The sequence below is a fragment of the Daejeonella sp. genome (assembly GCF_044232565.1).
GTDB lineage: Bacteria > Bacteroidota > Bacteroidia > Sphingobacteriales > Sphingobacteriaceae > Daejeonella.
This window is the reverse complement of record NZ_JBIILQ010000001.1, coordinates 1-48,162: the sequence shown is the minus strand read 5'-3', so window position 1 is coordinate 48,162 and position 48,162 is coordinate 1. Positions and strand designations below refer to the sequence as shown.

48 protein-coding genes are annotated in these 48,162 nt (G+C 34.6%); 25 read left to right on the top strand and 23 right to left on the bottom strand.

The genetic code is table 11. The features are described 5' to 3' along the window. The coding region (locus ACILQF_RS00240) for an ankyrin repeat domain-containing protein (protein ID WP_395625401.1) at positions 1-708 on the top strand (708 nt) is incomplete at its 5' end. Between the two features lie 56 nt (positions 709-764). On the opposite strand, the gene ACILQF_RS00235 is transcribed toward ACILQF_RS00240, so the two are convergent. From ACILQF_RS00235 to pyrF, 3 genes are all read right to left on the bottom strand, one after another. Next, complete coding sequence (locus ACILQF_RS00235; RefSeq protein WP_395625400.1) at positions 765-986, bottom strand: PspC domain-containing protein; 222 nt, start codon at positions 984-986, stop codon at positions 765-767. Continuing rightward, positions 958-2,268, bottom strand: coding sequence for a DUF2851 family protein (locus ACILQF_RS00230; RefSeq protein WP_395625399.1), 1,311 nt, complete (start codon positions 2,266-2,268; stop codon positions 958-960). Before ACILQF_RS00230 ends, ACILQF_RS00235 begins: the two co-directional genes overlap by 29 nt. Before the next feature lie 80 nt (positions 2,269-2,348). Next, complete coding sequence (gene pyrF, locus ACILQF_RS00225; RefSeq protein ID WP_395625398.1) at positions 2,349-3,182, bottom strand: orotidine-5'-phosphate decarboxylase; 834 nt, start codon at positions 3,180-3,182, stop codon at positions 2,349-2,351. A 234-nt stretch (positions 3,183-3,416) separates the two neighbouring features. Here pyrF and rho point away from each other — a divergent pair, with 234 nt between their 5' ends. Further along, positions 3,417-5,030, top strand: a complete 1,614-nt coding sequence (gene rho, locus ACILQF_RS00220; protein ID WP_395625397.1) for a transcription termination factor Rho — start codon at positions 3,417-3,419, stop codon at positions 5,028-5,030. Between the two features lie 46 nt (positions 5,031-5,076). Further along, positions 5,077-5,778, top strand: coding sequence for a CDP-diacylglycerol--serine O-phosphatidyltransferase (pssA, locus tag ACILQF_RS00215; RefSeq protein WP_395625396.1), 702 nt, complete (start codon positions 5,077-5,079; stop codon positions 5,776-5,778). Between the two features lie 247 nt (positions 5,779-6,025). Here pssA and folK read toward each other — a convergent pair whose 3' ends face one another. Next, positions 6,026-6,511 carry a 2-amino-4-hydroxy-6-hydroxymethyldihydropteridine diphosphokinase gene (gene folK, locus ACILQF_RS00210; RefSeq protein WP_395625395.1) on the bottom strand — a complete coding sequence of 162 codons (486 nt, stop codon included), beginning with the start codon at positions 6,509-6,511 and terminating at the stop codon, positions 6,026-6,028. Positions 6,512-6,597: 86 nt separating this feature from the next. Here folK and sppA point away from each other — a divergent pair, with 86 nt between their 5' ends. The 4 genes from sppA (at position 6,598) to ACILQF_RS00190 (ending at position 11,595) form a co-directional block, all read left to right on the top strand. Then, the gene (sppA, locus tag ACILQF_RS00205; RefSeq protein WP_395625394.1) at positions 6,598-8,367 is read left to right on the top strand and encodes a signal peptide peptidase SppA; all 1,770 of its coding nucleotides are present in this window, start codon (positions 6,598-6,600) and stop codon (positions 8,365-8,367) included. A gap of 73 nt (positions 8,368-8,440) precedes the next feature. Next, the gene (locus tag ACILQF_RS00200) at positions 8,441-10,129 is read left to right on the top strand and encodes a helix-hairpin-helix domain-containing protein (protein WP_395625393.1); all 1,689 of its coding nucleotides are present in this window, start codon (positions 8,441-8,443) and stop codon (positions 10,127-10,129) included. Continuing rightward, a complete protein-coding gene (locus tag ACILQF_RS00195; protein WP_395625392.1) occupies positions 10,119-11,096 on the top strand; it encodes a glycosyltransferase family 9 protein in 978 nt (325 codons plus the stop codon). Before ACILQF_RS00200 ends, ACILQF_RS00195 begins: the two co-directional genes overlap by 11 nt. Then, positions 11,089-11,595: a SixA phosphatase family protein gene (locus tag ACILQF_RS00190; RefSeq protein WP_395625391.1), complete on the top strand. Its 507-nt coding sequence runs from the start codon at positions 11,089-11,091 to the stop codon at positions 11,593-11,595. Before ACILQF_RS00195 ends, ACILQF_RS00190 begins: the two co-directional genes overlap by 8 nt. 4 nt (positions 11,596-11,599) lie before the next feature. Here ACILQF_RS00190 and dprA read toward each other — a convergent pair whose 3' ends face one another. The 4 genes from dprA to ACILQF_RS00170 form a co-directional block, all read right to left on the bottom strand. Continuing rightward, positions 11,600-12,694: a DNA-processing protein DprA gene (gene dprA, locus ACILQF_RS00185; protein ID WP_395625390.1), complete on the bottom strand. Its 1,095-nt coding sequence runs from the start codon at positions 12,692-12,694 to the stop codon at positions 11,600-11,602. A gap of 78 nt (positions 12,695-12,772) precedes the next feature. Beyond that, positions 12,773-13,399, bottom strand: a complete 627-nt coding sequence (gene rsmG / locus ACILQF_RS00180) for a 16S rRNA (guanine(527)-N(7))-methyltransferase RsmG (protein WP_395625389.1) — start codon at positions 13,397-13,399, stop codon at positions 12,773-12,775. Beyond that, a complete protein-coding gene (locus ACILQF_RS00175) occupies positions 13,389-14,003 on the bottom strand; it encodes an RNA polymerase sigma factor (protein ID WP_395625388.1) in 615 nt (204 codons plus the stop codon). The genes rsmG and ACILQF_RS00175 overlap by 11 nt, the downstream gene beginning before the upstream one ends. Beyond that, positions 13,994-15,022, bottom strand: a complete 1,029-nt coding sequence (locus ACILQF_RS00170; protein ID WP_395625387.1) for a glycosyltransferase — start codon at positions 15,020-15,022, stop codon at positions 13,994-13,996. The genes ACILQF_RS00175 and ACILQF_RS00170 overlap by 10 nt, the downstream gene beginning before the upstream one ends. Positions 15,023-15,263: 241 nt before the next feature. Between ACILQF_RS00170 and tgt the strand changes: the two genes are divergently transcribed. The 5 genes from tgt (at position 15,264) to ACILQF_RS00145 (ending at position 22,276) form a co-directional block, all read left to right on the top strand. Beyond that, positions 15,264-16,394 carry a tRNA guanosine(34) transglycosylase Tgt gene (gene tgt, locus ACILQF_RS00165; RefSeq protein WP_395625386.1) on the top strand — a complete coding sequence of 377 codons (1,131 nt, stop codon included), beginning with the start codon at positions 15,264-15,266 and terminating at the stop codon, positions 16,392-16,394. A 3-nt stretch (positions 16,395-16,397) separates the two neighbouring features. Beyond that, on the top strand, positions 16,398-17,477 hold the full coding sequence (locus ACILQF_RS00160; RefSeq protein ID WP_395625385.1) for an LptF/LptG family permease: 1,080 nt from the start codon (positions 16,398-16,400) through the stop codon (positions 17,475-17,477). 6 nt (positions 17,478-17,483) lie between these two features. After that, positions 17,484-18,392 (top strand): DMT family transporter, encoded by a 909-nt coding sequence (locus tag ACILQF_RS00155; RefSeq protein WP_395625384.1) that lies wholly within the window; start codon positions 17,484-17,486, stop codon positions 18,390-18,392. Between the two features lie 652 nt (positions 18,393-19,044). Further along, complete coding sequence (locus ACILQF_RS00150) at positions 19,045-21,888, top strand: hypothetical protein (protein WP_395625383.1); 2,844 nt, start codon at positions 19,045-19,047, stop codon at positions 21,886-21,888. Between the two features lie 97 nt (positions 21,889-21,985). After that, positions 21,986-22,276: a hypothetical protein gene (locus ACILQF_RS00145; protein WP_395625382.1), complete on the top strand. Its 291-nt coding sequence runs from the start codon at positions 21,986-21,988 to the stop codon at positions 22,274-22,276. Positions 22,277-22,294: 18 nt separating this feature from the next. On the opposite strand, the gene ispE is transcribed toward ACILQF_RS00145, so the two are convergent. Further along, positions 22,295-23,098: a 4-(cytidine 5'-diphospho)-2-C-methyl-D-erythritol kinase gene (gene ispE, locus ACILQF_RS00140; protein ID WP_395625381.1), complete on the bottom strand. Its 804-nt coding sequence runs from the start codon at positions 23,096-23,098 to the stop codon at positions 22,295-22,297. A 129-nt stretch (positions 23,099-23,227) separates the two neighbouring features. On the opposite strand from ispE, the gene ACILQF_RS00135 reads away from it, so the two are divergent. The 7 genes from ACILQF_RS00135 to ACILQF_RS00105 all read left to right on the top strand — a co-directional run bounded on the left by ACILQF_RS00135 (position 23,228) and on the right by ACILQF_RS00105 (position 30,369). Next, the gene (locus tag ACILQF_RS00135; protein ID WP_395625380.1) at positions 23,228-24,022 is read left to right on the top strand and encodes a thymidylate synthase; all 795 of its coding nucleotides are present in this window, start codon (positions 23,228-23,230) and stop codon (positions 24,020-24,022) included. Positions 24,023-24,026: 4 nt separating this feature from the next. Next, positions 24,027-24,512, top strand: a complete 486-nt coding sequence (locus ACILQF_RS00130) for a dihydrofolate reductase (protein WP_395625379.1) — start codon at positions 24,027-24,029, stop codon at positions 24,510-24,512. A 113-nt stretch (positions 24,513-24,625) separates the two neighbouring features. Further along, entirely contained in the window at positions 24,626-27,574 is a 2,949-nt protein-coding gene (gene secDF / locus ACILQF_RS00125; RefSeq protein WP_395625378.1) for a protein translocase subunit SecDF, read from the top strand. Positions 27,575-27,678: 104 nt separating this feature from the next. Beyond that, a complete protein-coding gene (locus ACILQF_RS00120; RefSeq protein ID WP_395625377.1) occupies positions 27,679-28,122 on the top strand; it encodes a MarR family winged helix-turn-helix transcriptional regulator in 444 nt (147 codons plus the stop codon). A 33-nt stretch (positions 28,123-28,155) separates the two neighbouring features. After that, the gene (locus ACILQF_RS00115; protein ID WP_395625376.1) at positions 28,156-29,160 is read left to right on the top strand and encodes an NAD(P)/FAD-dependent oxidoreductase; all 1,005 of its coding nucleotides are present in this window, start codon (positions 28,156-28,158) and stop codon (positions 29,158-29,160) included. Between the two features lies 1 nt (position 29,161). Next, a complete protein-coding gene (locus ACILQF_RS00110) occupies positions 29,162-29,482 on the top strand; it encodes a 2Fe-2S iron-sulfur cluster-binding protein (RefSeq protein ID WP_395625375.1) in 321 nt (106 codons plus the stop codon). Positions 29,483-29,487: 5 nt separating this feature from the next. Further along, the gene (locus tag ACILQF_RS00105) at positions 29,488-30,369 is read left to right on the top strand and encodes a hydroxymethylglutaryl-CoA lyase (RefSeq protein WP_395625374.1); all 882 of its coding nucleotides are present in this window, start codon (positions 29,488-29,490) and stop codon (positions 30,367-30,369) included. Positions 30,370-30,519: 150 nt separating this feature from the next. Here the strand turns inward: ACILQF_RS00105 and ACILQF_RS00100 are convergent, their stop codons facing one another. Then, positions 30,520-30,951, bottom strand: coding sequence for a GNAT family N-acetyltransferase (locus tag ACILQF_RS00100; protein WP_395625373.1), 432 nt, complete (start codon positions 30,949-30,951; stop codon positions 30,520-30,522). Between the two features lie 98 nt (positions 30,952-31,049). Next, complete coding sequence (fbaA, locus tag ACILQF_RS00095; RefSeq protein ID WP_395625372.1) at positions 31,050-32,129, bottom strand: class II fructose-bisphosphate aldolase; 1,080 nt, start codon at positions 32,127-32,129, stop codon at positions 31,050-31,052. A 166-nt stretch (positions 32,130-32,295) separates the two neighbouring features. On the opposite strand from fbaA, the gene accD reads away from it, so the two are divergent. Further along, positions 32,296-33,138, top strand: coding sequence for an acetyl-CoA carboxylase, carboxyltransferase subunit beta (gene accD, locus ACILQF_RS00090; RefSeq protein WP_395625371.1), 843 nt, complete (start codon positions 32,296-32,298; stop codon positions 33,136-33,138). 61 nt (positions 33,139-33,199) lie between these two features. On the opposite strand, the gene ACILQF_RS00085 is transcribed toward accD, so the two are convergent. The 3 genes from ACILQF_RS00085 to glmM all read right to left on the bottom strand — a co-directional run bounded on the left by ACILQF_RS00085 (position 33,200) and on the right by glmM (position 37,055). Beyond that, on the bottom strand, positions 33,200-34,096 hold the full coding sequence (locus ACILQF_RS00085) for an MBL fold metallo-hydrolase (RefSeq protein ID WP_395625370.1): 897 nt from the start codon (positions 34,094-34,096) through the stop codon (positions 33,200-33,202). A 327-nt stretch (positions 34,097-34,423) separates the two neighbouring features. Further along, positions 34,424-35,557, bottom strand: coding sequence for a cysteine desulfurase family protein (locus ACILQF_RS00080; protein WP_395625369.1), 1,134 nt, complete (start codon positions 35,555-35,557; stop codon positions 34,424-34,426). Positions 35,558-35,663: 106 nt separating this feature from the next. Further along, positions 35,664-37,055: a phosphoglucosamine mutase gene (glmM, locus tag ACILQF_RS00075; protein WP_395625368.1), complete on the bottom strand. Its 1,392-nt coding sequence runs from the start codon at positions 37,053-37,055 to the stop codon at positions 35,664-35,666. 96 nt (positions 37,056-37,151) lie between these two features. Between glmM and ACILQF_RS00070 the strand changes: the two genes are divergently transcribed. From ACILQF_RS00070 to ACILQF_RS00060, 3 genes are read left to right on the top strand one after another with little or no spacing between them, the layout of a single operon-like run. Continuing rightward, positions 37,152-37,889: a class I SAM-dependent methyltransferase gene (locus ACILQF_RS00070; protein WP_395625367.1), complete on the top strand. Its 738-nt coding sequence runs from the start codon at positions 37,152-37,154 to the stop codon at positions 37,887-37,889. Continuing rightward, on the top strand, positions 37,882-38,463 hold the full coding sequence (locus tag ACILQF_RS00065; RefSeq protein ID WP_395625366.1) for a phosphatase PAP2 family protein: 582 nt from the start codon (positions 37,882-37,884) through the stop codon (positions 38,461-38,463). Before ACILQF_RS00070 ends, ACILQF_RS00065 begins: the two co-directional genes overlap by 8 nt. Next, a complete protein-coding gene (locus ACILQF_RS00060; protein WP_395625365.1) occupies positions 38,445-39,158 on the top strand; it encodes a ZIP family metal transporter in 714 nt (237 codons plus the stop codon). Before ACILQF_RS00065 ends, ACILQF_RS00060 begins: the two co-directional genes overlap by 19 nt. 64 nt (positions 39,159-39,222) lie before the next feature. Here ACILQF_RS00060 and ACILQF_RS00055 read toward each other — a convergent pair whose 3' ends face one another. The 9 genes from ACILQF_RS00055 to ACILQF_RS00015 all read right to left on the bottom strand — a co-directional run bounded on the left by ACILQF_RS00055 (position 39,223) and on the right by ACILQF_RS00015 (position 45,294). Further along, complete coding sequence (locus ACILQF_RS00055; RefSeq protein WP_395625364.1) at positions 39,223-39,672, bottom strand: MarR family winged helix-turn-helix transcriptional regulator; 450 nt, start codon at positions 39,670-39,672, stop codon at positions 39,223-39,225. A 56-nt stretch (positions 39,673-39,728) separates the two neighbouring features. Then, the gene (locus ACILQF_RS00050; protein WP_395625363.1) at positions 39,729-39,887 is read right to left on the bottom strand and encodes a DUF5522 domain-containing protein; all 159 of its coding nucleotides are present in this window, start codon (positions 39,885-39,887) and stop codon (positions 39,729-39,731) included. Then, positions 39,877-40,827, bottom strand: a complete 951-nt coding sequence (locus ACILQF_RS00045) for an MBL fold metallo-hydrolase (RefSeq protein ID WP_395625362.1) — start codon at positions 40,825-40,827, stop codon at positions 39,877-39,879. The genes ACILQF_RS00050 and ACILQF_RS00045 overlap by 11 nt, the downstream gene beginning before the upstream one ends. Then, complete coding sequence (gene coaE / locus ACILQF_RS00040) at positions 40,817-41,425, bottom strand: dephospho-CoA kinase (protein ID WP_395625361.1); 609 nt, start codon at positions 41,423-41,425, stop codon at positions 40,817-40,819. Before coaE ends, ACILQF_RS00045 begins: the two co-directional genes overlap by 11 nt. After that, positions 41,422-42,369 carry a YbbR-like domain-containing protein gene (locus tag ACILQF_RS00035; protein ID WP_395625360.1) on the bottom strand — a complete coding sequence of 316 codons (948 nt, stop codon included), beginning with the start codon at positions 42,367-42,369 and terminating at the stop codon, positions 41,422-41,424. The genes coaE and ACILQF_RS00035 overlap by 4 nt, the downstream gene beginning before the upstream one ends. Positions 42,370-42,449: 80 nt before the next feature. After that, positions 42,450-42,740: a preprotein translocase subunit YajC gene (gene yajC / locus ACILQF_RS00030; protein WP_395625359.1), complete on the bottom strand. Its 291-nt coding sequence runs from the start codon at positions 42,738-42,740 to the stop codon at positions 42,450-42,452. Positions 42,741-42,764: 24 nt separating this feature from the next. After that, complete coding sequence (locus ACILQF_RS00025) at positions 42,765-43,211, bottom strand: DUF1573 domain-containing protein (protein ID WP_395625358.1); 447 nt, start codon at positions 43,209-43,211, stop codon at positions 42,765-42,767. A gap of 6 nt (positions 43,212-43,217) precedes the next feature. After that, complete coding sequence (gene nusB / locus ACILQF_RS00020) at positions 43,218-44,165, bottom strand: transcription antitermination factor NusB (RefSeq protein WP_395625357.1); 948 nt, start codon at positions 44,163-44,165, stop codon at positions 43,218-43,220. A gap of 40 nt (positions 44,166-44,205) precedes the next feature. Further along, positions 44,206-45,294, bottom strand: a complete 1,089-nt coding sequence (locus ACILQF_RS00015) for a Glu/Leu/Phe/Val dehydrogenase (RefSeq protein WP_395625356.1) — start codon at positions 45,292-45,294, stop codon at positions 44,206-44,208. A 314-nt stretch (positions 45,295-45,608) separates the two neighbouring features. Between ACILQF_RS00015 and ACILQF_RS00010 the strand changes: the two genes are divergently transcribed. Both ACILQF_RS00010 and ACILQF_RS00005 read left to right on the top strand, forming a co-directional pair. Next, complete coding sequence (locus ACILQF_RS00010) at positions 45,609-47,393, top strand: ABC transporter ATP-binding protein (RefSeq protein WP_395625355.1); 1,785 nt, start codon at positions 45,609-45,611, stop codon at positions 47,391-47,393. 153 nt (positions 47,394-47,546) lie between these two features. Next, the gene (locus ACILQF_RS00005; RefSeq protein WP_395625354.1) at positions 47,547-47,876 is read left to right on the top strand and encodes a DUF3276 family protein; all 330 of its coding nucleotides are present in this window, start codon (positions 47,547-47,549) and stop codon (positions 47,874-47,876) included. The last annotated feature ends 286 nt before the right edge of the window (positions 47,877-48,162 follow it).

The window sequence follows — 48,162 nt, the reverse complement described above, 5'->3', positions numbered from 1 at the left end:
ATTAAATTATTTTTTTTACTTTTATTTACATCTAAATTTATTCAATTTTATTTTCAGAATATGAGTCAGGCTTTACTGGAAGAATACATAGAAACTGACAATGCAATAAAACTAATTTCACTTTTAGATGAGCAACCACATCTTTGCACGCTAAAAACAAGCCAAAATGTTTCCCCAATAATGCTAAGCTCCTACTATGGGAAAAACGAAATTGCTGAGATTTTATTCAGATATGCGCCTTCCATAACTATTTTTGAGGCCATTGCCCTCAGAAAATTAGATTTCATTTCAGAAACCCTTGATTTAAATCCAACAATAATTGATGCAGTCTCGGAAGATGGCTTTTCCCCACTTTACCTTTCTACCTATTTTGGAAATGAGGAAAGCACACACTTGCTACTTTTAAAAGGAGCTGATCCAAACATCCCTTCCAATAATGAATATCTTATTTATCCTTTGCATACAGCAGTTTCTACTAATTTTACAATGATTGCTAAAATGTTAATTGAAGGAGGAGCAGATTGCAATGTTGTTCAGTTATCTGGAGCTTCCCCCTTACATCTGGCGGCAAAAAATGGAAATATAGATTTGTTAATCGTCCTTCTTGAAGCTGGAGCAAATGTAAATGCAAAAATGGATGATGGTAAAAGTCCGGCAGATCTGGCATATGAAAACGGTTTTAACGAGATTTCGAAAATACTTTCTTGATCCCTATCTTATTTCAAGCAGAAAATAAAAAGCTAGCTACATTAAAAAAATCCTAACTAAAAATCCCATACCCTGGCTCTGATACGTTTTACATAATTACGAATATCAAGTACGAAGGCAGCAAAAAAATAGAAAATCAGGGGAAACCCTACTGCTAAAAAGGAAGAATAAATAAAAAACAATCTAATTTTTGATATGGAAATATTAAAACGCTCACCAAGGAATGCACAAACACCAAAAGATCGTTTTTCAAAATATGTCAGAAACTGTTGTAGCATTATTTTTAGCTAATATTTTAATTCCAATTCCACAAGATAAACATTTCTTTTGATCGCAATAAGTTTTTTTTAATTGGAGTAGCGCCTGACTTTGAGCAGCATTTTCAGGAATCCAGTTTATTTGTATAAATCTCTTAATGTGAGCATTGTCTTCTGGTCCCATTTTCTCTAATAGGTTTATCCCTTTATTTACATGGTCTTTATTGCCATGAGTTAATCCAAATGCGAATGAAAACACTGCCACGCTATTAATTAATATGTTCTTTATCGATTCATCCCCTAAACTAGAAACTGTTTGATTGCATTTTTTACCAAATCGAAAATGTGTATCCCAATAGCTGTTTAAAGGTATATCTCTGAAAAGTTTAAATATATTCTGAATATCGTTTTCATCGTTTATTCTTGAAAAAAGATGATTAGACTTCCATATCAATGCTGCAAACTGAGCGAGCCGCAAGCTTGGGAAATTACGTGGCCTCAGCCTCATATATTTCCAGAGGTATCTATCGATTGATTTTAAGCCATGTTTTTTCTTTAAAAACCGATACTCCTGCATAATTATATTAGGATAGGATTCAGTAAACATTTCATTTAAAAAACCTGCTTGCCCAAAAATCAAGGCTTCAATTTGACTAGAACTGTTTTTATACTTAGCTAATAATTGCCTTGGCAAAGAACGGGCTAGCATTTCAAAAGGGACTGCATTAGTCTTAAAACCGAAGTTACGAGCCAGCATAATGTAAAAAGCATCATCCCAGCTACCTTTATATTCTTTCAATAGCTCATTTACTTGAACGGATTTTTCTTCTAATCGCTCAATTAGAACTCGTGAAAGCCAATTTTTGAGAAAAAATGGCTCGATGCTTGATAAATGCTTCTCGCAGGGTATCCAACTCATATTTGCCATCAAACTAGCGTAGTTTTGAGCAATTTCTTTGGGAATTAAATCTTTAATCTCAAAGACTGGGATTTCTGTGCCATCCTTCCGAAAAACAGACTCGTCATGAACAGAAACTACGTGTAAAATTACGTTTTCATAGGCTAGGTCAAACTGGTGCTGATGTCGATTCCAATCAGATGATCGTATATGAATTTCCACATTTCCCACCCATAATGTGCCTCCAATCCTAATTTTAGAACTTTCAAAATCAGGACCAGCATTCATATTATGCAAGCCAACACTTATAATATCTAATGATTCGCCGGCAACAGTTTTATAATCCTGTTTGTTGAATAAACAGAATTTCCATAAATAATGAATAAATTCTTCTGGGAATGACATTTTTGAAACTAGCACTAAAGAAAGCAGCTTCAAAAAAATATGATTAAACGGTAGATGTTAGTCCGTTAAAGGTAAAATGCCTAATTAATTAAGTCAATACCCTTTAATAGAACCTCCATTTCAGATTGAAGTATTATAGCTTCTTCTCTAGCACGTTCAGCAAAATCTTGTCCCGAAGAAGCATAAATAATTGCTCTAGATGAGTTGATTAGGAGTCCGCAACTTGCCGATAAGCCATATTTACAAACCTCATGTAGGCTTCCACCTTGTGCCCCTACTCCCGGAACTAGCAAAAAATGATCAGGAGCATATTTACGAATTGCTAAAAACTCTTCTGCTCTAGTTGCACCTACAACATACATCATTCTGTCGTTTGTGGACCATGAATTAGCTTTTTGAATTACATTTTCAAATAAACGACCATGATCAGTTTCTATGAATTGAAAATCTTTACCTCCTTCATTTGAAGTTAGAGCCAATAAAATAACCCATTTATCCTTAAAGGCAAGAAATGGCTTGACTGAATCACTTCCCATATAGGGGGCGATAGTGATGGCATCGAAGCTCATCCCAGATGAAGCATAATCAAAAAAAGCTTGAGCATACATACTAGAGGTATTTCCAATATCACCTCGTTTTGCATCAATAATACCTAAACACGTTTTGGGAATATGATTAGATGTTCCAATTAAACTCTTCCAACCAGCAATACCTCTACTTTCATAAAAGGCACTATTGGGCTTGTATGCAACACAAAGATCATGAGTAGCGTCAATAATGCGCTTATTAAACTCCAAAACTGGATCCTCAAAATCGAGTAAGAAATCAGGAATAAGATTAATATCTGTATCAAGGCCTATACATAGGAAAGATTTCTTGATTTTTATTTGCTCAATAAGCTGTTCTCTATTCATTTTAATAGCGGAATTTGGACGAATTTAAAAAAAGATGCATTCTTAAAATAAAAAAAGAATTAAAATTTTGATTTTTTATTTTTATTGCATAAAATTGTGGTGTTATCTCATTTTATACCTGAATTCAGGAAATCACATTAATTTTTTGTATCTTTATAGTCCAAATATTCTTGTGTTGTCAATCTCCAGGATAAATTTATTGAAAAAAATCCCAAAAAACATAAACCATATTTAATGCTGGACAGTAATAAATTGAACGATAAGCTCGTTTCTGAGCTACGTGAAATTGCTCAAAACCTTGGTGTAGTAGATACTGATACGCTACGTAAACAGGATCTAATAAGCAAAATTCTTGAACAAACAGACATGCCACCTATGGAAGCTAGTACTGAAAGTGCTGTTTCTGATTCAAAAGATGTGGCACTAAAGCCACGTAAACGACTTCGTACTACGAAATCGGCAGGTGACAATAATCAGCATAAAGAGGTTCACTTAGACAATACTAGAACATTTGACTTCCCTGAGGTTGATGAGGAACCTTCAATACCCGAAGTTGTAGAACCTCTAATTGAATCTTCTATGCCAGATAGTCCAGTTGCTGAGGCAAATCCAATGCTTGCTGAAACAAAAAAAGTGGAACCAATTGATGCTAAGAAATTCGAGCGTAGGCCTAATCCTAACAATCCTAAACAAAATCCTAGAAACCAAGATAGCCCTGCTATAAATATGGATTTTGATAATGTGATTGTTAATGAGGGTATTTTAGAAATCATGCCTGATGGCTATGGCTTTTTAAGGTCCTCAGATTATAATTACCTTTCATCTCCTGATGATATTTATGTATCTCAATCGCAAATAAAATTATTTGGTTTAAAAACTGGAGACACTGTAAGAGGAAGTATTCGCCCACCAAAAGAAGGTGAAAAATATTTTCCACTTGTGCGTGTTGAAGCAATTAATGGCCGTATTCCTGCCGAAGTTCGCGACAGAGTTCCATTTGACTATCTGACACCACTTTTCCCAACAGAAAAATTAAACCTTTTTGTTGATACCGCAAATCATTCTACACGAATCATTGATTTGTTCACCCCAATTGGTAAAGGTCAGCGTGGATTAATAGTGGCACAACCCAAAACAGGTAAAACCATGCTTCTAAAAGATGTGGCTAATGCAATTGCAAAAAACCACCCCGAAGTATACTTAATTATTCTATTGATTGATGAGCGTCCTGAAGAGGTTACGGATATGGCTAGAAGTGTTCGTGCAGAGGTTGTTTCATCCACCTTTGATGAGCCTGCAGAACGTCACGTTAAAATTGCAAATATTGTTCTTGAAAAAGCCAAAAGAATGGTTGAATGCGGACATGATGTGGTTATTTTACTTGATTCAATTACCCGTTTAGCACGTGCTTACAATACTGTTGCACCGGCATCCGGCAAAATTTTATCTGGAGGTGTTGATGCCAATGCATTACACAAACCCAAGCGATTCTTTGGTGCTGCAAGAAATATTGAAGATGGTGGTTCATTAACAATTTTAGCTACAGCCTTAACAGAAACAGGATCCAAAATGGACGAGGTTATCTTTGAAGAATTTAAAGGTACTGGTAATATGGAATTACAATTAGATAGAAAATTATCTAATAAGCGTATATTCCCTGCTATTGATCTTACCGCTTCAAGCACTCGTCGCGACGACCTATTATTAGATAAAGATACCTTACAGCGTATTTGGATTCTGAGAAACCATTTGGCAGATATGAATTCACAAGAATCTATGGAATTCTTACAATCCCAAATGCGTGGAACAAAAACAAATGAAGAATTTCTGATATCGATGAATTCCTAATATTTATCAAGAAATAAATAATTTTTGAAACATCAATAATATTCTGATGAAACAACATATCCCCAATGCAGTTACTTGCTTAAACCTGTTTAGCGGCTGCCTGGGGATTGTTTTTGCATTCAATGGTGAATTAGTTTTAGCAAGCTATGCAATCCTAATTGCTGCAACACTCGATTTCCTTGATGGCATGCTCGCAAGATTGTTAAAAGCATATTCAGAGCTTGGAAAGCAATTAGATTCACTTGCAGACATGGTAAGCTTTGGTGTTTTACCATCAGTAATCATATTTCAACTTTTTTTAATTTCTACATCCATTCCTTCCCTAAACTGGATAAGTTACTCCGCATTTATCATTGCTGTTTTTTCAGGATTAAGGTTAGCAAAATTCAATATTGATACACGTCAATCTGAAAATTTCATCGGGCTTCCAACGCCGGCAAATGCCTTATTGATAGCAGCTTTCCCAATTCTGCTGGAAGAAAAAAATATAGTGTTCATGAATTACTTTATGAATCCATATTCCCTATTAGTTTTTAGTGTTTTTATGAGCTTCTTACTAATCTCGGAGATCCCTTTAATTTCATTAAAGTTCAAAACGACTAATTTTTCAGAAAATATACTCCGTTATATATTAATATGCAGCTCATTGGTCCTGATTATATTATTCCAATTTGCCGCAAGCCCCATCATTCTGATGCTATACCTTTTGATTTCAATTGTACATTTCAAGCAAAAAACCACTCTTTAAAATCAGAATGGAGGATTAAAGTATAAATTATTTTGTTTCTTTAATTCTTAATTTATAAATGATAGCTCTAGGAAAAAATCAATATATAGTCCTTTAAAGCAAATTAACGTTATTAAAGCCCACGATACTTTTAAGAGATTTTTAATATCTAAGCCCTATTCGCCATAACTAGTTGAATTCATGATAGATATGGAGTGAAAGCAACATTAATATTGGATGATTAGTCAGATATATTTTAGAAAGAGAATTAAAAATCAATCTTATTAACTGAAAGATCATCATCCAACTCTTCTAGTAATTGACTAACACTTCTCAATAAAATAGGATGTATTAATTTAGGGGCAATTTCACTCAAAGGCATCAACGTAAACCTTCTGACATGTAAAAATGGATGAGGAATAATTAAATCAAGTTCATTAATTATCTGATTATCAAAAAATAAAATATCAATATCAATTGTTCTTGCACCCCATTTTTGGAGGCGTTCTCGACCAAGTTTTTTTTCTATTTCTAGGATATACTTTAATAAAAGTGCCGGACTTAATTTAGTTTTCACCTCAATAACTTGATTTATAAATTCAGGCTGATCACGTTTTCCCCATGCTTCAGTTTGATATAAGGCAGATTTTGCTTGAACCACGCCAATCTCCCTTTCTATTTCAACAATGGCATTTGAAATATATTTTTTGCTATCGCCGAGATTACTCCCTAGAAGTATATATGTATTGAACATTTTATTTTACACAATTATGTAACAAATAGCCAAAAACAAAATCTGTATATTTGTAATATTACATAGATAATGTATTTAACAATCATATGAAAGATTTTTTCAAATTTGTTTTTGCCTCTATGATAGGATTTATCTTATCGTTTTTAGTGGTTTTTTTGCTCTTAATTGCAATTATTACTGCCATGGTTTCCTCTGCAGGGAATGATAGTAAAGTGAGTATCGCATCAAACAGTGTACTCCATGTAAGTCTTGATTATCCAATTAAAGAGAGAACAGATAAAAATCCATTTGCTGACTTAAGTCTGCTCGGACTTGAAAGCAAAAAAACCTTAGGCCTTAATGAAATTTTGGCAAATATTGAAGATGCTAAATCTGATGATCGCATAAAAGGAATTTATCTTGATGTTTCTTCTTTAACTTCTGGAATGGCAACTATTGAAGAAATTCGAAGTGCTTTACTTGATTTTAAAAAAAGCGGAAAATTTATAATTGCTTACAGTGAAGTTTATTCACAAGGAGCTTATTATTTAGCCACTGTAGCTGATAAAATTTATCTTAATCCTGAGGGAATGATTGATTTTCGAGGTTTAAGCTCTGAGATCATGTTTTTCAAGGGTGCACTAGAAAAGTTGGATATTGAAGCTCAAATTATTAAGGTTGGTACTTATAAGAGTGCTGTTGAGCCCTTTATTCTTGATAAAATGAGTGAACCTAATAAGCAACAGGTTACCTCATTTTTAGGATCAATGTATAATCACATCCTTTCAGAAATTTCCAAAAGCAGAAAAATTTCAAAAGAAAGCTTATTTTCAATGGCCGATAGCGCCAAGATTAGAGCTCCCGAAGATGCTTTATCATTTAAAATGGTGGATGGACTTAAATATAAAGACGAGGTTTTAGACGAGCTGAAAAAACTAACAAAAACGGATCAAAAGAAAGATATTAAATCAGTTAGCTTAGAAGAATACACAGCAAATGAAGAAATAAAAGAAGAATCTTCTAAAAATAGAATTGCTGTCATTTATGCTAATGGCGAAATTATGAGTGGTGAAGGGGATGATGAAACCATTGGTTCTGAAAGAATTTCAAGGGCTATTAGGAAAGCCCGTACTGATGATAAAGTTAAGGCAATTGTTCTGCGCATAAATTCTCCAGGAGGTAGCGCCTTAGCATCTGATGTAATTTGGCGTGAAACAGTTCTCGCAAAAAAATCTAAACCGGTAATTGTATCTATGGGTGATTTAGCAGCTTCAGGTGGATATTATATTGCTTGTGCTGCCGACTCAATATTTGCACAACCAAATACAATCACAGGATCAATTGGGGTATTTGGAATTATCCCTAACATGCAAAAATTCTTTAATAACAAACTTGGAATTACATTTGATGGGGTTAAAACAGGTCAATTTGCCGATTTAGGCTCAATTAGCAGACCATTAACTGATGGTGAGAAAATGATTATCCAATTAGAGGTTAATAAAACTTACGATACTTTCACCAAAAAGGTAGCTGATGGAAGAAAAAAGTCTCAAGATTACATTAATAGCATAGGTCAGGGAAGAGTTTGGAGTGGTACAGAAGCACTTAAAATAGGGCTCGTTGATAGAATAGGAAGTATCGATGATGCCATTGCATCTGCGGCTAAAAAAGCGAAAATAAAAGATTTTAAAATTGTTGATTACCCAGCGCAAGTAGATCCAATCTCTGCGTTATTCGATAAATCAGGAGATAAAGTTAAATCCTATTTTGTAAAACATGAATTAGGCGATAATTTCATTTATTATGAGCAAATGAAATCAGCTTTAAACCTATCTGGAGTTCAGGCGCGTATACCTTATAATATTCAAATTAGATAATTCAAAAAAATATTTTTGTTAAAAAAAAAGAAACCCTTCCCTTTTCAGGGAAGGGTTATTTATTTTTGTGGATATGGAAAACAAAATCATTGCAAGAACATTAAAATTCTTAAGCTCTTTGTTAGAATTACACAATGAAAACCCATTTAAGGTACGTTCTGTTGCTAATGCCGCATTTAAAATAGATAAACTCCCCTATCCTATTTGCACCAAAAGCTTATCAGAAATGGAGAAAATTGAGGGCCTAGGTAAAAGCATTGCTGCAAAAGTCCATGAATTCGTTCATACAAATGCTATTGAAGAATTGACCGAATTATTGAGTAAAACCCCTGAAGGAATTATTGAAATGATGCAAATCAAGGGTATCGGTCCTAAAAAAATCCTTACTATTTGGAAAGAACTAGGCATTGATACCGTAGGTGAATTATATTATGCTTGCAATGAAAACCGGTTAATTGAAGCTAAAGGCTTTGGTTTGAAAACCCAGGAAGAGATCAAAAAAAATATTGAATTTAACATCGCTAGCAATGGACGTTTTCTATATGCAAAAATTGAAAATTTTGCTGAGGAGCTTTTAAAATCCTTAAAAAAAGAGTTAAATACTGAACAAATTCATATCACAGGTCAATACCGTCGTAAATGCGAGATCATCGATCAGCTTGACTTTCTAATTGTTGGGCAAAACAATGTTTTGCTTTTAGAAAAATTAGATGTCTTGGGATTTGAAAAAACCAACATTGGTGATGAGGAGGTAAAATGCAAAACTGAATCGGGTTTAAAAATGGAATATTCATTTTGTAATATCGAGGATTTTGGCAAAGAGTTAATCCAAAAAACTGGCAATGAAATACATGTAGAAAATCTATTTGCTTTACTTCAAGGACAAAATTTAAAGAATCAATCAGAAGAGCAAATTTATAAATTAGCAGGCTTAGAATTTATTGTTCCTGAACTACGTGAAGGCACAAATGAAATTGACCTAGCAAAAACTAAAAAACTACCTGATTTAATTCAATTCAGCGACTTGAAGGGAAGTTTACACAATCATAGCACCTGGAGCGATGGTATTCATACTCTTGAAGAAATGGCAATTTATTGTAAAAATGAGCTAAAACTCGAATACTTTGGAATTTGCGATCATTCAAAATCTGCTTTTTATGCTAATGGTTTAAATGAAATACGTGTAGCGGCTCAGCAACGAGAAATAGATGAATTGAATAAAAAACTTGCTCCATTCTATATATTTAAAGGTATTGAGTCTGATATACTATATGATGGCTCACTTGATTATTCGGATGAAGTGCTATCTAGTTTTGATTTTGTTGTTGCTTCAGTGCATTCAATTTTAAACATGAATGAAGAAAAAGCAACAGACAGATTATTAAAAGCTATTGAAAACCCATACACAACAATTTTAGGGCATCCAACCGGAAGATTATTATTAAGTAGAAGTGGCTATCCAATCGATCATAAAAAGATAATAGATGCCTGCGCAGCAAATAATGTTATCATTGAGATTAATGCTAACCCGCTAAGGCTTGACCTTGATTGGCGTTGGCATCAATATGCGATATCAAAAGGTGTACTTTTATCTATAAACCCAGATGCACATCGTGTAGAAGGCAATTTAGACATGAAATATGGTACATTAATCGCTAGAAAAGGTGGATTAAGCATGTCAAATTGCCTCAATGCTATGTCTCTTGAGCAGATCAGCAAAATTTTTGAACAACAAAAAAACAAGCTTCATCTTGAAAAATAATAAACTTAAAATTCTAATCATTCGATTTAGCTCAATCGGTGATATCGTGCTAACAAGCCCTGTTTTAAGATGTTTGAAAGAGCAAATCGAGGGACTAGAGCTTCACTATTTAACTAAAAAATCATTTGAGCCAGTATTATCGGCTAACCCACATATAGACAAATTGCATTTTTTTGAAAATTCACTTACAGATTGTATTTCTGAACTTAAAAAGGAGAATTTTGACCATATAATCGACCTTCATAACAATTTAAGGACATTAATTATCAAAACTAGCTTAGGTGTAAATTCCAGTTCATTCGATAAGCTAAATTGGCAAAAATGGATATTAGTAAATTTTAAAAAAAATATACTTCCTAAAGTTCATATAGTCGACAGGTACCTTCAAACTGTCTCATTTCTTGGGGTAAAAAATGATGACAAAGGTCTGGATTACTATTTAAATGGCACTTATCAATTAGAAAAGCTATTACCCTCTTCACATCTAAAATATACATCGGTAGTAATTGGTGCTCAACATGGAACAAAACGTCTCCCTGTAGAGCGATTGATTGACTTATGTAGCAAAATAAATCAGCAGGTAGTTCTACTAGGTGGACCAGAAGATGCTGAGCGAGGAGAATTTATTGCAAAATCAGCAGGAAAACATGTATTTAATGCCTGTGGAAAACTCAAACTTGACCAAAGTGCATTCCTCATAAAAATGTCGGAAAAAGTAATAAGCCACGATACTGGTCTGATGCATATCGCTGCAGCCTTTAATAAGCCTATTTTTTCAGTTTGGGGAAATACAATTCCTGAATTTGGAATGTATCCTTATCAAGTAGATCAATCCTATATATTTCAAGTTTCGGACTTAACTTGTAGACCCTGCTCCAAAATCGGTCATGAAGCTTGTCCCAAAGGCCACTTTAAATGCATGAATAACCTAAATTTAACGGCGATAATTGAAAAAGTGAATGGCTAAACATTTAATGTTAATCAGACATGCAAAATCCAATAGGGATGATTTATTATTAGCAGATTTTCAAAGACCTTTAAATGAAAGAGGGCATAATAATGCAGTCGAAATGGCTACCAGAATCATAAAAAAAGAATTAATCCCTAAACAGCTAATTAGCAGTCCCGCAAAAAGAGCATTAACAACCGCAAAGCTTTTTGCTTCAGAATTCAAAATTCAACAATCAGAAATCATTCAAAAAGAAGAAATATATGAGGCACCATCCCAAATATTATTGAATATTGTAAACAATCTTGATGAATCATCCAACTTTACAGCTATTTTTGGACATAACCCAGGATTAAGCAGTATAGCCAATTATCTTTGCGAAGAAGCCGCATTTAATCTCCCTACTTGCGGAATAATTCTATTAAAATTCCAATTCGAAAAATGGCAAATGTTGAGTAGAGGCACAGGTGAGCTAATTCTTTTCGATTACCCTAAAAATATATCTCCCTTGATTTAATATCTTATACTAACCTATAAACCTTTCCAGGTAAGGAAATTAAAACGCCCTGAATTTCCATACCTAAAAGAATATGAACCAGTTTACTTTGCTGGAAACTGGTTAAATAAGATAAATCATCAAATGCTAAGCTTCCATGGTTTGTAAGCACATTAGAAATTATTTTTTCATCATCGGTTAAATTTATTGGAAGACTCAATTGAGGTTTTTGAACCTTACCTACTTCACTACTCCACCCCATGATGTATTCGATATCAGCAGATTTTGTGATTAGATTGGCCCGATTGGTTTTAATTAAATGATTGCAGCCGAGACTAAATTCATCGTTTAACCTGCCTGGAAAAGCAAACACATCTCTATTATATGAATTAGCTAATTCAGCGGTAATCAAAGCACCACCTTTTATACTTGCTTCCACAACAATGGTAACATCGCATAAACCGGCAATAATGCGATTTCTCTTTGGAAAATTTTCACGATCTGGGATTGTGCCCGACATAAATTCAGTTAGTAAACCACCACATTCAAGCATCTTTTCAGCCATAGCTCGATGTTGAGCAGGATAAATACGATCCAAGCCATGCCCAAGTACTCCAATTGATGGAATACCCAATTTATGTGCTTCTTTATGAGCAGCAAAATCAATTCCATAAGCCAACCCACTAACTATCAATGGATTATGAACTTTTAGATCTGCCATCAAATTTTTGCAAATATCCTTGCCATAATCAGTCGCATTGCGGGTTCCCACAACACTAATAATTTTGTTGCTATTCAAATCTGCATTACCCTTAAAATAAAGCAATATGGGTGCATCAGCACAATTTTTAAGTCGCTTTGGGTAATCTAAATCCGTAAGAAAATAGGGCTTAATCTTGTACTTTTCAATGAATTCAAGCTCAACTTCAGCAAACTTAAATACTTTATGATTAATAATAAGTTCCCTTGTTTTGGGACCAATTCCTGGCACTTTGCTAAGATGCTTTCTTTTAGCGTTAAAAACTTCTTCCTCATTTCCGAAAAAGCTTAAAAGATTACGGGCGAGAACAGATCCAATGCCTGGAAGGCATGAAAGGGCAATTTGATGAAATAGGGACATCCGAAAATAATGTTAAAAATTAAACCTTTTTAAGCTAACTGTTAACAGCATTTGGGGTGCCGTAAATTAAATAAACTATTATTGTGGAATATAAACCACGTATTTTGTATCGAAATATTCTTCTTTAAAATAATTAGGCAGGGGGATTAGTTCAACTTTCAATCCAGACTCTTCTATTTCCTGTTGAAGATCTCCACCCTTAAGGTACAATATACCATTTTGAAGTTTGTTAAACGATTTTTTGTCAAATTTTCCTTTAATCCAAGGGTAAAAATCAGATAATCTAGTTACAGCCCTTGAAACAATAAAATTAAATTTTTCGTCTATCTGTTCAGCTCTTGCATGAGTTGCCTTAACATTTTTTAAACCCAATGCTAATGAAACCTCCTGCACTACCTTTATTTTCTTACCAATAGAATCCACCAAATGAAAATTGGTTTCAGGGAACATAATAGCTAAAGGAATTCCAGGGAAACCTCCACCGGTACCCACATCAAGTACTTTTTCGCCGGGAAGAAAAGAGATAACCTTTGCTATAGCCAGCGAATGAAGAATATGATGCAAATAAAGCATGTCAATATCCTTTCTTGAAACAAGATTAATTCGAGCATTCCAAAAACGATAAAGCTCATCAAGGGCATCAAATTGATCCTTTTGAGTCTGACTTAAGTCAGGAAAATATTGGTTGATTATTTCAGAAGTCACTTCTTAAATTTTTCTTTTTACGATTTAAAATATTAGCCATTAAATCTCTGGCGCGAAAAAGTTGAGCTTTAACAGTCCCAAGTGGTATATCAATTTGTTGTGCTATTTCCTCATACGATAGCTCATCATAATATCTCAATATAATTAATGTGCGGTATCTTAAAGGCAATTGCTCAACCATATTCTTTAATTTCTCACTTTCCTGCTTTCGAATGGAAATTTCCTCTGGGTTTAACCCTTCCGCACGAACCTGCAAATATTTATCATCTCCTTCTTCTTCAAATAGGGTATCAAGAGAAATAACATTAAGCCTTTTTTTTCTTATGAAGTCAATACTATTATTGGTTGCAATTCTAAATAGCCAGGTACTGAATGCATATTCAGGGTTATATTTATCTAAATTTTCAAATGATTTTGCAAAGGTATCAACAGTAAGATCCATTGCATCATCCTTATTATTGACCATTTTCAAGGCCATAAAATAAATGGAATCCTTATAGCGCTGCATTATTTCTGCATAGGCTTTTTGGTCTCCTTCCTTTGCTTTGGCAACAAGATTAAAATCGTTTCTGGCATTTGCCGAGAAATTAGGATTTACTTCCATTCAACTTTCTTCCTAAATATGGATATTAAGCTTAATAGCATGATAAAAATATAGTAAATGAAATCAAAAAGCGGCATCCACCAAATAAGGTCAATGTATTTTAATTTCTTTAATAAGGGAATATAAACAAATATTTGGGAAAGCATCCGAATAAAAAACACAGAAGCAATTATCCACCATGGACCATTTACAACTATAAATGCGATAAGAGAAAGGTAAAATAATACCCCAGAAAGCACTTGAAAGGTCAACATTTTTTTATGCTTACTTTTATATGCTTTTCCAGCTCCCTGGTGCCTCAATTTCTGGGAAAAATATGAAGAAAACGTTTTTTTAGGCACGGTCCAAACGTGTGAATTAGGATGTATCTCAATCTTCGTATTTTTTTTATTTGCATTTTGATTTACAAACAAATCATCATCACCAGATAAAATATGCATGTGAGAGGCAAAACCTTTGCCTTTAAAAAAAAGCGACTTTTTGTAGGCCATGTTGCGCCCAACACCCATGTAAGGAATCCCACGCAAAGCGTAAGAAAGGTAATTTATTGCCGTGAAAAAAGTCTCAAAGCGAATAAACATATTTAATACGCCACCCTTAATCTCATAGGGTGAATATCCAAGAACAATATCTGTCTGATTGCTAAAATTACGCTGCATGAGGCTTAGCCAGTCCACAGAAGTTGGATAACAATCAGCATCCGTAAAGATTAAATTTTCATTCTTTGCAGCTTTAATCCCAAGGGATACAGCAAATTTTTTACCATGCTTAAATCGCGGATGATCATTTATAGTAACAATTTTTAGGTTTTTATGTTCTAAAGATAGATCACGCAAAAACCACTCGGTTCCATCATTTGAGCAATCATTTACTACAATAAGTTCGAAATCAGGATAGTTTTGATTGAGTATTAAAGGTAGATTTTTCTTTAGATTTCGAACTTCATTTTTAGCACAAATAATCACAGATAGCGGTAAATTTAACGGTGATTCTAATTCTGGAACCTTAAAAATGGCCAATTTTCGATAAACTACTAAAACATAATACAGTTGAAGTAATAAACAAATGTGCAGAGAAACAATAATAGAAATATTCAGATAATCCACGCCCTAAATCATAATTTAAATCTTGTAAATTTCTGATTTTTCAATGAACTATTGGCATTAATTATAAAATAAAAGAAATAAACTCTTCTAAATTCAAGCTTAGATCGGGAGCAGTTTATATTTTGCTATTTTTGCCCCAATTATTAATTTGTAAATGAAATTTAAACTAGAGGCAGAAGATAAAAATTCTAAGGCACGTGCAGGTGAAATTACAACTGCTCATGGGGTAATAAAAACTCCAATTTTCATGCCTGTAGGTACAGCTGGGTCAGTAAAAGCAGTCCATCAACGTGAATTAGCAAACGATATTAAAGCCCAAATTATACTTGGGAATACGTATCATTTATATTTACGTCCGGGACTTGAGACCTTACAATTGGCGGGAGGATTACATAAATTTAATGGATGGGACCGACCACTACTCACAGATAGTGGTGGCTATCAGGTTTATTCTTTATCAGGGGTCCGTAAAATAAAGGAAGAAGGCGTCACCTTTCGATCACATATTGATGGATCAAAACATTTATTCACGCCCGAATCGGTAATGGATACGCAGCGTATTATTGGTGCTGATATTATAATGGCATTTGATGAATGCACTCCCTATCCTTGCGAATATGGCTATGCAAGAAGATCGATAGAGATGACACACCGTTGGTTGAAACGCTGCTGCGATCGATTTGACACTACTGAACCCATTTATGGATTTGATCAGACATTATTCCCTATTGTACAAGGTTCAGTTTATAAAGACCTTAGAAAACAATCGGCCGAAGTAATTGCATCATTTGAACGTGAAGGTAATGCAATTGGTGGCCTATCTGTTGGAGAACCTGCAGAAGACATGTATGAAATGACTGAGATTGTTTGCGATATCCTTCCTAAAGATAAGCCGCGTTACCTTATGGGTGTGGGCACTCCAATCAATTTATTAGAAAATATTGCACTTGGTATTGATATGTTTGATTGTGTTATGCCAACCCGGAACGCAAGAAATGGCATGCTCTTTACCAAAAATGGGATCATAAACATCAAAAATGAACGCTGGAAGAATGATTTCTCTCCCATTGAGGAAGATTCTGATCTTTTTGCCGATAGAAACTATACAAAGGCTTATCTTAGACATCTAGCTCATTCTAAAGAGATTTTGGGCGCCCAAATTGCTACTTTACACAACTTGAACTTTTATTTATGGTTGGTAAATGAAGCTAGAACAAAGATTATTTCAGGAGAATTTACTGAATGGAAAAATAAAATGGTCGTAACATTAGCGCAACGTTTGTAAGATATGATCAAAATAATTGACTGGTACATCATAAAAAAATACCTGGGTACATTTTCATTTACTCTGGCAATTTTCACGGTGATTATCGTCATTTTTGATGTGTCCGAGAAACTTGACGATTTTTTACGGCATCAGGCTCCAGTTTCTGAAATAATTTTCAGCTATTACGCCGGCTTTATTCCATTTTATCTAAATTTTCTTTCCCCACTTATAAATTTCATAGCTGTAATATTTTTTACAGCTAAAATGGCCGACCAGACAGAAATAGTGCCTATATTAAGCAGTGGAGTAAGTTTTAAACGATTTCTCCGCCCCTATGTAATTTCCTCAACAGTGATATTTTTAGTTACCCTAATATTTAATCTTTTTATTATTCCTGAAACGAATCAGTTAAAAATTGATTTTGAAAACACGTATATCAATCCTAAATCAGATAACTCGAAAATGTTTACACATATGCAAATCGATAAGGATAGCTATGTTTACATTGAAAATTTCGATAATAATCAGAGAGTTGGTTATAAATTTATTTTGGAAAAATTTTCAGGTGATAATTTAAAAGAAAAGTTAATAGCAGATAAAATCACATGGGATTCGCTAAAATCAAAGTGGAAGATTGATAATTATTCGATTAGAAAGATAGATGGTCTAAAAGAAAGTATGACTTCTGGTATCACTAAAGATACTACTCTCGATATGCGTCCTAAGGATTTTGAAATTTATGACAATATTTATCAGGCGATGAACATGAATGAGTTAAATGACCGCATCGAGAAAGAAGAAACAAGAGGAACTGGTGTGATGGTAGACCTTCAATTAGAAAAATATAAACGATTTGTTTATCCATTATCGGCCTACATTTTAACACTCATGGGGGTTTCTTTATCATCCAGAAAGGTACGTGGAGGAATTGGACTACCCCTTGGAATCGGTATATTTTTAAGTTTCGCTTACATCATATTTATTCAGTTTGCCAATATGTTTGCGCTAAAAGGCGGACTACCTCCACTAATTGCAGTCTTTATTCCAAACATTATTTTTGGGATTCTTGGCGTTTATCTCTTAATTAAAGCACCAAAATAATCCAATATGCCTTCAATAAACACCCCAATTAGCCGAAACCTCATCATTTTACATATTACCGTCTTTATTTGGGGCTTTACCGGTATACTTGGAGCTGTCATCTCAATCGAAGCAAGTTACCTCGTATGGTATCGCGTACTCATCGCCTTTGTAAGTTTATATGCCTATTTTTTATATAAAAAAACCACAATAAAGGTTTCAAAAGAAACCTTTATAAAACTCTTTTTTACTGGTGCTATCGTAGCAATACATTGGATTTTATTTTTCCAATCTATTAAATCCTCTACCGTATCAGTTGCGCTAGTGAGCCTATCCTCGCTAACTTTATTCACTGCTATTTTAGAACCACTCTTAAAAAAACAGAAAATTTCAAAAGTTGAAATCTTAACTGGAGTCCTAATCATATTTGGGATTTTCATGATTTTTAAGTTTGAATCAAAGTATACCTTCGGAATAGTTTGCGGTTTATTAAGTGCTTTTTTTGCTAGTATTTTCTCTATTATAAATTCCAAGCAAATACAAAATCGCTCTGCAGCCATTATAAGCTTCTATGAGCTCATTGGCGCATGGGTATGGGTTTCTATCTATTTATTAATTACAGAGGGTTTTAAGGCTCCTGTGAGCCTCAATCCTACTGATTTTGCATTTTTATTCATCTTAGGGACTGTTTGTACATCGGTTGCCTACGTTTCAGGAGTTGCAGTCATGAAAGAGTTATCGGCCTTTAGAGTTGCACTTATTACTAATCTGGAGCCGGTTTATGGCATTATTTTAGCCTTTCTTTTCTTTGGAAAAAGAGAACAAATGACTCTAGGGTTTTATGCCGGAGCTTTATTAATACTTGGTACAATATTCATATTTCCCTACATAAAAAATATAAAAGGAAGAAAAATATCAAAACAATCCAAGGAGTAGGTAAGATAAAAAAACAAGAATTCTATAAAATTTCTAAAGGAATTATCACTATAACATTAAATTAGAGAGGTCAATTTTGCCTGAAATCAAGCATGCCGCATCCTCTTTTTCGTGATTAATATTAATTTTAAGCACCCGATTCAACCCGAAATTTGTAGAAAAAGAACAAATAAATCAGTAGATTATTATTAAAAATGAGATATAAAAACCTATTCTAACATGGGTAAATTTTTAATAAAGGGAATGGATTTTTAGCAAAATAATTAGACTTATGTCCATATTTTTAAAACCAAATGGCTCGATTAATCTAGAAATTAATTAAAAATACAATTGATAATTCAAGAAGAAATACTGCAAAAACCATAAATAATTTCTCTCGTTTTGCACCTTAATTTTCGTACATCCAAAAAATATTAGTGGATTTAATAGAACAAATTCTCTCGAAAATTTTGTTATATTAGAATTATCAAAATCTCTTAAAAAATTCAATTTTCAGTAGAAATTAGGTTTTTCATCCTTAATTCATTTAAATTTATAATTTTATTACTAATTGTAAATCAGTACTTTACAAATTTTATATAAAATTTAAAATAATGTAAATTATTGAAAGAAGAACTAGTCGGACTAAAATATTTAGCAATTTGGTTTTATCATGAAAAAATACATATTTAAACTATTAATTATCAGCACTTTATGTATAATTATATTAAGCTTTAATTCAACAAAGGTTTTTTCACAGATTTTTAGTGCCGAACAAAACCCTCCAAGTATAAAATGGTCACAAATCAATAGTTCGAATTTTCAGATCATCTACCCTACTCAACTTGAAGATGAAGCACAGCGAATGGCAAATACTCTGGAGCACATTATTGGCGGAGTTAGCAAATCTTTAAATATTAAGCCAAGAAAGATTTCCATTATTTTACAAAACCAATCAGTTATTTCGAATGGCTTTGTTCAACTTGCACCTCGTCGTTCTGAGTTTTTTACGACCCCTCCTCAAAATATCGATTTTCAAGATTGGCTTAACAGCTTGGCCGTTCACGAACTACGGCATGTGGTACAATTCGATAAATTAATACCCAACCTAAAAGCTCCCTTTTTTGAGGAATTAGCACTCGCAATCTTTGGCATCTCCCTCCCACCCTGGTTCTATGAAGGAGATGCTGTAGGAATTGAAACAGCTTTAAGCCATGCAGGTCGCGGAAGAGTCCCGGAATGGGAATTATTTTTCAAAACAAATTCGCTTGGCTCAAAAAGCTATTCCTATTCTAAAAATTATTTTGGATCCTTTAAAGACCGAACACCTGGTTATTATCAATTAGGTTATTTCATGACAAGCAAGCTTCGCAGAGATTTCGGAGAGGGAATTATGGACAGCATTTTAACACGCATTTCAAGAAACCCATTACGTCCTTATAACCTAAGCAATTCGATTAAAAAGTACACTGGACTAAACAGCAGTAAGCTTCATGACTCAACGCTTAGTGAAATTAAGAACCTCTGGCAAAAACAGCTTGATCAAGTTCAGCCCCGAACCTATTCCAAATTGAACAAAAGAAAAGATTCATTGCCTAGCGACTACCTATTACCGATTCGGATTTCTAACAATCAAATCCTAGCCTTAAAGCAAAATGTTAAAGAAACTCCAAGTCTTATTTTAATTGATGACAATGGAAATGAAAAAACAGTCAAAAAAATCGGATATCAAACTGAACCCAATTTCAACTATGCAGCAGGGAAAATTGTTTGGGACGAATTGAGATTTGATAAAAGATATTTCAAACGATCCTACAACGTGATTAATATTCTTGATCTAGAGAGCGGTGCATTTAAACAAATCACCCATAAAAGCAGACTCTTTTCTCCAGCACTTTCGGCAGATGGAAAAAAAGTGGTGGCAATAATGATAAGAGAAGACAATAAGAACCTCCTGGTTGAATTAAAATCTGAGACAGGTGAACTTATCAAGGAATATCTACCCAAGGTCGGCCAAGGGCTTCAAATGCCCTCTTACAACAAAACCGGCGACAGGGTTATATGCACTGCAAGTAGCAAAGATGGTTCTTCACTTTTGGAATTCTCTTTATTAGACGGCAGTCAGAAATTATTATTACCATTTGCCAGACAGCAAATTAGTCGCGCGATATATGCCGCCAATACTATTATTTTCCGTGCCCACTACAACGGAATAAACAATATTTATAGTCTAGAGCCAGGCACAAACAGAATCAAAACAATAAGTAATGTTAAATTTGGTGCTTCCAATCCTTCCTTTCATTCAGAAAGCAACACTATAATTTTTAATAATTATCAAGAATCTGGGTACGATATTTCGTCCGTTCCTTTTGAAATCGAAACAGAAATAAGCGCGTTTCATAAAGACACTTTTATTGACTTTTCAGCACCATTAGTTTTACAAGAGTCTAATACCGCATTGCTTGATAGCATTCCCAAAACAGAATTTTTGAGCAGGCCATACAAAGAATCTAAAAACCTCTTCTACTTTCACAGTTTATCACCTATTATGGAAGATGGTAATGACAATAATGAGCTCAAAATTGGTTTAAAATTAAAATCCAATAATAAGTTGAACACTTTTGATTTTTATACAGGATACCTATTTAATTCCGGATTGAAAAGAAATGAGTATTTGGTCGGAATAAGCTATAAACGATTTTACCCAATATTCAATTTAAAATATGTTAACCGAGCCCAAGTGGTTAATTTCAGACAAAAAAACAGCATAATTCCAATTAATTGGCGTGAAAGCTTTATTGAAATGGAGATGAATATACCTTTCACTTTTAATAGGTTGAACAAAACCTTTAACATGGGCATTTTTAGCTCTAGCAGTTTTACTTCGCGCTATGACATTCAGAATAAACCAGTAAATTTTATTGAAAAACTAAGATTTCCATTGAAGCATACCGCCTATTTTAGAAGAAACACACAAAAAAGCTTGAGAGATCTTGCACCTAAATGGGGCCAAAATTTTACAGCAACTTATTTTCACCTTCCTTTCGAAACACAGCTAAATGGCAGCTTATTTGCTTTTAAAAGCATGTTTTACAGTCCCGGGGTTTTAAAAAACCACTCTTTTCAAGCCAGCTTTAACTATCAAAAAAGCGATGGTGCTTATTCTTTCAATATTGAGATACCAAGAGTAAGTGGTTATAATAATTTAAATCCTATCTCCAAACTAAGAAACACCCTTCTATTAGACTACAAGTTTCCCCTATTTTACCCAGATGCAGAGATTGGTCCCATAGCTTATGTCAAGAGAGTTAAGGGTGGCCTATTCACAGATTTTGAAAATATAGGCAAAGGCTCAAAGTTTCAAGCTCGGAGTTACGGTATTGAATTGAGTAGCGACATGAACTTAATGCGATTTTTTCTTCCAGAATTTGAACTTGCGGGTAAATTGATATTTTCAAACGAGCTTAGTAGAAACAAGCCTATTTTCGAAATAGGACTTACCTACAAAATAGAATAGTTGAGGTGAATTTCTTCGACAATTATCTTGCAATATTTTTAATTATTATCGTATTATTAGATCAAAATCCGATATTCGGAATTACAAAATAGAATCTATGTCATTCAAAACAATCTTTATCATAATCGTTTCTGTACTGGTTACCATTATTCTAATGAACAATACAGATGAAATTCAATTCTGGATCTTTGGAAATGCAAAAATCCCAAAATTGGCTGTTTTAGGGTTCATGTTCGGACTTGGAGCTATTGTTGGATATATTGCCGGTAGACCAGGGAAAAGAACAAATAATGACAATGATGTAGAGGATAATGATAAAGAACCTATTGAACGAGGCAACAATAAAGAAAATCAGCTAAGTGATGAGGATCGAGAATATATCAGTTAAAAATAGGCAAATCAATAATTATACCCCATAAAATACCTGACTATCCTTTTCCATTTCAGGCAATTGAATTTTTTCTTTAAAAATTCCAAAAACAGAAGAACCACTACCACTCATTGAGGCATATAAAGCTCCAGACTGGTAAAGCTTTGATTTTATGTCTCCAATAATTGGATATTGATCAAAAACAGAAACTTCAAAATCATTTTTAATGAATATTTTCCATTCTTCAATAGGTAGTTTTATTAAATCAACTAATGGATTTGAAGTTGCCCGAGGAATTACACCACGATAAGCTTCTGCAGTAGAAACCTGCACATGAGGCATAACTAAAACCATATAAAAACCACTTAGATCTATTTCTATGTTTTGCAATTCATCGCCCTTTCCAAAAGCAATGGCAGGCTTATTCTGAACAAAAAAAGCACAATCCGAACCTAACTGTGAAGCATATCCTTCCATTTTAGAAATTTCGAGCCCCAATTCAAATTTATCATTCATTAATTTGATAAAAAATGAAGCATCGGAAGAGCCACCCCCTAATCCTGCACCAATTGGTATGTGTTTATGCAGATGAATGTGGACAGGTGGTAGTTTATGATTTTTAGACAAAAGATGATAAGCCTTCAAGCAAAGGTTATTCATTGGATCTCCAGGTATATCCAAGCCAGATGAAGTAAACATTAGGTGCTCCGATTCAACTACCTCTAGCGCATCCTTAAGCCCTATTGGATAGAATATAGTTTCCAAATCATGATATCCATCTTCTCTTTTGCTGAGAACATTTAAACCAATGTTTATTTTTGCATTTGGGAACATGATCATATTCTAAAGATCGCTACTTTTATAAAAAATTTAGGATAGCAAAAATACATTAATATTTTATTTGCTGATATTTGATTTTTGTAGCAAACAAATGCATTAAAAAAAACAAACTAACATCTATATTCATACATGAAACAATACCTTGATCTGATGCAGCATGTACTGCAAAATGGCACTCAAAAGCATGATCGAACCGGTACGGGCACCATCAGTGTTTTTGGATATCAAATGCGTTTTAATCTGCAGGAGGGTTTCCCACTGGTAACTACTAAAAAAGTTCACCTGCGATCCATCATACATGAATTAATCTGGTTCTTAAAAGGTGAAACCAATATTCGTTATCTCAAAGAGAATGGAGTAAGTATTTGGGATGAATGGGCGGATGAAAATGGAGAACTCGGCCCGGTTTATGGTTCGCAATGGAGGTCTTGGCCAACACCAAATGGAGGTCACATAGATCAAATTAGTCAGGTTATTAATCAAATTAAGTCGAATCCTGATTCCAGAAGACTAATTGTATCCGCATGGAATGTAGCAGAGATTGAAAACATGGCACTTCCACCATGCCACAGTTTTTTTCAGTTTTATGTTGCAGATGGAAAATTAAGTTGCCAGCTTTACCAAAGAAGTGCGGATATATTTTTAGGTGTTCCCTTTAATATTGCATCTTATGCCCTACTTACAATGATGGTTGCCCAGGTTTGCAATCTTCAGGTTGGCGATTTTATTCATACCTTAGGGGATGCGCATCTGTATAATAATCACCTGGAACAAACTAAACTTCAGTTAAGCCGTGATTGTCGTCCGCTACCGCAAATGAAACTGAATCTGGAGGTTAACTCTATTTTTGATTTCAAATTCGAAGATTTTAGTCTTGAAAATTATGACCCACATCCGCACATAAAGGGAGCAGTAGCAATTTAAACGCATGAAAATAAGCCTAATTGTAGCAGTAGACAAAAATAATGGAATTGGAAAAGACAATCAATTGCCTTGGCATTTACCCGCCGACCTTCTTCATTTTAAAAAAATAACTACCGGATTTCCAATAATTATGGGAAGAAAAACCTTCGATTCTATTGGTAAACCACTACCAAACCGAAGAAATATTGTCGTTAGCCGACAGGCAAGTCTTGAAATTTTCGGCACAGAGGTGTGCAGTTCACTCCAAAGCGCACTTTCATTATGTGAAAATGAGAGCGAAGTCTTTATAATTGGTGGTGCTCAGATATTTGAGCAATCACTAAACTTAGCTGATACACTCTATTTTACAGTTATTCAAAATAATTTCGATGCAGATACTTTTTTTCCTGAATTGGATAAAAATCAATGGCAAGAAACGTCAAATGAAGCACATGAGCCAGATGAAAAGAATATTTATTCCTATAATTTCATAAGATATGATAAGATTTAACATATCTTTTCATTTCTCTTTTAAAGAATTATTCCAAAAAACAAAAATTTAATTAGCTTTGGCGTCTTAACCAAAATAGGCTTAAATCAACATTAACAGACAATTTAAATAAAATGCAAGGTAAAGGATTAATAAAATTCGCAGCAATAGCGCTCACAATCGCGTGTTTGTATTCTCTTTCGTTCACATGGATAGCGAATAAGGTTGAAAAAGAAGCCAAGGAATTATCAAAAGGAGATGCTACAAAAGAAAAGAGTTATCTTGATTCTGTAGCCTCATTGCCAGTATTTGGTAGCTTAGATTATATCACCTATCAATATGCCAAAGAGCGCGAAATTCCACTAGGGCTCGACTTAAAAGGTGGTATGAACGTAACCATGGAAATTTCACTAAGTGAAATGGTACGTAACCTCGCTAACAATAGTACAGATGCAAATTTCAATGCTGCTATCAAAAATGCTGAAAAAGCAATAGCTGAAGGCAATAAAGATTTCATATCTGCTTTTGGTAGCGAATTCGAAAAGCTAAGCCCCAACACTAGACTTGCAACCATTTTTGCAACTAAAGAAAATTCAGCTAACCTGAAAATTGATGCAGACAATAAAGCTGTCTTAGACTTTTTAAGAAAGTCGGCAGATGGAGCAATTGATCTTTCGTTCAATATTCTTCGTACTCGTATTGATAAATTTGGTGTAACATCACCTAATATTCAGAAGCAGCAAGGTACTAATCGTATTTTGATCGAATTACCAGGAGTTACTGATCCTGATCGTGTCCGTAAATTATTACAAGGTTCAGCAAAACTTGAATTCTGGGAAACCTATGATAATTCGGAAATTTTCGGTTTACTTCAAAATGTGAATAGCATTTTAGCGAGTTCTGTAAAAACTACAGATTCAACAAGTACTACCGCTGCCCAAGACACTGCAAAGAGCAAGCTTGCTGCTTTAGGTAAAAAAGATAGTAAAGCTACCGACAGCACTGCTATAAAAAATAAATTACAAGCAGAGCAGGCCAAACAAAATCCATTGTTTGCTTTATTAAATCCTGCCACTTTCCAGGGACAAGATGGCCAAACAAATTTACAGCCTGGTCCTGTAGTTGGATATGCAGCGTTAAAAGACACTGCTAAAGTTAATTCTTATCTTTCTTCTACTGCAGTTAGAGCAGTAATTCCACAGAACATCAAATTATATTGGGGAGTTAAACCAGTTTCTGAAGAAAGTAAAGTATTTGAACTTTATGCATTAAAAACTAGCAACATAGCTGGTGGTCCGGCTCTAGAGGGCGATGTTATTTCTGATGCACGTTCTGATTACGATCAGCGCGGAAATCCAGAAGTAGTGATGGTCATGAATACTGACGGAGCACGTGCATGGCGTTCAATTACTGCAGCAGCGTCCGCTAATCCAAATAATAAAAGAAGTGTAGCTATTGTTTTAGATAATCTTGTTTACTCTGCCCCTACCGTTCAAGGTGAAATACCGAATGGAATTTCATCTATCAGCGGAAGCTTTAAAATTGAAGATACTCAGGATCTTGCAAACGTATTAAAGGCAGGTAGATTACCAGCACCAGCTAAAATTGTAAGTGATTATGTAGTTGGACCATCTTTAGGTGCTGCTTCAATTTCTGCAGGTTTACTCTCAACCATTGCGGGAATTATTTTCATCCTGATTTTCATGGGCTTGTATTATAGCACTGCAGGTGTTGTAGCTAATATTGCTTTAATAGTTAACTTATTCTTCTTAATGGGTGTTCTTGCATCTTTAGGAGCCGTTTTAACATTGCCTGGTATTGCTGGTATCGTACTTTCATTAGGTATGTCGGTAGATGCTAACGTACTAATTTATGAGCGTATTCGAGAAGAGATTGCGGAAGGAAAATCTGTACGATTAGCCATAACAGAAGGCTTTAGAAAAGCAATGCCATCAATTTTAGACTCAAACATCACCACCTTCTTAACTGGTGTTATTCTATACATTTTTGGACAAGGCCCAATAGTAGGTTTCGCAACCACCTTGATGATTGGTATTGTAACCTCTTTATTCGCAGCTATATTCATCTCACGTTTAGTTTTCGAATGGTTACTTGATGGCAAAAAAGCGATTCACTTTTCTATCAAAGCAACTCAAAACTTGTTTAAAGACTCTAAATTTGATTTCATAACAGGTCGTAAGCGTTTCTACTTTCTATCCGCTGCAATCATTGTTGCAGGTATTATCTCTGCATTTACGCAAGGATTTAGCTTAGGAGTTGATTTTCAAGGAGGCAGAGCGTATTTTGTAGCTTTTGACAAACCGGTTGAAGTTGAGAATGTACGTTCAGTTTTAATTGATGAATTCGGCACAGCTGTTGAAGTAAAAACATTTGGTTCATCAAATCAAGTTAAAATCACTACAGCATACCTTATTAATGATAATTCTGATCAAGCAAATGATCAAGTAAGTGAGAAATTGGCTTCCGGATTGAAAAAAATCAATCCAATATATGAAATCAAGGATTCGCAGAAGGTTACGCCTACCATTGCCGACGACATCAAAACCTCGGCTATTTGGGCAGTATTTTTCTCAATTCTTGTAATCTTCCTGTACATCTTAGCCCGATTCAAAAGAATGGCCTTTGGTTTTGCAGCGATCCTGGCATTGGTACATGATGTGCTTGTTTTACTCGCTATATTTACCATATTTAATGGCTGGTTGCCCTTCTCATTAGATATTGACCAAGCATTTGTTGCAGCGATATTAACAGTAATGGGTTATTCAATTAACGATACGGTTGTTGTATTTGACCGTGTTCGTGAATATATTGGTCAGCACCACTCTAAAAACGAAGATTTACCATCTGTTATTAATAATGCACTTAACAGCACTTTAAGTAGAACGGTAATTACTGGTATTTGTACTATTGCCGTACTTCTTATCATCTTCATCTTCGGTGGAGAGATTTTAAGAGGATTCTCTTTTGCGATGTTAATCGGTGTTATTTTCGGTACTTACTCATCTTTATTTGTGGCAACACCATTTGTTGTTGAATTCATTAAAGAAAAAGAGAAAGCCTAATTCTTAGAATAATTTTCCAAACAATATGAAAAGCATCCGTAAAAACGGATGCTTTTTTGTTTTATGATAAATTTATGTAGATATTTGTTGTACGAACAATAAGTATGGCAACAGAAAAATTTAGCACCTATTCTTATTTGCTGGATCGCACGGCAAGAAAAGTGAAGCAATATGCTCAACGACGCTTCAATACAGAAAATTACGACATCACGGTTGATCAATGGTTGATTTTAAAAAACCTGAGCAGCGAAAATGATTTAAATCAGAGTCAGCTGGCAGAAATAACTGAAAAAGATCACCCTACCTTAACTCGAATCATTGATCTTCTATGCAGAAAAGGTCTGACAGAGCGAAAAATTCACCCTCTCGACAGAAGATCATTCCATATTCACCTCACAGATTTAGGAAAAAATCGAGTAACTGAATGGAGTCCTAAAATGTCTGAAATACGAATGAAAGCTTGGGAAAACCTTACTGAAGACGATTATTTAAATCTAAAAAGAATTTTGGATACCATTTACAATAATCTAGATGAAGAAAATGAATAATCTAAACGATATAAAAATAAATAAGCGCATAAAATGATCTCAACTGACCTTTGTATAATTGGAGCCGGCCCTGTCGGACTTTTTGCTGTATTTGAAGCAGGTTTACTTAAGATGAGATGCCACCTAATTGATACATTACCACAGGTTGGCGGACAATTATCAGAAATTTATCCACAAAAGCCCATTTACGACATCCCCGGATACCCTGAAATAAAAGCCCAGGAGCTAGTTGAAAGGTTAATGGAGCAAATAGCACCCTTTAATCCTGGATTTACTCTTGGAGAAAGAGTAGAAGCATTAGTTAGGCAAGATGATGGTTCAATAATTGTAGAAACCAATGATGGTACAAAAATTCATTGCCAAGTAGTTGTAATTGCTGGTGGATTAGGATGTTTTGAACCACGTAAACCAGAAATAAAAGGTCTCCTTGATTTTGAAGGCAAGGGAGTTGAATATATGGTTAAGAATCCCGAACACTTTAGAAATAAACGAGTGATTTTAGCTGGCGGAGGTGATTCAGCACTCGATTGGACTATTTTCCTCGCTGACATTGCTGAAAAAGTAACCTTAATACATCGTGGTGACACCTTTCGTGGTGCCCCCGACTCTGCTGAAAAAGTCCATCAATTAGCTAGTGTCGGAAAAATTGATTTAATCCTTCAATCTAACCTCTTGAGTGTTTCAGGAGCGGATCATCTTGAAGAAGTCCGATATATTGGTAGAGATCAAGTAGAAAAGAAAATTGAAACCGATTTTTTAATTCCACTATTCGGCTTGAGTCCAAAATTAGGTCCGATTGCTGAATGGGGCTTGAACATTGAAAAATCTGCAATTGAAGTAAACACTTTAGATTATTCGACAAATGTGGAGCGGGTTTATGCAATTGGTGATATCAATACCTACCCCGGAAAACTTAAACTTATTTTATGTGGTTTCCATGAAGCCGCTTTAATGGTACAGAGTGCATTCAAATATGTGTACCCTGATCAAAAATTAAGTTTTAAGTACACCACTGTTTATGGAGTAAATACCTTTTAATATGATCAATATAACTATTGAAGATAGAAACGGTGAGCAAAAGTCCGTTGAAATACCTGAAGAAATAAGCCTTAGCCTAATGGAAGTACTGAAGGCTTCAGACTATAACATATTAGCTACCTGTGGTGGCATGGCACTTTGTGCTACCTGTCATGTGCAGGTATTAAAAGGTCTGGAAGATTTACCAGCAGCCGGGAATGATGAGATGGACATGCTCGACACCTTGCCTGATGCAGGTTTCGATAGCAGATTGGCTTGTCAAATTCGCATGAGTGAAAACCTGAATGGCATGGTTTTCAGGATTAGAGGTGATGAACAATAGCAATAATGATTGAAATCATAAATGAAATTGATAAGCAGATGACAAAATTAATTGAATGCCCTAGAGATGCGATGCAGGGGCTGCACGCATTTATCCCAACTGAAATTAAAGCAGAATACATTAATCTCTTACTGCAAGTTGGCTTTGACACTCTTGATTTTGGAAGTTTTGTTTCGCCAAAAGCTATTCCACAGCTCAGAGATACAGCTGAAGTACTTGATAAACTGGACCTTAAAGAGAATGGCACAAAATTATTAGCCATTGTTGCCAATAATAAAGGCATTACTGAAGCTATAAAACACCCACAAATAAACTATCTAGGCTTTCCTTTTTCTGTTTCTGAAACTTTTCAACAAAAAAATACAAATTCAGGAATTGAAAAATCATTGCTTACGGTTGAAGAATTAATAAACCAATGCAGCAAAACAAATAAGGAGGCTGTTATTTATTTATCTATGGGATTCGGAAATCCTTACGGTGATGAATGGAGCGATGAAATTGTTGCGCATTGGGCAAGCGAACTTACCAAGCGAGGTGCTAAAATCTTATCCCTGGCAGATACAACGGGCGTATCAAATCCGGAGAAAATTAATTACCTCTTCCCTCACCTTGTAAAGACCTTTCCGAATGTTGAATTTGGAGTACACTTACATAGTAATCCTACTAATTGGCTCGAAAAAATAGAGGCAAGCTGGAATAGCGGATGCAGACGCTTCGATAGCGCCCTCAGAGGATTCGGAGGTTGCCCAATGGCAGAAGATGGTCTCACAGGAAATATCGCAACAGAGAGCCTTATTTCATTCCTGGAAGCAAAGGGAGAAGTCCTAGGCCTAGATATGGAAAAATGGAATGAGGCGATGAGGTATTCGGGAAGGGTGTTTGGTTAGTTGTTGTCGGAGGTCGGAGGTATGAGGTCGGAGGTCTGAGGACGGAGGTATGAGGACGGAGGTATGAGGTATGAGGTCGGACAACTGACAACTGAGGTCTGAGGTCTGAGAACCGATAATTGTTAACTGTTAACCGATAACCAATATTACTTACAGTGGATTCAAAACCATTTTAAAATGCTGTATTCCAGCTTCTTCAAATTGATCGCCCGACTTTTCAAATCCAAATTTAGCATACAGAGGCATTGCTGTTAGTTGCGCATGAAGATAAACATAAGACGCATCTTCTGGAAGATCTTTGATTACTGTTTCAACGAGTGCTTGCCCCAAACCTATCCCCCTGTACTCCTTTAAAACTGCAAAACGCTCTAATTTATATCCCTTCTCAGTTTTACGCCATCTTGATGCACCTGCAGGAATACCGTTGGCAGTCCCAATAAAGTGGATAGACTCCTCTTCATATTCCCATTCAAGTTCTGGGGGGCAATTTTGCTCTTCAACAAACACGATTCGGCGGATAGCGAAAACCTGTTCCAGTTCTTCATTATTACTAACTTTTTTAACTTCAATTGAATGATTCATATTGAAAAAAAATATTATTTGTGGTAATCATTTATGTGTAAACTCTAAATTTTATTAAAAAAGGGCCATTTAGGCCCTTTTTTAATAAAATAGAAGTATTAAAGTTTATCGTTTACATTCAAGCAATTAAGATCATCAAATGCTTGCGCCAATCGCTTAACAAATGTTTCTTCACCCTTACGTAACCAAACGCGTGGATCATAGTATTTTTTATTGGGTGAATCTTCGCCATCGGGACTTCCAATTTGGCTTTGAAGAAAAAGTTCTTTAGACTTATAATAATCTTTGATACCTTCCCAGAAAGCCCATTGCATGTCAGTATCAATATTCATTTTGATTGCTCCATAAGAAAGGGCTTCTCTAATTTCTTCTTTTGAAGAACCGGAACCACCATGAAATACAAAATTTATTGGTTTTTCAGGGCTAAGATTAAATTCCTTACGAATAAAGTCCTGTGAGTTTTTAAGAATAATCGGTTGTAATTTCACATTACCAGGCTTATAAACCCCATGCACATTACCAAATGCAGCGGCAATGGTAAATTTCTCACTTACCTTACTTAATTCTTTGTACGCATAAGCAACCTCTGAAGGCTGAGTATATAATTTTGAGCTATCTACATCTGTATTATCAACGCCATCTTCTTCACCCCCAGTAACGCCTAACTCAATTTCAAGAGTCATGCCCATCTTTTTCATGCGTTCTAGGTATTTTTTACTAATCTCAATATTTTCTTCAATGGATTCTTCCGATAGATCAATCATGTGCGAAGAAAAAAGAGGCTTGCCATGAAGAGCGAAGAATTTTTCGCCATGATCTAGCAATCCGTCAATCCAAGGTAAAAGCTTTTTCGCAGCATGATCTGTATGCAAGATAACCGCCACACCATAATGTTCAGCAAGAAGATGAACATGCTGTGCTGCTGACACTCCGCCAAGAATGCAAGCATTTAAATTATCGTTATTTAAGGATTTACCGGCGTAAAACTGAGCTCCACCATTTGATAACTGAATGATTACAGGAGAATTAACAGATTTAGCTGTTTCCATCACTGCATTGATTGAGTTTGTTCCAATTACATTGACTGCAGGCAATGCAAACTGATGTTTTTTGGCTATTTCAAATAATTCCTGAACTGCATCACCATGCAAAACACCTTTAAATCCTTTTAAATTCATTTTATTTTCAATTTGTTTAACAGCCTCTAATTTAAGAAAAAATGCCTTAATTTCAATTTTAAAAGCCTACAAATGCCTACAAATCGTATAATATAATTCAATATTCAGGTGAAAGCATTGCTTTCTTATTTTTTTTGTTTCTTTGTACGTTATACAAATATCCAAAATGGCCTGGTTTAAGAGAGAAAATAAGGGGATTATTACTTCCACTGAGGAGAAAAAAGAAACACCTGATGGGATGTGGAATAAGTGCCCGTCCTGTAAAAAACCTTTGCATTACGCAGAGCAAGTAGAAAATAAATACGTTTGTCAATATTGTGCTTATCATTTACGAATTGGGTCTAAAGAATATTTTGAAATTCTTTTCGATAAAAATGAGTTTACCGAACTTTTTGCAAATCTACGTTCAGGAGATCCTTTGAATTTTACGGATTCCAAAAAATATACTGAGCGCCTAGAAGAAAGTTATGTAAAAACGGGACTAAATGATGCCATTCGTTCTGGAACAGGAAAACTAGCAGGCCAAGACCTGGTAATTGCTTGTATGGATTTTAATTTTATTGGGGGCTCAATGGGATCTGTAGTTGGTGAAAAAATTGCTCGCTCCATAGATTATAGCATCGAGCACAAAATCCCGTTCATGATGATTTCCAAATCAGGAGGTGCCAGAATGATGGAAGCAGCCTTTTCACTAATGCAAATGGCCAAAACATCCGCAAAATTAGCCCTTTTAAGCAGAGCAAAAATCCCATACATCTCATTGCTTACCGACCCTACAACAGGCGGCGTAACTGCCTCCTATGCGATGCTAGGTGATATAAATATATCAGAACCGGGTTCACTAATCGGATTTGCAGGCCCTAGGGTTATAAAAGAAACAATCAAAAGAGATCTACCAAAAGGTTTCCAAACTTCAGAATTCGTATTGGAACATGGATTTCTAGATTTTATTGTCGACAGGCGTCAGATGAAAGAAAAACTAGGATCATTCCTAAAAATGATATCTTAATAAGATTCAGGAGTGATAAAATGAATTATCACTCCTGAAAAATTGAAAAAAAACCGTAAACTTATTTGGTCAACTCCTGTAAAGCTGCCGTTAAACTCCTTTCAATGCCTTGCCCCTGATATTCTTCTGCACCTGGAATACGCTCAGCTTTCAATATTTCTTCTTTCGTTTTACCTGCCTTGATCTCCGCCTTCACAAAAAGCAGAAGCTTTTCAAGATAATTCTGCATAGCCTTTAAATCCTCTTTATTGCCAGTAACTTTTTCAGGATCCAATGAGTGACCAAAAATAAACAGCGTATCATTATCGTATTTAGCGATTGCTTTCTCCAGCACTTCGGTCCAACTTTGAATATTTGCTCCCGCATTCTTATCAATAAAAGGATACCGTCTATTAAACACCAAATCACCCATGTGTGCAATATTTGCATTCTCAAAATGAACAATTATATCACCATTGGTATGAGCTGCACCCAAATAATTTGCCTGTATTTGTTCAGCGCCTACTTTTGCCTTCCATTGATCTTTAAAAACGGTGTCAGCAAACAATTGTTTATCCTCCGACTTCTGTGCAGCAGCAGTTTTTTGATGGTTTTCAAGGCAATTAACATGTCCAACTATTTTTTCGGCAAAGCCTTTAAAAGCGATATTTCCACCGGTATGATCTCCATGATGATGAGTATTAATTAAATACTGAAGCGGCTTTTCTGATGCTTTTTTTAATTCGGCAATTAAATTCATTGCAGGATTTTGAAATTGGCTATCCACAACCACCATACCGGCGCTATTTGATAGCCAGGCAATGGTTCCACCTTGCTCTGTAAATATCCCGACATTGTTCCTCAATAGCTTAAATTGATATTTTTGCTGCGTTAAAATATCTGCAAAAGATTTATTGTAAGCTAAGGCAATCATACCTAAGGAAAGCCCTGTATTTTGTATGAATTTTCTACGTTTCATTGTATATAATTTTCTACTAAATATAAAAAAAATCCCGTTAAACGGGATTTTAAATTACAAAGTACCTGGTTCATGATTAAACCCTATCGAGTGATTATTAACTCGACCATGGGAATGATGAGTAAAGCTAAACCCAGAACGCAGACCATGATAATGATGTTTATAGATGATTTTTTCTTTCTGTTCATCTTTGGTAACATCTTTCTTTTCAGACTTTAAAACATGTTTTTTAGCCATGACTCCCTCCTATTCTTAGACTGGTATTAATTTACGAAATACCTAGGACAATGAAAAGAAAAATCTACAAGCAGAATTTCTGAAATCTTTTTAGGAAACTTGAAATAATTCCTTCACCTTTTGGATTACATAATCAATTTCTTCTTTGGTATTCAATTTACTGAAAGAAAATCTAACTGCAGGCCTATTGGGGTTTGCTTGTATGCCATTTAAAACATGTGAGCCTATATTTGTCCCGGAGCTACATGCACTTCCTCCTGAGGCTGATATTCCGGCAATATCTAAACTAAAAAGTAACATTTCTGCCATTTCCATCTCAGGGAAAGAAACATTTAATACGGTATAGAGGCTATTTTCTGGGTCAGTCTCGCCATTAAATTGTATTCCAGGCACCTGTTCCATAAGCTGCTCCTTCATATAAGTTTTCAAGCCTTGAATATGCTTTTGATGAGAATCCATCCTTTCATAGGCCATTTCTAAGGCTTTACCTAAACCAATAATACCATATACATTTTCAGTCCCGCCGCGCATATTTCTTTCTTGTGAACCTCCAAAAATCATCGGATTGATCTTGATTGCATGATTGATATAAAGAAAACCAACACCTTTTGGGCCATGAAGTTTATGGGCCGCACAAACCAAAAAATGTACTTTTAACTTACTTAAATCATGTGGGTAATGGCCCATCGTTTGAACCGTATCGGAATGAAAAATAGCATTGTATTGCTCGCATAAATCACCAACTAACCCTAAATCAGTAAGTGTTCCCAATTCATTATTTGCATGCATTAAAGAAACAAAACTGCGCTCATTAATCCGCAATAGTTCTTCCAAATGCTTATAATCAACAGAACCTTTTGAATCTATGTTCACATAACTAAGTTTGATAACACCGTTTTTTTCTAGTGCCTGAAGGGTGTGAAGCACTGCATGATGTTCAATTGCAGTGGTAATGGCATGTGTTATTCCATAATCAACAATTCCACAACGAATAGCCATATTATCTGCCTCCGTCCCCCCCGAAGTAAAGAAAAATTCGGAAGGAGATGCATGCAATAGTGCTGCGACAGTTTTACGTGATTTTTCAATTAGAGTCCGAACCTCCCTTCCATGTGCATGAATAGAGGATGGATTACCATATTGACTTTCCATAACCTCAACCATTGTATTCAAAACTTCTTTATCAAGTGGTGTTGTTGCAGCATTATCTAGATATACACGCATTTTTTTTATTTTTAATAAGGGATAATTATCTGAATTAGCTATTGGTGAAAAAGCATACAGTATTTAAGGTATTTACCGCAGCAAAATTAGCGATATTATTTTGCGACTATTCAGTCAGTCTTAATATTTCTTTAATATCTGATATTATTTTTTGAGCTAGATTATCAGCTAAAATTTCTGAACTTGCTTCAGAATAGATTCTGATAATTGGCTCTGTATTAGACCTTCGTAAGTGTACCCATTGCTTATCAAATTCAATTTTCAATCCATCGATGGTGCTATGAGGTTGATTTTGATAACGCTTTTCAACTTCAGACAATAACGAATCAATATCCATTTCGGGCGTTAGCGTAATTTTATTTTTCGAGATAAAATATTGCGGATAAGAGGCTCTTAACGCAGAAACAGCCTGACCTTTATTAGCTAAGTGGGTTAAAAACAAAGCAATTCCAACCAAGGCATCACGTCCATAATGTGATTTAGGATAAATAATGCCCCCATTTCCTTCACCACCAATTATAGCATTAGTCTCTTTCATGGCATTTACCACATTAACCTCACCCACAGCAGATGCTGTATATTTGCAAGAGGCGGCTTCAGTAACATCTCTTAAAGCACGTGTTGAAGATAAGTTCGATACCGTATTTCCCGGAGTATGGCTCAGTACATAGTCGGCAACAGCAACAAGCGTATACTCCTCACCAAACATAGAGCCATCCTCACAAACAAAACATAAACGATCCACATCCGGATCAACGGCAATACCCAAATCAGCCTTTTTAGCAAGCACTTCACGTGATAAATCAACTAGATTCTCAGGCAATGGCTCCGGATTATGAGGAAATTCACCATTGGGTTCGCAATAAAGTTCATGAATTGTATCAACTCCTAATGCTTTTAGCAGGGCTGGAATAAATATCCCACCAGAAGAGTTAACACAATCAATAACAACCTTAAAATTTGCTTTACGGATAGCATTAACATCTACAAGAGGCAATGCCAATACTTTATCAATATGCTTTTGCAAATAACTATCATCATAAACAACAGACCCTAGGTTATCAACATCAGAATAGTCCAAATCAGTCTTTTCAGCTTGCGTTAAAACCCATTGACCTTCAGAGTCAGAGATAAATTCTCCCTTCTCATTTAGCAGTTTTAAAGCATTCCATTGTTTGGGATTATGACTCGCGGTAAGAATTATACCACCTCCTGCATTTTCATCCGGTACAGCAAGCTCAACAGTTGGAGTTGTTGAAAGTCCGAGGTCTACCACATCAATACCGATACTTTGAAGCGTCCCTACGACTAAGTTCCTGACCATTTCACCAGAAATTCTGGCATCTCTACCAACCACAATTTTCTTTTTTCCAGTATTTTCAATAACCCACTGACCATAGGCTGCAGTAAATTTTATAATGTCGGGAGGTGTTAAGCCATAGCCTGCTAGTCCACCGATTGTACCCCTGATTCCTGAAATTGATTTAATTAAAGCCACATTTTTATTTTAAAAGACAAAAATAACAAATCCGTTGAATACACTATTGTAAAAAGGTAAATGTATATATTTGTATTCTAATTCTGTAAGCTTCATATGCCAAAAAAATGGTTTCAAAACTGGTTTAATTCACCCTATTATCACATCTTATATCATCGTCGAAATGATGAAGAGGCTGAATTTTTTATTGATAATTTATGTGCATTTTTAAAACCAAAGCCAGAAGTAAAATTACTTGATATCGCATGTGGACGAGGCAGGCATTCGGTTTACCTTAATAAAAAAGGCTATGATGTTACTGGAATTGACTTATCGAACACAAACATAAAATTTGCACAACAGTTTGAAAAAGAGAGCCTTCAGTTTTACATTCATGACATGAGGAATTCTTTTTACATCAACTATTTTGATATTGCTTTCAACCTTTTTACAAGTTTTGGATACTTCGAGACAGAGAAAGACCATTTAAAGGCATTACGGGCTTTTAATAAATCGCTTAAAAAAACAGGAATATTAGTACTCGATTATTTCAATAGTGAAAAAATTATTCGCCATTTATCACATCAAGAAGTAATACATGTAGACGGTATTGACTTTCATATAAGCAAGAAAGTTGAAAACGGAAAAATCATAAAAAATATAGCTTTTGAGCATAAAAACAAAAGCTTTTCATTTAATGAGGAAGTAAAAGCCTTCAAAAAAAATGATTTTGAGGCGATGTTTTTAAAAAGTGGATTTGAAGTTCTTAGCCATTTTGGCGATTATTCATTAAATCCATTCGATGAAGAAAAATCTGATCGCCTAATATTTATTTGCAAAAAAAATAATGATTGATCAATTAATCCAATTTGACCGGGATCTATTCTTTGCAATAAATCATGGCTTAAGTAACAGCTTTTTTGATTGGCTAATGCCGATTCTTAGAGACCGCTATACTTGGGTTCTCCTCTACCTATTCATTATTGTGTATTCGATCAAAAATTATGGAAAACAGGGCATTATATTGCTCTTAGGTTTAGTTATGACCTTTGGCATTTGTGATTTTTTTTCCTCAACAATAATCAAACCAAGTGTTCAGAGATTGCGACCATGCAATGAACCAGAAATAAACTCCGAAGTTAATAATATCGTTGATTGTGGCACCGGATATAGTTTTCCATCTTCACATGCAACAAATCATTTCGGAATAGCTGTATTTTTAATTATGATGTTTTATCATAGATGGAAGATTATTTTACCTATTGGATTGCTTTGGGCAGCATCCATTAGTTTTGCACAAATTTATGTTGGAGTGCATTACCCAATTGATATTTTAACAGGAAGCCTACTTGGAAGTAGTATTGGTTTAGGGATGAGTAAAATTTTATTATCAAACAAAACGTTCAAAACATGGAAATCTGGGAACTGATTTTACTATTTAGCAGTTCTTTATTGGGGGGAATTGCAATTTTTATATTCAAAAAAGACAATTCAAACCGTTTGAAATTGGTTTTATCTTTCAGTGGAGCCTATTTATTTGCTATAACCGTTTTGCATTTAATGCCTGACGTTTACTCTTCAAATAATCCACAAATTGGTCTTTTTATTCTTGGGGGTTTTCTTCTTCAAATTTTCATGGAACAATTTTCTGAGGGAATTGAACATGGCCATATTCATAAACATAGTCACCAACATGTCGTATTCCCATTTGGAATAATGATCAGTTTGTGTTTACATGCCTTCCTTGAAGGTATGCCTTTAGCACAAGGACAACATCAAGAGCTTGTTTATGGCATAGCCTTACATCACATTCCAGCAGCATTCGCATTAGGAAGCGTTTTACTAGAAAATAAACTAAGTAAGAGAAGTGTTTCTGGCCTTCTTGTATTGTTCGCCCTAATGAGCCCTTTGGGCTATTGGTTAAGCTTCGAAATGGGACAAGGATCTATTGGAAACATAGAAGTCTATTTTGATCAAATTATGGCAGTTGTAATTGGTATTTTCCTGCACATTTCTACTACTATCCTCTTCGAATCAAGTGTAGACCATAAATTCAATTTAAAAAAGGCGATCGCTGTTTTGATTGGAATCGGAATCGCCTTATTGGGATTTTTCTTAAACTAGCTATTGTTAGTTGAGAGAAGCTATATCTTGTCTGATTAATAGATTATTATAATTTGGTTTAAAACTAAGCCCTCATTTTATCAAGCAAATCACTCATCATACCGGCATCCAGATTATTAAAATCTTTTCCAAGAATTTTATCAAATAATAATTCAGTGTCTAATTTAACCAAGATATCGAGTCCCTTTTTGGTGATAAGAATATCTACAGAGCGTCGATCATTCGTATTTATAGTTCGACCAACCAATTCCTTATGAACTAAGCGTTCAACAATCCTGGAAGCATCAGACATTTTATCTAGCATGCGCACTTTAATTAAATTAATAGTTGCAGGATTAGGATGCTGGCCACGCAAAATACGCATGACATTATATTGCTGAAGGGTTATATCATATTTATTGAGCTTTTCTCCAAGTAAATTTGTTATCCAGCCGTAGGTATAAATAAGATTAACAATCGACTTTTGGTGATTATTTTCAAACTTATGATTATCAATTTCTTTTCCTATTTCCATTTTAATTTCTAGTTGTTTAGAAATGCATTAAAGCCCAACAAACAAAAGTTTTAATATTAATTAATTTCCCCTTCTGGTTGTTTTGTTTGACCGTATTTCCAGGGGCAGTGCTTGCATTTGTTTTTACAACAAGTCCCTCTTTTTGAATGATAGGCTTCTGTAAATACAAGGTTCCCTTCCTCGTCTAAGTAATAATCAATGTTTTCAATGAGCATGGTTTAACAATTTTACTAATAATTTATCTTTAAAATGCTCTTTTAAATAAGTTCCATCACCATGAAGGGTCCAAACTTGCTTTGGTTCAACTTCCTTTAACATCAAAATAATGTCGTTCCAGTCTACATGATCAGAAATCAATAATTGGAGGTCATTATTTCTTTGAAGTCGCATCCAGCCTGAAGCAAAAACCCTAACTACATTTTTCGCCCTGATATAGCTGTTGAAAGTCAGCGGGGGCACCATATAGACTAAATTCTGATCAGGCTGTTTCATTGATTTTCTATTATAAAGCTCGTATGTGCCAACGTTAAATCCGAAGGACTCATAAAGTTTATTGAGACTAAAAATAGAATGATGGACAAACGTGCTACGTTGCGGACAATGATCTGTTAGCAGTCGCGTGAGCCTTTGAGCTTTACCTAAAGAATACGCACCCAATAAAATATTATGATTCATCTGACCGAACTTTTTAATCTCATCAATAGCGTTTGGATGCTGAACTGAAGGATCAGCAAAGGTAGTTTCAGTGATTAATACATCTGCCTTCACAAATTCAATTCCCTCACAGGTTGGATCATCCTGCAACTTATAATCACCAGTATACAAATATCTTACCCCAGCATATTCCATTAAAATTTGTGCAGAACCTAAAATATGCCCTGCAGGAATAAAGCTGATTAGAACACCATTTAATTCAAAAGTTTCCAACCAAGAATGAATGAAAAAAACTTTTCCTGCTTGTTTATGGTATCGGTGTTGCATGATGGCGGCAGTAGCAGCCGTACAATAGACATTTTCATTGCCCCTAACCGCATGATCACCATGTGCGTGTGATATTATTGCCTGATTCACGGGACTCTTAGGGTCGAGGTAAAAATTACCATGGCGGCAATATAACCCGATTTCGTTAAGAATTAGAAAATCCTCAATAATCATGATTGCTACTAATTTTAAGAAATTGCTGATGCAGCGATAATATTTGAGGAATTAATAAACAATTTTCATCATTTATAAGCACCTGGTCTGCCAATTTCATTTTTTGCTCATCTGTAAACTGACGTTTCATTCTTAGCACAATTTCCTCTTTACTGATATGATCTCTAGCTATAACCCGACGAATACGAATAGCATCAGGAGAAATTACCAAAATTGAAAGATCACACATTTTATAGGATTCACTTTCAAACAAAAGAGCAGCCTCTTTAAGAATATAGGGAGCACCGCTTTGATTGACGATCCATTGATCGAAAGCCCTAAAAACAGCTGGATGAACGATAGAATTTAATCTTTTCAACTGCAATTCATCTTTAAAAACGATAGATGAAATATAGGATCTATTTAGCAAGCCATCGATCGAATAAGATTGAGGTCCGAATGCACTAAGGATTTCATTTTTCAATTGAAGATCAGTCTGCATGATTGATTTTGCGACATTATCAGCATAAAAAACTGGAATTCCTAGTAATTCAAAAACCTTACATACGGTTGTTTTACCGCTACCTATCCCGCCTGTAATTCCTATTTTAAGCATCATTTTTGAATAATAAAATCTAAATTTTGAGGCTCGATTTTCACTAATTCACAATATTCCGGAAATTTACTAATCAGCACAGGCAGTTGTTTATAGCCTTTTAATTTCCATTTGTCTAAATCGGCAGTCAGCTCAAAATTACCTCGGTCAATCTTTTTATAATTACTCAATGCAGTCAAAAAAGTAATTTTAACTTTATCTGGAAGCAATTTCACATTTCTAAATTCATTATTGTTAATTAATTTAACAGGCACCTCAACCACCTTTTCAGTGTATTCATCAACAATAATTTTAAGGTCTACCGCACGGGGATAAATACTAATATTAGCTTTCAACGGACTATTAAGTGATATTCTAGTACTAATATTAGTATTGATATTTTTTAACATTAAGGAATCTGTATACCAATAATCAAGTTTATCTAACTCATTTTGAGGACCTGAGACAGTAACAAAGGAAGGAGAAATTTCAATTTTATCGGAGATGCCAAAATTATTTTGAAAGCGAATATTAGAATTTACACGAATTGGTATTTTTTTTAACGCTCGAGATGAAAAGTCAAAATAAAGTGTATCGGGACGGATTCCAATCACTTTCTGATTGGATTGAAACTGTTGGTTAATGGCAAAAAGTTGAGTTGAAAGATCAACAAATGATTGCTTTTTAAGCTTCTCTAGATCAACATCTACTGATTGAGGATTAATCCTCAATTTAGAGAACAACAGTTGCCAGCCGGTACCTTCAACTCGAAGATCTAGGGTATCCGATTGCAAGGGGTTGAATGCCTTATTATCAGGGATATTAACAAAACGAACTATTGTTTGAACTTGATAAATATAGCTATTTGAAAGTGCAATGAATATCCATGCTCCAACTGCGAAAATAAAGCAGACGAAGAAAATTGAAATTCGGCGACGTTCGAGTGGACTAAACTTTATAAATGGCATGTATAATATCCTTATTCAAATTTAGCTAAAATAAAAACGCCGCTTCAATAGAAGCGGCGATCCTTAAATTTTTTAATTAATTACTTGGCTGAAGTTTGATTAAGAGCTTGAGATGCCTCTAAAGAAACTGCAGATTTTTCAAAACGAATTTTAGTACCGCTCTCCACTTCAATTAGGAAAGTAGTATCGTTTAAGTCGACAATTTTACCATGGATTCCTGATAAAGTAATCACTTTATCACCTTTTTTTAAGTCTGCAACAAACTTTTTATGATCTTTTGCCTTTTTCATTTGTGGGCGAATCATAAAAAAGTAAAACACCACAATAATTAGCAGCATAGGTAAAAACTGCCCGATTTGTTCCATATTCATATTCTATTTTATTTTTGGTTTTTATTATTCTTTAGACAAAACATTACCTAATATATTCAGTTCAGTAAGTGTAGGGTTTGTATTTGCGGTTATGCTTACAATCTTGTTTTGCATACCAGGTTTACCGCTACTATTAAAAACTACTCGAATAACTCCCTCCGCACCCGGCGCAAGTGGCTCTGAAGGGTATTCCGGGATTGTACAACCACAAGTAGCTGTTGCACTGCTAATTATTAGAGGTGCATTTCCAATATTTTTAAATTTAAAATCGTAGCTAACCTTCTCTCCTTCTTTAATCTCTCCAAAATCAAAAACCTCTTTTTCAAATTTAAAGGCTGGTAAATTTGAATTATCAACTGAATCAGTAGCAGTCAATGGATTTTGATCTACAGTTTTTGAGACCGTTGGTGTTTGATTGGTGCAGGCCGCTAAAAACGACAATAAAACTAGGAAACTCAAGATTTTTTTCATATATTCTTATTCTAATAAGCCTCTTCCAGTCTTTTTAACTTTACCAGACGACTTCAAATCTGCTAAAATTTTATCTAAAATACCGTTTATAAATGAATTGCTTTTAGGTGTACTGAATTCTTTCGATAATTCAATGTACTCATTCATAGTTACTTTGATTGGAATTGTAGAAAAATGAATCAACTCTGTAATGGCCATTCGCATCAACAAAGTATCCATTAAAGCAATTCGTTCAGAGTCCCAATTTTTTGTTTTTTGTGCAATTAATTCCTGATATTCTTTCTCAAAGGCAATTACCTTTTTGAATAATTCAATTAAAAAAAGGCGGTCTTCATCCCAATTAGGGCATATTTCGGCTAACTTATTTTCTTCGGGTTTGGTACTTGAGAAATTCTTAAATGTTTTGGCAACTAGGGCTTGAAGTACATCCTTATCAACAGACCAGTTAATAAATTTCTCATCAAATATCTGCTCAATGCCTGGAGATTTAAGGATTAATTTTTTGAAAATATACTTAATGATATCCTTGTCTTTTTGAATAGTATGATCTGTAAGATTAAGGAAAGATTGATACTCTTCGGAAGCCTTCAACGTAATAAAAATGGATTTACACACTTCAGGATCAAAATCCCATGAAATCTTATATTTTTTTACTGCAGCAAGGTATTCGGGGTTTTGCTTCAAAGAAACAATAAATAAATTATTTTGAATTTTAACGCTTGCATTAAGGTCTTCCTCTGAAGGTAAATGCTTGTTTGCACGCTCTTCAGCATCAATTATACTGTAATCAGCTACTTCAATCAATAATGACAAAAGTAAAATGTACATTTCAAATACCTTATCAACACTTTGAAGCAAAGCCTTTTCATAGGGTAATATTTCTTTAACCTGCGATTGCTGATAGGAATATAATACCTGCAACGCTTTAACCCTCAGATGCCTTCTGTTTAACATGTATAAGAACGATTTTATGTTTAATAGATCCTAAAAAAAATTAATAGGATGATTTTATTTTTTTAATATCCTCAATTCGTTTTTCAGCAATTTTATTTGCTGCTTCATAAGTTGGAATATTTTCAAGTTTTGATTTCTGTATAACTCTTCTGGTAGCATCGTAAATGTTCTCCGTTAATTGAAGAGTTTTTTTCTTACTAAAGCCAGCAATTTCAGAATAACAATTGATTAGTCCGCCGGCATTAATCAAATAATCTGGAGCATACATAATACCTTTCTTCAATAATAAATTACCATGTACCACCTCATCAGCAAGCTGATTGTTTGCTGAACCAGCAATAATTGAACATTTTAAGCGGTTGATTGTTTCCGTATTTACCGTCGCTCCAAGCGCACAAGGAGAATAAACATCAATATCAAGGTCGAAAATACTATTGTTTGAGACGGCAGTTGCTCCATATTTTTGAGCAACCTGTGCTAATCGTTCTTCATTAATATCACTGATATAAACCTTAGCATTTTCATTTCTAAGTAAACTTATCAGATTTTCACCGACCTGCCCTGTACCTTGAACGGCAATTGATTTACCTGCAAGGCTATCATTGCCAAAATGCTCCTTTAAACATGCTTTTATTCCCATAAAAACACCTTTAGCAGTCACAGGTGATGGATCTCCACTACCCCCAATTGACTCGGGAATTCCAGTAACATGCTTCGTTTCCATACGAATATATTCCATGTCTCGAGGATTAGTACCTACATCTTCAGCCGTAATAAAAGAGCCATTTAGGTTTTCGATGAAACGACCAAAGCGGCGCATCAGAGCTTCCGATTTGTGCAAACGACTGTCTCCAATGATTACTGCTTTTCCGCCACCCAAATTCAACCCTGTAATTGCAGCTTTATAAGTCATGCTTCGCGACAAACGTAAAACATCCTGCAAAGCCTCGGCTTCAGATTTATACGGCTGCATTCGAGTTCCACCCAATGCTGGGCCTAAAGTGGTATCATGAATAGCGATAATTGCCTTTAATCCGGTACTGGGATCACTACAATAAATTACTTTTTGATGGCTGAAAGCATCAAGCTGACTAAAAACTGAATGTTCATCAAATTGGGATAATATCATATTAGCTTGCTCTCTTTACGTCACAAAAGTAGTAAAATTTCCAAACTATGCCCCAATTCAACACGCTAAATCAATTAAATTTAAAATAACATCAATTTTTACTCGTAAAAAACAACTGAATCCTAAAAAAAACAAAAAGATAAAAAATAAATCGAACTATTCATAAACTAGAAGACTCATTGTCAAATACTTATAAAATTTAAAATTTGATGCTTTAAAAACTTATACTGAGATTATTTTAATTCCTAAAAAACACTGCTATTGTAATCCTTTAGCTAAAACATAAATTCCTATTTTTGTTGGATAGCTAAAGCATGAAAGAACTAGCCTATCTCAATAAATTTTTCTACAAATATCGCTGGCGATTTTTGCCAGGAATTCTATTCGTGATTATTTCGAATCTATTTGCAGTATTACCAGCTCAAGTAATTCGCATTGCTTTCGACTTAGTAAACGAAAATATTGCCATATATAAACTTTTTAATGGTTTTGAAAAACAAGATATGATTGCCATGGTTTTTGGGCAAAGTTTATTGTTTTTCGGACTTACTGTTCTTGCGCTCGCTTTATTTAGAGGTATTTTCCTCTTTTTTATGAGGCAAACAATTATCCTCATGTCTCGACATATCGAATACGACCTCAAAAATGAGATTTATCAGCATTATCAAAAACTTTCGATGGCATTTTATCGACGTAATAATACGGGCGATCTAATGAATCGAGTTACGGAAGATGTAAGTAGGGTAAGAATGTATTTGGGTCCGGCAATAATGTACACCATTAACACCGCAGTGCTGTTTATTTTAATAATTGTGGCCATGTTTAATGTTAATGCCCGACTAACCATATTTTCACTCTTGCCTTTGCCATTACTTGCGGTAACTATTTATTATGTACACACGATAATTAATAAAAGAAGTGAAAAAATACAGGAGCAATTATCTTCGATGTCGAGTTTCGTTCAAGAAAGTTTTTCTGGCATTAGAGTAGTTAAATCCTATGTACGTGAGGATGATATCCGCAAAAAGTTTAATCAGGAAAGTGAAGATTATAAAACACATTCAATGAGCCTGGTTCAAGTACAAGCCTTATTTTATCCAATAATGCTATTACTAGTAGGATTAAGCACTATTGCTACCGTGTATATTGGAGGTGTTGAAGTAATGAATGGTAACATTTCATCAGGTAATATCGCAGAGTTTATCGTGTATGTGAGTCAGTTAACCTTTCCAGTTACCTCCTTAGGATGGGTAACATCACTCATTCAGAGAGCTTCTGCATCCCAAAAAAGGATTAATGAATTTTTGAAAACAGCACCTGAAATAAGATCCGTTTCGAATAAGAAGATAAATTTAACTGGATCGATAGAATTTAAAGATGTCAGCTTTAGGTATCCGGACACCGGTATCGAAGCAATTAAAAATATATCCTTTAAAGTTGATAGAGGTCAGTTTTTAGCAATAATTGGGCGAACAGGCTCTGGTAAATCAACCATCGCCAATCTCTTGATGCGTATGTATGATGTCGACCAAGGTGATATTTTATTTGACAAACAAGTAATTAAGGATTTAGATTTGACTCATTTTCGTGATCAAATTGGCTTTGTTCCACAAGAAGTTTTCTTGTTTTCAGACACCATCTACAATAACATAGCTTTTGGTTTATCTGTTGCTGAGGATAGCCAAGTAGAACAAGCGGCAAAAGATGCAGCACTGTATGAAAATATTATAGGCTTTGAAAAGGGATTTAAAACGATGATTGGGGAGCGTGGAATAAGTCTTTCTGGCGGACAAAAACAAAGACTCTCTATAGCTAGAGCTATAATTAAAGCACCAAAGCTTCTTATTTTCGACGATTGTTTATCGGCAATTGACACTCATACAGAAGAGCAAATATTAAACAATTTAAGTTGTTTAATGAAAGATAAAACGAGCATTTTAATTGCACACAGAGTATCTAGTATTAAAAATGCCGACAATATTTTGGTAATGGATGAAGGAAAAATTATTGAGCAAGGTACGCATGAGGCCTTAATTACCTTGAAAGGAAGTTATTTCGACTTATATGAAAAGCAGTTATTAGAAGAACAAAAACCCTAACAATCAGTTATTTAATAGCAAAAACCAAAGAATAATTCATCCCAAATTAGACACGAAAAGATTTGTTTCTGAACTATTGTTAATTCAGAAAGAAAAATCAATTTGTTACTTTCCGAATATCTATTATATTTACCCATAAAAATAAATAAATCAATGGGAGATTTCGACAACAAAGAAAGAGAAGAAGTTTTTTCGAAGAAGGTAAGAGCTGGGAAACGCACCTACTTTTTTGATGTTAAAGCTACGCGTTCAAATGATTACTATGTTACCGTAACTGAAAGTAAAAAACGTTTGGAAGATGGTGTTTTTATAAAACATAAGATTTTTCTTTACAAAGAAGATTTCGAAAAATTTGCTGAAGGTTTAAAAGAAACCATTGATTACATAAAGGCTAATCAAGAAGTTGTTGAAAAACGATACGAATATTCGGAAAATCATAATGAGCAATCAAAGGCTGATGATGATTTTTCATTTGAGATCTAATACCAAAAAATCAGATCTTAATTTAATATTAACCCCCAATTCAATTATTTTGAATTGGGGGTTTTTATTTAGGGTATAATCTTAACGAAGCAATAAAGATAGGCTCTAAAAACAGGAATTTCAAATGCATTATAATCTCCGAGAAAAACTCAAAACATAATTTCTATCTTTGCGGCAAATAGAGAAAATACGGCAAAATTCATTAGAATATTAGCTTAGTCTATTATTTTAAATATTTATACAAATTACAATTCATTCAAATGGCGTTACAATGCGGTATAGTTGG

Coding starts and splice junctions, on each gene's coding strand:
- ACILQF_RS00235 (WP_395625400.1), bottom strand. CDS start 986: ATGCTACAACAGTTTCTGACATATTTTGAAAAACGATCTTTTGGTGTT.
- ACILQF_RS00230 (WP_395625399.1), bottom strand. CDS start 2,268: ATGTCATTCCCAGAAGAATTTATTCATTATTTATGGAAATTCTGTTTA.
- pyrF (WP_395625398.1), bottom strand. CDS start 3,182: ATGAATAGAGAACAGCTTATTGAGCAAATAAAAATCAAGAAATCTTTC.
- rho (WP_395625397.1), top strand. CDS start 3,417: ATGCTGGACAGTAATAAATTGAACGATAAGCTCGTTTCTGAGCTACGT.
- pssA (WP_395625396.1), top strand. CDS start 5,077: ATGAAACAACATATCCCCAATGCAGTTACTTGCTTAAACCTGTTTAGC.
- folK (WP_395625395.1), bottom strand. CDS start 6,511: ATGTTCAATACATATATACTTCTAGGGAGTAATCTCGGCGATAGCAAA.
- sppA (WP_395625394.1), top strand. CDS start 6,598: ATGAAAGATTTTTTCAAATTTGTTTTTGCCTCTATGATAGGATTTATC.
- ACILQF_RS00200 (WP_395625393.1), top strand. CDS start 8,441: ATGGAAAACAAAATCATTGCAAGAACATTAAAATTCTTAAGCTCTTTG.
- ACILQF_RS00190 (WP_395625391.1), top strand. CDS start 11,089: ATGGCTAAACATTTAATGTTAATCAGACATGCAAAATCCAATAGGGAT.
- dprA (WP_395625390.1), bottom strand. CDS start 12,694: ATGTCCCTATTTCATCAAATTGCCCTTTCATGCCTTCCAGGCATTGGA.
- ACILQF_RS00175 (WP_395625388.1), bottom strand. CDS start 14,003: ATGGAAGTAAATCCTAATTTCTCGGCAAATGCCAGAAACGATTTTAAT.
- tgt (WP_395625386.1), top strand. CDS start 15,264: ATGAAATTTAAACTAGAGGCAGAAGATAAAAATTCTAAGGCACGTGCA.
- ACILQF_RS00160 (WP_395625385.1), top strand. CDS start 16,398: ATGATCAAAATAATTGACTGGTACATCATAAAAAAATACCTGGGTACA.
- ACILQF_RS00155 (WP_395625384.1), top strand. CDS start 17,484: ATGCCTTCAATAAACACCCCAATTAGCCGAAACCTCATCATTTTACAT.
- ACILQF_RS00150 (WP_395625383.1), top strand. CDS start 19,045: ATGAAAAAATACATATTTAAACTATTAATTATCAGCACTTTATGTATA.
- ACILQF_RS00145 (WP_395625382.1), top strand. CDS start 21,986: ATGTCATTCAAAACAATCTTTATCATAATCGTTTCTGTACTGGTTACC.
- ispE (WP_395625381.1), bottom strand. CDS start 23,098: ATGATCATGTTCCCAAATGCAAAAATAAACATTGGTTTAAATGTTCTC.
- ACILQF_RS00135 (WP_395625380.1), top strand. CDS start 23,228: ATGAAACAATACCTTGATCTGATGCAGCATGTACTGCAAAATGGCACT.
- ACILQF_RS00130 (WP_395625379.1), top strand. CDS start 24,027: ATGAAAATAAGCCTAATTGTAGCAGTAGACAAAAATAATGGAATTGGA.
- secDF (WP_395625378.1), top strand. CDS start 24,626: ATGCAAGGTAAAGGATTAATAAAATTCGCAGCAATAGCGCTCACAATC.
- ACILQF_RS00120 (WP_395625377.1), top strand. CDS start 27,679: ATGGCAACAGAAAAATTTAGCACCTATTCTTATTTGCTGGATCGCACG.
- ACILQF_RS00115 (WP_395625376.1), top strand. CDS start 28,156: ATGATCTCAACTGACCTTTGTATAATTGGAGCCGGCCCTGTCGGACTT.
- ACILQF_RS00110 (WP_395625375.1), top strand. CDS start 29,162: ATGATCAATATAACTATTGAAGATAGAAACGGTGAGCAAAAGTCCGTT.
- ACILQF_RS00105 (WP_395625374.1), top strand. CDS start 29,488: ATGATTGAAATCATAAATGAAATTGATAAGCAGATGACAAAATTAATT.
- ACILQF_RS00100 (WP_395625373.1), bottom strand. CDS start 30,951: ATGAATCATTCAATTGAAGTTAAAAAAGTTAGTAATAATGAAGAACTG.
- fbaA (WP_395625372.1), bottom strand. CDS start 32,129: ATGAATTTAAAAGGATTTAAAGGTGTTTTGCATGGTGATGCAGTTCAG.
- accD (WP_395625371.1), top strand. CDS start 32,296: ATGGCCTGGTTTAAGAGAGAAAATAAGGGGATTATTACTTCCACTGAG.
- ACILQF_RS00085 (WP_395625370.1), bottom strand. CDS start 34,096: ATGAAACGTAGAAAATTCATACAAAATACAGGGCTTTCCTTAGGTATG.
- ACILQF_RS00080 (WP_395625369.1), bottom strand. CDS start 35,557: ATGCGTGTATATCTAGATAATGCTGCAACAACACCACTTGATAAAGAA.
- ACILQF_RS00070 (WP_395625367.1), top strand. CDS start 37,152: ATGCCAAAAAAATGGTTTCAAAACTGGTTTAATTCACCCTATTATCAC.
- ACILQF_RS00065 (WP_395625366.1), top strand. CDS start 37,882: ATGATTGATCAATTAATCCAATTTGACCGGGATCTATTCTTTGCAATA.
- ACILQF_RS00060 (WP_395625365.1), top strand. CDS start 38,445: ATGGAAATCTGGGAACTGATTTTACTATTTAGCAGTTCTTTATTGGGG.
- ACILQF_RS00055 (WP_395625364.1), bottom strand. CDS start 39,672: ATGGAAATAGGAAAAGAAATTGATAATCATAAGTTTGAAAATAATCAC.
- ACILQF_RS00050 (WP_395625363.1), bottom strand. CDS start 39,887: ATGCTCATTGAAAACATTGATTATTACTTAGACGAGGAAGGGAACCTT.
- ACILQF_RS00045 (WP_395625362.1), bottom strand. CDS start 40,827: ATGATTATTGAGGATTTTCTAATTCTTAACGAAATCGGGTTATATTGC.
- coaE (WP_395625361.1), bottom strand. CDS start 41,425: ATGATGCTTAAAATAGGAATTACAGGCGGGATAGGTAGCGGTAAAACA.
- ACILQF_RS00035 (WP_395625360.1), bottom strand. CDS start 42,369: ATGCCATTTATAAAGTTTAGTCCACTCGAACGTCGCCGAATTTCAATT.
- yajC (WP_395625359.1), bottom strand. CDS start 42,740: ATGAATATGGAACAAATCGGGCAGTTTTTACCTATGCTGCTAATTATT.
- ACILQF_RS00025 (WP_395625358.1), bottom strand. CDS start 43,211: ATGAAAAAAATCTTGAGTTTCCTAGTTTTATTGTCGTTTTTAGCGGCC.
- nusB (WP_395625357.1), bottom strand. CDS start 44,165: ATGTTAAACAGAAGGCATCTGAGGGTTAAAGCGTTGCAGGTATTATAT.
- ACILQF_RS00015 (WP_395625356.1), bottom strand. CDS start 45,294: ATGATATTATCCCAATTTGATGAACATTCAGTTTTTAGTCAGCTTGAT.
- ACILQF_RS00010 (WP_395625355.1), top strand. CDS start 45,609: ATGAAAGAACTAGCCTATCTCAATAAATTTTTCTACAAATATCGCTGG.
- ACILQF_RS00005 (WP_395625354.1), top strand. CDS start 47,547: ATGGGAGATTTCGACAACAAAGAAAGAGAAGAAGTTTTTTCGAAGAAG.